32 protein-coding genes and 3 pseudogenes are annotated in these 44,103 nt (G+C 40.8%); 23 read left to right on the forward strand and 12 right to left on the reverse strand.

Annotation, left to right across the window (positions count from 1 at the left end; genetic code table 11):
• Positions 1 to 341: 341 nt before the first annotated feature.
• The 4 genes from HWQ44_RS32490 to HWQ44_RS32505 all read left to right on the forward strand — a co-directional run bounded on the left by HWQ44_RS32490 (position 342) and on the right by HWQ44_RS32505 (position 5,125).
• Positions 342 to 1,694 carry a histidine phosphatase family protein gene (locus tag HWQ44_RS32490; RefSeq protein WP_292726463.1) on the forward strand — a complete coding sequence of 451 codons (1,353 nt, stop codon included), beginning with the start codon at positions 342 to 344 and terminating at the stop codon, positions 1,692 to 1,694.
• 177 nt (positions 1,695 to 1,871) lie between these two features.
• Positions 1,872 to 3,176 carry a dihydroorotase gene (locus tag HWQ44_RS32495; protein WP_292726464.1) on the forward strand — a complete coding sequence of 435 codons (1,305 nt, stop codon included), beginning with the start codon at positions 1,872 to 1,874 and terminating at the stop codon, positions 3,174 to 3,176.
• 341 nt (positions 3,177 to 3,517) lie between these two features.
• Positions 3,518 to 4,039 carry a pentapeptide repeat-containing protein gene (locus HWQ44_RS32500; RefSeq protein ID WP_292726466.1) on the forward strand — a complete coding sequence of 174 codons (522 nt, stop codon included), beginning with the start codon at positions 3,518 to 3,520 and terminating at the stop codon, positions 4,037 to 4,039.
• 396 nt (positions 4,040 to 4,435) lie between these two features.
• Positions 4,436 to 5,125 carry a DUF2996 domain-containing protein gene (locus HWQ44_RS32505; protein WP_292726467.1) on the forward strand — a complete coding sequence of 230 codons (690 nt, stop codon included), beginning with the start codon at positions 4,436 to 4,438 and terminating at the stop codon, positions 5,123 to 5,125.
• Between the two features lie 59 nt (positions 5,126 to 5,184).
• Here HWQ44_RS32505 and HWQ44_RS32510 read toward each other — a convergent pair whose 3' ends face one another.
• Positions 5,185 to 5,679, reverse strand: a complete 495-nt coding sequence (locus HWQ44_RS32510; protein WP_292726469.1) for a TM2 domain-containing protein — start codon at positions 5,677 to 5,679, stop codon at positions 5,185 to 5,187.
• An 800-nt stretch (positions 5,680 to 6,479) separates the two neighbouring features.
• Here HWQ44_RS32510 and acsF point away from each other — a divergent pair.
• The 3 genes from acsF to HWQ44_RS32525 all read left to right on the forward strand — a co-directional run bounded on the left by acsF (position 6,480) and on the right by HWQ44_RS32525 (position 8,861).
• Positions 6,480 to 7,556 carry a magnesium-protoporphyrin IX monomethyl ester (oxidative) cyclase gene (acsF, locus tag HWQ44_RS32515; protein WP_292726471.1) on the forward strand — a complete coding sequence of 359 codons (1,077 nt, stop codon included), beginning with the start codon at positions 6,480 to 6,482 and terminating at the stop codon, positions 7,554 to 7,556.
• Between the two features lie 26 nt (positions 7,557 to 7,582).
• A complete protein-coding gene (locus HWQ44_RS32520) occupies positions 7,583 to 7,723 on the forward strand; it encodes a hypothetical protein (protein WP_292726473.1) in 141 nt (46 codons plus the stop codon).
• 379 nt (positions 7,724 to 8,102) lie between these two features.
• Positions 8,103 to 8,861 (forward strand): hypothetical protein, encoded by a 759-nt coding sequence (locus HWQ44_RS32525; protein ID WP_292726475.1) that lies wholly within the window; start codon positions 8,103 to 8,105, stop codon positions 8,859 to 8,861.
• Between the two features lie 129 nt (positions 8,862 to 8,990).
• Here the strand turns inward: HWQ44_RS32525 and HWQ44_RS32530 are convergent.
• Positions 8,991 to 9,197 (reverse strand): annotated as a pseudogene (locus tag HWQ44_RS32530) (hypothetical protein); the annotation flags it as partial.
• 802 nt (positions 9,198 to 9,999) lie between these two features.
• Between HWQ44_RS32530 and HWQ44_RS32535 the strand changes: the two are divergent.
• A complete protein-coding gene (locus HWQ44_RS32535) occupies positions 10,000 to 10,512 on the forward strand; it encodes a hypothetical protein (RefSeq protein WP_292726477.1) in 513 nt (170 codons plus the stop codon).
• A gap of 97 nt (positions 10,513 to 10,609) precedes the next feature.
• Here the strand turns inward: HWQ44_RS32535 and HWQ44_RS32540 are convergent, their stop codons facing one another.
• Both HWQ44_RS32540 and HWQ44_RS32545 read right to left on the reverse strand, forming a co-directional pair.
• Positions 10,610 to 11,191, reverse strand: coding sequence for a thioredoxin family protein (locus tag HWQ44_RS32540; protein WP_292726479.1), 582 nt, complete (start codon positions 11,189 to 11,191; stop codon positions 10,610 to 10,612).
• Positions 11,192 to 11,336: 145 nt separating this feature from the next.
• Positions 11,337 to 11,552, reverse strand: coding sequence for a chlorophyll a/b-binding protein (locus HWQ44_RS32545; RefSeq protein ID WP_292726481.1), 216 nt, complete (start codon positions 11,550 to 11,552; stop codon positions 11,337 to 11,339).
• Positions 11,553 to 11,747: 195 nt separating this feature from the next.
• Here HWQ44_RS32545 and thyX point away from each other — a divergent pair, with 195 nt between their 5' ends.
• The 5 genes and pseudogenes from thyX (at position 11,748) to HWQ44_RS32570 (ending at position 14,353) form a co-directional block, all read left to right on the forward strand.
• A complete protein-coding gene (gene thyX, locus HWQ44_RS32550) occupies positions 11,748 to 12,470 on the forward strand; it encodes an FAD-dependent thymidylate synthase (RefSeq protein ID WP_292726483.1) in 723 nt (240 codons plus the stop codon).
• 117 nt (positions 12,471 to 12,587) lie between these two features.
• A pseudogene (locus HWQ44_RS32555) lies at positions 12,588 to 12,878 on the forward strand (transposase); the annotation flags it as partial.
• A 197-nt stretch (positions 12,879 to 13,075) separates the two neighbouring features.
• Positions 13,076 to 13,663, forward strand: a pseudogene (locus HWQ44_RS32560) (transposase); the annotation flags it as partial.
• Positions 13,664 to 13,746: 83 nt separating this feature from the next.
• Positions 13,747 to 14,001: a DUF433 domain-containing protein gene (locus tag HWQ44_RS32565; protein WP_292726485.1), complete on the forward strand. Its 255-nt coding sequence runs from the start codon at positions 13,747 to 13,749 to the stop codon at positions 13,999 to 14,001.
• Positions 13,982 to 14,353, forward strand: a complete 372-nt coding sequence (locus HWQ44_RS32570) for a DUF5615 family PIN-like protein (protein WP_292726487.1) — start codon at positions 13,982 to 13,984, stop codon at positions 14,351 to 14,353. The genes HWQ44_RS32565 and HWQ44_RS32570 overlap by 20 nt, the downstream gene beginning before the upstream one ends.
• 148 nt (positions 14,354 to 14,501) lie before the next feature.
• Here the strand turns inward: HWQ44_RS32570 and dcd are convergent, their stop codons facing one another.
• Together dcd and HWQ44_RS32580 are read right to left on the reverse strand one after the other, a co-directional pair.
• Complete coding sequence (dcd, locus tag HWQ44_RS32575; protein WP_292726524.1) at positions 14,502 to 15,071, reverse strand: dCTP deaminase; 570 nt, start codon at positions 15,069 to 15,071, stop codon at positions 14,502 to 14,504.
• An 86-nt stretch (positions 15,072 to 15,157) separates the two neighbouring features.
• Positions 15,158 to 15,694, reverse strand: coding sequence for a P-loop NTPase family protein (locus tag HWQ44_RS32580; protein WP_292726489.1), 537 nt, complete (start codon positions 15,692 to 15,694; stop codon positions 15,158 to 15,160).
• A 342-nt stretch (positions 15,695 to 16,036) separates the two neighbouring features.
• Here HWQ44_RS32580 and HWQ44_RS32585 point away from each other — a divergent pair, with 342 nt between their 5' ends.
• The 6 genes from HWQ44_RS32585 to rnhA all read left to right on the forward strand — a co-directional run bounded on the left by HWQ44_RS32585 (position 16,037) and on the right by rnhA (position 21,695).
• On the forward strand, positions 16,037 to 16,660 hold the full coding sequence (locus HWQ44_RS32585) for a nucleoside monophosphate kinase (RefSeq protein ID WP_292726491.1): 624 nt from the start codon (positions 16,037 to 16,039) through the stop codon (positions 16,658 to 16,660).
• Between the two features lie 125 nt (positions 16,661 to 16,785).
• A complete protein-coding gene (rph, locus tag HWQ44_RS32590; protein ID WP_292726493.1) occupies positions 16,786 to 17,529 on the forward strand; it encodes a ribonuclease PH in 744 nt (247 codons plus the stop codon).
• 272 nt (positions 17,530 to 17,801) lie between these two features.
• Complete coding sequence (gene pgl / locus HWQ44_RS32595) at positions 17,802 to 18,524, forward strand: 6-phosphogluconolactonase (protein WP_292726494.1); 723 nt, start codon at positions 17,802 to 17,804, stop codon at positions 18,522 to 18,524.
• 213 nt (positions 18,525 to 18,737) lie between these two features.
• Positions 18,738 to 19,616, forward strand: coding sequence for an FHA domain-containing protein (locus HWQ44_RS32600; protein ID WP_292726496.1), 879 nt, complete (start codon positions 18,738 to 18,740; stop codon positions 19,614 to 19,616).
• Positions 19,617 to 19,908: 292 nt separating this feature from the next.
• The gene (locus HWQ44_RS32605) at positions 19,909 to 20,652 is read left to right on the forward strand and encodes a M50 family metallopeptidase (RefSeq protein WP_292726498.1); all 744 of its coding nucleotides are present in this window, start codon (positions 19,909 to 19,911) and stop codon (positions 20,650 to 20,652) included.
• A gap of 134 nt (positions 20,653 to 20,786) precedes the next feature.
• Complete coding sequence (rnhA, locus tag HWQ44_RS32610) at positions 20,787 to 21,695, forward strand: ribonuclease HI (RefSeq protein ID WP_292726500.1); 909 nt, start codon at positions 20,787 to 20,789, stop codon at positions 21,693 to 21,695.
• 57 nt (positions 21,696 to 21,752) lie between these two features.
• Here rnhA and cruG read toward each other — a convergent pair whose 3' ends face one another.
• Both cruG and cruF read right to left on the reverse strand, forming a co-directional pair.
• On the reverse strand, positions 21,753 to 22,958 hold the full coding sequence (gene cruG, locus HWQ44_RS32615; RefSeq protein WP_292726503.1) for a 2'-O-glycosyltransferase CruG: 1,206 nt from the start codon (positions 22,956 to 22,958) through the stop codon (positions 21,753 to 21,755).
• 131 nt (positions 22,959 to 23,089) lie between these two features.
• Positions 23,090 to 23,998, reverse strand: a complete 909-nt coding sequence (gene cruF, locus HWQ44_RS32620) for a gamma-carotene 1'-hydroxylase CruF (RefSeq protein ID WP_292726505.1) — start codon at positions 23,996 to 23,998, stop codon at positions 23,090 to 23,092.
• 397 nt (positions 23,999 to 24,395) lie between these two features.
• Between cruF and HWQ44_RS32625 the strand changes: the two genes are divergently transcribed.
• Positions 24,396 to 24,842 carry a hypothetical protein gene (locus tag HWQ44_RS32625; RefSeq protein WP_292726507.1) on the forward strand — a complete coding sequence of 149 codons (447 nt, stop codon included), beginning with the start codon at positions 24,396 to 24,398 and terminating at the stop codon, positions 24,840 to 24,842.
• 166 nt (positions 24,843 to 25,008) lie between these two features.
• Here HWQ44_RS32625 and HWQ44_RS32630 read toward each other — a convergent pair whose 3' ends face one another.
• Complete coding sequence (locus HWQ44_RS32630; RefSeq protein ID WP_292726509.1) at positions 25,009 to 25,782, reverse strand: MlaE family lipid ABC transporter permease subunit; 774 nt, start codon at positions 25,780 to 25,782, stop codon at positions 25,009 to 25,011.
• A 426-nt stretch (positions 25,783 to 26,208) separates the two neighbouring features.
• On the opposite strand from HWQ44_RS32630, the gene HWQ44_RS32635 reads away from it, so the two are divergent.
• The 3 genes from HWQ44_RS32635 (at position 26,209) to HWQ44_RS32645 (ending at position 29,449) form a co-directional block, all read left to right on the forward strand.
• The gene (locus HWQ44_RS32635; protein WP_292726511.1) at positions 26,209 to 26,532 is read left to right on the forward strand and encodes a hypothetical protein; all 324 of its coding nucleotides are present in this window, start codon (positions 26,209 to 26,211) and stop codon (positions 26,530 to 26,532) included.
• Between the two features lie 490 nt (positions 26,533 to 27,022).
• On the forward strand, positions 27,023 to 28,447 hold the full coding sequence (locus tag HWQ44_RS32640; protein ID WP_292726513.1) for a hypothetical protein: 1,425 nt from the start codon (positions 27,023 to 27,025) through the stop codon (positions 28,445 to 28,447).
• 468 nt (positions 28,448 to 28,915) lie between these two features.
• Positions 28,916 to 29,449, forward strand: a complete 534-nt coding sequence (locus HWQ44_RS32645; protein ID WP_292726515.1) for a DUF4231 domain-containing protein — start codon at positions 28,916 to 28,918, stop codon at positions 29,447 to 29,449.
• Between the two features lie 117 nt (positions 29,450 to 29,566).
• Here HWQ44_RS32645 and HWQ44_RS32650 read toward each other — a convergent pair whose 3' ends face one another.
• From HWQ44_RS32650 to HWQ44_RS32660, 3 genes are all read right to left on the reverse strand, one after another.
• Positions 29,567 to 30,715: an alanine--glyoxylate aminotransferase family protein gene (locus HWQ44_RS32650; protein WP_292726517.1), complete on the reverse strand. Its 1,149-nt coding sequence runs from the start codon at positions 30,713 to 30,715 to the stop codon at positions 29,567 to 29,569.
• 352 nt (positions 30,716 to 31,067) lie between these two features.
• The gene (locus HWQ44_RS32655) at positions 31,068 to 39,077 is read right to left on the reverse strand and encodes a non-ribosomal peptide synthetase (RefSeq protein WP_292726520.1); all 8,010 of its coding nucleotides are present in this window, start codon (positions 39,075 to 39,077) and stop codon (positions 31,068 to 31,070) included.
• Positions 39,078 to 39,120: 43 nt separating this feature from the next.
• Positions 39,121 to 44,094, reverse strand: a complete 4,974-nt coding sequence (locus tag HWQ44_RS32660; protein WP_366931414.1) for an AAA family ATPase — start codon at positions 44,092 to 44,094, stop codon at positions 39,121 to 39,123.
• Positions 44,095 to 44,103: the final 9 nt, after the last annotated feature.

Below are 44,103 nucleotides of genomic sequence, written 5' to 3' on the forward strand. Positions count from 1 at the left end.
AACTTTTGCGCTCACTTTACTTCAACACAGTAAAAGATGTCAAATGGGTTCTATACAACGGCGATTTTTGCAGCTTATCCTGCCTTCCGTAGCAGAATAAAGTTTTGCACCTATAGCGCTTCTCTCTTGAGTGCAATACAGACCTAACCCCCAGCCCCTTCCCTTCTAGCGTTGGGGAGTAAGATTCCATTCCTCTCTCCTTTTAGGAAAGGAATGGAAGTGAGGTCAAAGTGTATTGCTTCCATTTGAAAACCGCTATAACTCAATCCGCGCTCCTGAGTCGATAATTATGCAATCATTTTGCAGTAGAATTAATCGTCAAGATAGAGGAGGGCTTTGAGATGACTCGTGTCATCATTGTGCGCCACGGTCAAAGCGGTTATAACACCGAGCGGCGTATCCAAGGACGCACTGATGCGTCAACATTAACCGAAAAAGGTCGTAACGATGCCAGTAAAGTAGGCAAAGCCCTCAGCAATATTTTATTTAATGCGATTTATAGCAGTCCCCTGCAACGAGCGAAACACACAGCAGATATTATCCATAGTCAGTTAGCTACTGATGCTAAACAATCTGCTGTACTTCAAGTTTCCGATTTGCTGCTAGAAATCGACCTGCCTTTATGGGAAGCACTGCTGACTGCTGAAGTTAAGCAGAAATTTGCCGAAGACTACCGCACTTGGCACCAACGCCCTGACGAACTGCGGATGCTGCTTAATGATGCACAAGGGACAAGAGAACATTTTCCCGTTCTTGCTTTATACGAACAAGCACGGCAGTTTTGGCAAGAAACTTTGTCTCACCATCAAGGCGAAACTATTCTCATTGTGGGACATAACGGAATTAATCGCGCCTTAATTAGCACAGCATTGGGAATCCCTGCAAGTCGCTACCATTCAATACAGCAATCTAACTGTGGCATCACCGTATTAAATTTTGCTGGAGGATTAGGCGAACCAGTCCAGCTAGAATCCTTAAATCAGACGCAACACACTGGAGAATCTCTACCCTCATTGCGACCGGATCATCAAGGAGTAAGATTGTTGCTGGTACGTCACGGTGAAACTGACTGGAATCGCCAAACCAGGTTTCAAGGGCAAATTGATGTTCCCCTCAACGACAACGGTAGACAACAGTCGCAAAAAGCAGGTGACTTTCTCCAAGAGGTAGCGATTGATAATGCTTGCAGTAGCACAATGTTGCGTCCTAAAGAAACAGCAGAGATTATCTTAAAACAACATCCAAATGTAAAGTTAGACTTGCAAGATGGTTTAAGAGAAATCAGTCATGGACTCTGGGAAGGAAAATTAGAAATAGAGATAGAGCAAGAGTTTCCCGGAGAATTGCAGCGCTGGCGGTTAGTACCCGCTCAAGTGCAAATGCCTGAAGGAGAAAATTTGCAAGAGGTGTGGGAACGCAGCGTTGCAGCTTGGCAATCAATTGTGCAAGCTGCATTAAATAATCAATTCAAAACTGTATTAGTAGTAGCTCATGACGCTACTAATAAAACCTTACTTTGTCACATTCTGGGTTTATCGCTGGAAAATTTCTGGAATTTTCGCCAGGGGAATGGCGCAGTCAGTGTTATCGACTACCCTTCTGGAATCGATGGTTTACCAGTATTGCAAGCAATGAACATTACGACTCACTTAGGTGGAGGCGTACTAGATAAAACAGCAGCAGGAGCATTGTGATAGATTGCACAGACGCGATTGTCTGTACAAAAGCAAGGAATAGAGACGCGATTTATCGTGTCTGTGAGGAATAAAGTTAGAAGCGAGGAATTAGAAGTGAGGAATAAAGTTAGAAGCAATTACTGAGGAAAAAATAACTCATAACTCCTAACTTTTAACTCATAACTAAAAACTTTTATGATTGAACTGCTGCAAAAAGTACGGGTGATTGACCCAGTTTCGGAAATTGACGAACTCTTTGATGTGTTGATTGCTGATGGTTATATCCAAGCAGTGGCTTCGCACATTTCTGATATTCATTCCGATACTAAAATCAGAGATTGTCAGGGATTAGTTCTCGGCCCTGGGTTAGTGGATTTATACAGCCACTCTGGTGAACCTGGCTTTGAAGAACGGGAAACTCTTTTGTCTTTCTTACAAGCTGCTGCTGCTGGCGGCTTTACCAGAGTTAGCATTTTACCGGATACATCCCCCGTTATTGATAACCCCGCACTTGTGGCACAGTTGCAGCAGAAGAGACGCGGGGATATCAGAGAGAGGGAAAAAATTAATTTGGCTCCCCCTGCTACCCCTGTTTCTCCTCTCCCCCTGCTTCATATCTGGGGCGCTATCACCCTAGATGTTGCTGGAAAGCAAATGACAGAATTGGCAGATTTAGCGGCGGCTGGAGTTGTTGGTTTTACCGATGGTAAGCCCTTAGAAAATTTAGCGCTGGTGCGGGGAGTGTTAGAGTATCTCCAGCCGTTGGCTAAACCAGTAGCATTTTGGCCTAGCGATCGCCAGTTAGCAGCAAATGGTGTAATGAGAGAAGGGCCAGATGCTCTCCGTTTTGGTTTACCCCCCATACCTGCCAGTGCTGAAACTACTGCGATCGCAGCAATGCTTGAATTAGTTGCAGCCATCGGTACACCAGTTCATATCATGCGTGTCTCTACAGCTCGCAGCGTGGAATTAATCGCCTCAGCCAAGGCTGCTGGTTTACCCATCACCGCCAGCACTACCTGGATGCATCTTTTACTTGATACAAAAGCAGTTAAGAGTTATCACACCAGCTTGCATTTAGACCCGCCTTTAGGTAATCCTCGTGATGTAGTGGCGTTGCGTGCAGGGGTGCGTGCAGGTGTGATAGATGCGATCGCTATTGATCACACACCCTACAGCTACGAAGAAAAAGTCCAAGCTTTTGCCGAAGCACCAGCCGGGGCAATTGGTTTAGAGTTAGCATTACCTTTGCTGTGGCAATATCTCGTTGAAACTGAAGAATTGACAGCTTTAGAATTATGGCGGGCATTGAGTACTAGTCCAGCAGAGTGTTTGGGGCAGAAGGTCAGTGCGATTCTACCTCATCAACCAGCAGAACTTACTTTATTTGATCCTCAGCAAAGCTGGAAAGTTGAACGGAAAAGTCTTTATACACTTTCACAGAATACACCTTGGTTAGGACAACAGTTGAAGGGTCATGTTCTGCAAACCTGGTGTTGAAAAATGTCAAACACTTTGCATTTCTCAAACCAATTATCTGAATTTAATTATCTCTCAGCGTTTTTGGGACTGGATTTCGTGCTTAAATTCATCTTGGTGAGACTCAACATTTTATTTTAGTTCGATTAATTGTCAAATATTTGACTTTAGCAAGCTCTAGGAATTTAGTTATTTCTACAAATCATCCAGAGTTTCTATAAATAAATTGTGTAATGCTGGCGGCTAAAAATTTTGATCATCATTGTTTTAAACTTAAGATATATTGCCCTTACTGCCTGAGTCGCTAGATTAAGAATTGATGTCAAGCAGAAAAGGTTGATAGAAAATTGAAGTCTGTAGCTGTGAAGAAAAAGATTAACCTAGCTGCGATCGCTATATTAGCAGCAGGAGTTATAGTCGGATGTTCTAGAGCAGAACAACCCCAAGCGGCACAACCGAATCTAGCCCCCGTTCCCAATACACCTCTACAAACAAATCAGCAAAATCCAGAGAGTCTTCCAACTCCTTCGACTCTTGTAACTGCCAGAAGCGAATCAGTTCAACAGCTTCTATCCACCAGAAAATGTCAAGGTTGTAACCTCCGGGGCGCTGACCTAGATAAAATCGACCTCAACGGAGTAGATTTGAGTAATGCCATCCTGATTGACGCTGATCTGGATGAAACTAATCTCAGTAATGCTAACCTCAGTGGGGCTGATTTAACCGATGCAGATTTAGGAAAGGCAAATTTAACGGGAGCAAATCTTAGCAGAGCTAATTTTACGAAAGCCGATCTAGAAGATGCAAATCTAAGTAATGCTAATGTAACTGGTACAACTTTTACAGGAGCAGACTTAGAACGGGTAATTGGGTTGCGTCACTAAAGCGATCGCTACTGATTAGTTATCCTAACTACAGTCTTTACCATACTCAGTACCTTGCCTTAGAGTCCCTCGGTAAGCGAGTTAATTAAGAAGTACAGCTGACTGATGTACGTAAGTTTAGCCCCGCCCCTTGTGGGCAGAATCTTTTGCTCAGGAGAAGGTTGATACCCCACTCCTTGTGGGTGATGAACTTAGCACTGTTCATCTGCAACGCTGACCATGAGTGTCAAGTATGGCAAACGCAAATCATCCATTTCCAATCAATGAAACCTTTGCAGTATAGGAATTATGAATTCCGAATTCCGCACAGCGTTACTAGTATGTCAAAATGAAAATACCCGATACCTCAAGGTGAGCGATCGCTCCCAAAGCTAGATTAAAGGATTGACCTGAGCAATGGCAGACGAAACCAATCACAATCAAGCGGGAGAAGTAGCTCCCAGCACTGTTGACAAACAAGCTCCCAGTGTGGCTGAAGAACACGCTCCTAGTACAGACTCACCCGAAGCCACAGACATTCCTACTGCCAACACGCCAGATCCTAAAGCCGCAAACCCCGAAGATAATCCCAATGCTGCTAAACCAGCTGCTGTACCACCCAAGCGAGAAAAACCCGCCGCAGCTAAAGCCGCAACAGCAGAAAAAGCCGCCGACGCAACAGCAGAAAAACCTGCCGCCGCAGCTAAAGCCGCCAAAAAGGAAAAAGCCCCATCTGTTGAAGATAAGCCATTTGTAGAGTTCATTGAGCAAGACTACTTGCCAGCTTTACAAAAAGCGATCGCTCAACAAGGTGTGCAAGATTTACAGGTGTCTTTTGCCAAGCAAAAAGTACCAATTACTGGCTTTGAATCCGCCGAAGAATGCTGGCAAATTATCGGTAGTTGGTCAGAAATTGGTAAGCGTCAGTTTAACCTGTATTTCCCCGAAGAAGATATTCAAGGGAAAAAGGGATTTTCCTGCAATGAAGGTAAAAATCCCAGCACTCTTGAGTCATTCTTAATCGATGAGCGCAAAATTACCCTGGATTTGTTGGTATATGGCTTAGTTCAACGTTTGGGCGGTCAAAAGTGGTTAGGTAGAAATTAGTCATTAGTCATTGGTCATTAGTTTTTAACAAAGCACAAATGACAAAGGACTAATAACAATTAAAGATCGTGGAAATGGTAGGTAACGGCTCCAGTATTGGGGTCGTTATCGATTTTCACATAACCTGATTTGTACATTTCCTTGAGAGTAGCTTCCACTTCAGCAAAGCTGGCTCCTGTAAACTTCACCCCTTGAGTGACAGTTAAAATACCACCCTTGCTTTCTGCCGCTTCAATCAGTTTAATCATGAGTTGGTTACCTGTTGGGCGGTGGATTTGAGAGGCAACCACTGCTTGATTTAACGGCACACCAAAAGGAGATACACCCGCTTTTAATCTCAGGTTGTGTTCGTACTCGTCAACCATATTGGGCATGAGGAACAAATCAACAAACTGGCCTATACCAAATACACCACCTGTCAACAGCCACAACAAACCAGTCCCGATCTTGCCATTATAGAAACGGTGCAGTCCTCCTAATCCGAAAAATATCCCTGCACACAAAATGTAAGAGACAAGAAGTCGGTCTTTATGCTGATTGTTTTCAAGATTCATCTTGTTTTCAACTCTTTGGATTTGCTCTTGTTGTCTAAGATCGGTTTTTAACAATTTTTGAACTAAGTACGATAGCTGGACTTACATCTTGCACCAGTTGCTTTCTGGCAATTTTTTTAGGTGGGTACTGCTGTTCGCTGCAACTCTAATTTGACCTTGATAGGTAGTATCAAACCTACAGTTATTGATCGGGGTGCAAGATATCACTAAAATACTTAGACTTGTTCAGTAATTATGCTAGTCATAGATTGTTTTGATCAAACCGTATAAACTTATTGTAGTAACAACCATAAAAAATTACTGAGATAGCAGTGCTTTGAAAATACAAGAGTTGCGTGTTACTCCAGTTGCTCAAAACAATGCTGATCGCTGAACTACGTTTATTTGACTACCAATCCGTGATTCTTGATTCCGCAAACATTGAATCATTGTTGCAACTCTTAATGTTTTGCTTACTAGTTTCTAACCCGCACCTTGGTAGACTGAATTTTATACAATTGGATTATTGTGGGCTGTTACGGCTTGCCAAAGCATTACCCTTGGCTTTCTGGTCAAGCAGTCCAGTCTTCGGGGTTTCCCTCATAAGAAACTACCGTTAGTGTAGCGGTGAGCCAGTGCGGTCTTCTCTGTTGCGCTAGCCCTCTCCCTTTAAGATAAGGGGAGCTGCCAAAGGCGTTAGCAAGTCCGTGAGCGTCTGGGGGTTTCCCCCATAAGCGACTAGCGAACCCGAAGGGTAGGGATGTAGGAGCGTCACCCGAAGAGTCTACTTAAGATAATAAAGACGAAAGAGCAATCAAGACATGGTAGATTCCCTCAAAAAACCAGGCTTTGAAGAAATCCGGCCAGGGATTAAAGTCCCGGCAAAAGAAACCCTGTTAACACCTCGGTTTTATACTACCGATTTTGATGAGATGGCACGGATGGATATATCCGTCAACGAAGACGAGTTACAAGCCATTCTCGAAGAGTTCCGCACTGACTACAACCGCCACCACTTTGTTCGGGACGCTGAGTTTGAACAATCCTGGGATCATATTGATGGGGAAACTCGTCAGTTGTTCGTTGAATTTCTAGAACGTTCCTGCACGGCAGAGTTTTCTGGCTTTTTGCTGTATAAAGAACTCGGTCGTCGCTTAAAAGGCAAAAGCCCCGTCTTAGCAGAGTGTTTTAACCTCATGTCACGGGACGAAGCACGTCACGCTGGCTTTTTGAACAAAGCTATGTCGGACTTTAATCTGTCCCTAGATTTAGGGTTTTTGACTAAGAGCCGCAATTATACCTTCTTTAAGCCAAAATTCATCTTTTACGCCACTTATCTTTCTGAGAAAATTGGTTATTGGCGTTATATCACCATCTTTCGCCATTTAGAAGCACATCCCGAAGACCGGATTTATCCAATCTTCCGGTTCTTTGAAAACTGGTGTCAAGATGAAAACCGTCACGGCGATTTCTTTGATGCGATCATGAAATCTCAGCCGCAAATGTTGAATGATTGGAAAGCACGGCTGTGGAGTCGGTTCTTCCTGTTGTCAGTGTTTGCAACAATGTATCTCAATGACATCCAACGCAAGGACTTTTATGCCACCCTGGGACTGGATGCGCGAGAATACGACATCCATGTAATTAAGAAGACCAATGAAAACGCGGGTAGAGTGTTTCCACTAATGCTGGATGTAGAAAATCCAGATTTCTATCAGCGCTTGGATACTTGTATAAGCAATAATGAGAAGCTGGGTGCGATCGCTAATTCCAAGACTCCCAAATTCCTCCAATTCTTCCAAAAACTGCCGCTTTACATCTCCAACGGCTGGCAGTTATTGCGGCTGTACCTGATGAAACCGATTGATACTGTTTCCGCTCAAGGGGCAGTTCGTTAAGTTATAACAGGTTTGCGAAAGCTTTAGTGGCTCTGCAATCAGCAGAGCCACTTTTTTTTGTCTTTGCCAGCGAGATAATTTTTCAAGCCAATGATTACCAATATGTCAACCAATTAGTAGTGCGATCGCTAATTTGTTATCAGGGAAAAATCGGATGTGAACCATAACGTGAAAAATTAGGTGGTTTTGAACAAGTAATAATTAAATTCGTACAAGTATCTTAGGCATTATGTGGCACTTGGTTGCAGTCTCACTAATTTTTGGTTAGTTAAGTTTCGTAAAACAGGACGAAACAACAATAATTTTCAATGTATGAGTATAGAGGAACAGGAAATGTTAAAACAACAGTTATCAACAAAGATCGGCAATAACTTGCCATGAAATTTTTGATCGGCAAGGTAATCTTTTGCATCTAACTTTGTCAGAGACACGCTTTTATCTAAAGAGTTTAATTGTAGAGCATAACAACATGAAATAATCTTGTACGGAAATTATCCGAGCTAAGTTTATTCATAAGAATTGAAATAATTAATTTAGGACATTTTAATGAAAAACAATAAACTACAAAAAGGTATAACTTACACTAGGCTAACAGCTACAACAGTCAGTCTACTATTAACACTTACTACTTATACAAGTACAGCGGCTGCTCAATCCCTCGATCAGAATAAGCCAGCACCCTTACATCCTGGACTAAATTCTAGTGTAGCTGACAGTTTTATTGGTTCACATTTCTATTACTTTGTGGCTGGGCCAGGAGACGTAAAAGTTACTGTTAATTTTTCATCTATGGGGCTACTTGGTAACCCTACTAAAGCAAAGATTGGAGTCTATCTTTATGATGAAAAAGGGAATGTACTAGTTCATAAAGATGTCACTTCTAATGGTGCATCTGAACAGTTAATCTTACCAGGAAACCTAGAACGTAAAATCAAACTGACTCTACGTATCCAACCACCACCACAAGGTTTGCTCCGATCTGGAGGAAACTACGATGTACAAGTTACTGGTGCTGTCCAGTATGACACCAATGCTCCATCTGAAAAACAAGATCCTATAGTTAAAACTTACCAACTTATGGTTGGTGTCACAGATTTATTTGAGGGTGGTGCTGCTAGGTTTTCCAGTAATGGAACTTTGAAACTTGCTGACGGTAATACTGGCACTTGGGAACTTTTTGACCCAGAAGCTAAAATTTACGTGGTGAAAATTAAGGGTTATATTTATAACCTGAAACTTAGACCAGGAATAGGGTTAGTTGATACAAGCGATGTTAACTCTATTATTTTCAAGGAAGTACGTTGATGGAATATATTACAGCAATCCTATTGAGGTCATGAACATAGATTTTCTCACACACAGCCAACGAAATAATGGGGTTTTTAAACCTCTCTTTTCGTGAGAGAGAGAAAAATCTCAGCCATTGAACTCACATTAACTTGTTGTTGCTGCTTTTTTTCCATTCTGGTTGCCATTTGTGCTGCCGTCGCCATTCACACTGGCAATGAATGACGGTTGCTGTAAATTAGAAACTGGTGACTCGCCTCGCAGTCCCTTGCGGCGCTGGTTTTTAGGAACACCTCCCGCCGTACTGTACTCCCCACTACTTTTAGCATATTGAGTAGCAACTCCTAACATTAGTAAATTCGACTTCCACAAGACACGATGCTGGATTCCTTTACATAACCACTTCCCCTGACGGGGATAAAAGTAAACTAACGAACTTTAGCGATCGCATTACTTTGAAGTTTAGTTCTCATAAGGAAAACTTGTATTTAATATTCTGATTAAATAGTTCGAGGCTGGTTTACCTCTCTCATCTGAAACTGTACATGAAACTTTCGCTTCACACAGTTACTCATGTTTTGCTGTTTTGAAATGGAAATCTTTGCTCTTTCTCTTCTGCCAGCCGCGCAATGGGCAGACCAATTTAATGCTGAGTCAATGAATTTTACTTTTTACTCAGCAGTGTTGCGGTGAGAAAGGTTTTCGTGAGTTTCTACGGTTATAACAGAAGCCGACATTAGGATACACTGGCTTTTGAATACACCGGAAATTCATTAGCGACTTAGTTTGTCGCTTCTGGTGACTTCCTCCCTAGTATCCTATCGCTTTTAGCTGTATGAAACTTACTCCAATCTCCGGTAAGTCTCCCTCAAGAAGGTTTCTTAGCATCTAAAACGACTCCCACTGTTTTGAAGCTATAGCCTTAGAATATTTACAAGCTTTACTTACAAATTAGCTCTCTCTAGAATAAAGTACCGTTTTTGCTGTGTAAGCTGACATTCTACCTGTTTCTATCCAGATTTGTGTAGCTTATTAACAAATCAGCGGATTCATTAATATTAAGCCTGCTTTACTATTTAGTTTCTTACCCCGACCTATTAGACAGCTAGAGTATTAATTTCATTTTGTTCAATAGCTTTTAGCCCTTATCGCTCCCATGCTGACCCATCACCGCAAGCCCGTGTGCTTATCACTTATTTCCACTGACCTACCCATCTGGTCTGTTGTCGAAACTGCCGGAACATTGTATCAAAAAGATACTGATAGATTCCATTTGCTGCTGACCGCACCGCCCCTAATTGGCTGCGATGTAGAAAGTGTCGTAAGTCCAGAAGACACACTTCCACAAACTAAGAGCAAAGCTTACGCCCCTAACAGTCCCAGAATTTTATGGCTGGAGATTTCCCCTTACCGAGTCATCATGACTATGCAAGGTAATGCTCAAGTGAGTTACCGTCACTTTTGGGAACAGGGCGTTTATGGCATTAGCCGCTATTGGCTGCCAACTGAGTCATTGCAACCTAACGATCCGATTCGTTTACGAAATTTTACTAGTAGCCTAATTCTCAACGGACATCCCTTGCCAGAGCATTTGCGGCTGGAATATGAATTGTGGGCAGAAAAAGTCCAATTAGGATGCTACATACTGAATTTGGAAATTAAACACTGATAGGCGTGGGGAGTAGGGAGAAATCAATTCAAAATTCAAAATTAAAAAACTTCTGCCTCTTTTTTCCCAATGCCCCATGCCCAATCCCCAATACCTTTTAACCAAAATAACTGGGTTGGTTTCCAGGTTTCCATTTAATATTGCAACCAACACTCGGCTTTTGCTCGCTTGTAACAGGTTTACCTGCTAACACTGCTTCAATGGCTGCGCGTAAATCTGCACCTGTTACGGGTTTATCATTACTGGGGCGGCTATCATCTAATTGTCCCCGATAAACAAGTTGGCGTTGATCGTCAAATACAAAAAAATCTGGTGTGCAAGCTGCTGTGTAAGCCTTCGCCGTTTCCTGGCTCTCGTCGTAGCATAAGGTAAAATTTAACCCTTGTTCTGTGGAAAATGCTTGTAACGACTCTGGCGCATCATCTGGGTAATTTTTTGCATCGTTAGCACTAATAGCAACGATCGCTAAATCACTTGTAAAATAATCTCTTCCTAACTGCACTAATTCTTGTTGGACGTGTTTTACAAATGGGCAATGCCGACAAATAAACATTACCAACAGCGCTTTTTTATCTGCAAATGTAGAAAGTGAAGTTGCTTTTCCAGATACTACTTCCGGTAGATTAAAATCTGGCGCTTTAGTGCCTAGCGGCAACATAGTTGAAGCAGTTAAAGCCATAGTTCACCTAATATTTTTACGCTGATAACTAACGGTTTTTGTCATCAGTATATTTTCACTCTAGCACTAAGTTTTCCATAAATTAAGAGACGGTAAATTTACCGTCTCTTACATTTGTTGAGAGTTATGTTTCAGAAATTAGTTTTTACAGATTTGCCAAAACACCAACAATACCGTGTCCTGTGAATACTTCTAATGCTATTAGAGAAACAAAACCAATCATTGCTAAACGACCGTTGAGCATTTCTGCATAGGGAGTGAAACCAGTGCGATCGCCTTGCTCGTCTACATAAACTTTTGGCTCGATCGCAAAGTTGTTCAGTTTGCCTTGGTCGTCAATTATAGCAGTGTTTGTACGCATGGATTTTTCCCTGTCTTCTCTTTATGTAAACAACTGTAACAAAGTTATTAATATTTGTAAAGTATCTTAATCCAATTAAGCAGAAGTCCAAGCCAGAGATATGATGATGGATCGAGTTCAAAGCTATGTCTAACAAACAGGCTCCATTCCTTGTGCGTAAGCACTTTCAGTCATCAATCCATTTCCCAAAAACTAATGCATCGATTTCGAGTAGAGGTTATTGCCAAAACACCAAACCCGCAGCAGGTGATTTATGCCGCGATGCACCAGGACTATACTGATGGGTTTGTGTTTGATGAGCGCGACTCCTGGCCCTCGGAGTCACAAAGCGGCGAAGTTATTGTTAAGCGGCTTTTAGCGGGTGAAAGGGGGCACTATGGGCCTTTAGAGCATCCTCAGATTGTTTTTAACTGTGGCTACTTTCCCCACAGTGTGATGCAGCAGGCCCGGACTCATCGTGTTTCCGTATCATTTGATGTACAATCTTTTAGGTACACAGGCAACCAATTTATTGATGTAGTAGAAGGCAAGAAAGACATAGAAGATGTTTTTTACCTACGTCCCGTTGGTTATTACACTGATAGACAAGGCAAAAAATACCACTATTCACCAGAGCAACGAACAGCAGATTTGGAGTGGTGTTTAGAAGCAGCTAAACGATATAAAGCTGATTTTGAGGGTGGAATGTCTGAAGAACACGCCAGAGGTAAAGTACCTTTTGATTACCGCCAGCATTTTGTAGTTAGTTTCAATTTAAGGTCTTTTTTGCATTTTTGTGACCTGAGAAATAAGAAAGATGCTCAACTTGAAATTCAAAAGTTGTGTGAAATGATGTGGCCTCATTTTGAAGATTGGGCACCTGCGATCGCACAATGGTATGAAAAGCAGCGTTTAGGTAAAGCCAGGTTAGCACCTTAAATAATGGCTTATCCTGCTCTCTATACGAGAGTTGACATAATTTGCGGTAGGATAATGCGACGCGGCTATCCTCGGATTTATTGGGTTTGATTTAGAGCGATCGCATCTATTTTTTTGATGAACAAAGCTGTCGATATTAGCACTAAAAAATTAATCAGCCTTGCACCAAATAATTGGGCAAAATGGGTAACAGGAATTCCCGACATTGTTACAGGCGAAATCTTAAATACAGAATTCCAATGGATTAGCCGACAAAGCGATGTTGTAATTCCGGCTGAAAGTCCCCAATACGGGAAATTTCTCATCCTCAATGAGTTACAGTTACGCTACACATCAGAAATGCCGCGTCGGATGCGTGCTTATGCTGCTCTTGCGGAAGAAAAATATAAACTACAAACGTACCCTGTACCAGGGGAAACGCATCTAAATTACTCTTGATCACAACGAAGGTTAAGAAGCAACGAAAAAATCAGGATTTCGCGTTTGATTATTTTTTAAGCCCCAAAGCGATCGCCTAATTATTCGCAATAAGTAAAGGTTAATGACATTATTTTTTAGCTCTATTGAGAATAGACTTTGCTTATTGACATGATGCGGCCGCCCTATACCCTGTACTGATTAACATTCTCAAAATCAGCAACAGCGAAATACCTACAAGTTTTGCATCTAATTTTATCGGGTTAAGGGCAATTCAAGATTACCGCGTAATCAATCTCTGGGAGGTTGACGTAAATATTGCTTTTGAGACGCCGTTACCGTCGCTGCTTCCCTTTGTACCAATTCTCAAAGGCGGAGAAAACGAGTCTACAATTAGGGAAGCATTGCGAATGCTGCGTGCTGATGAGCAATTAAATCAACTTGAGACAGTTCTGGCATTTTTTGCAACCTTTGTATTAGAAAGTACTTTAGTTCAGGAAATCATGAGGTGGGATATGACAGTCTTAAGAGAGTCACCTTGGTATCAAGAAATTTTACGTGAGGGACAAGCACGAGGAGAAGCAGAAGGAGAAGCACGAGGAGAAGTACGTGGAATAATCTCTAGCATTGAAACAAGTTTAGAGGCGAAATTTGGTAGCGATGGTTTGGAGTTGATGTCGCAAATTTCGCAAATTTCTGACTTAGAGCAATTGAAAGAGATTTTACGCAGAATTGTTGTAGCAAATACAATTCAAGAGTTACGGAATGTTTTGTAGGATAAAGCGATCGCTCCAAATCCTGCTTTAGGGCTAGAATGAGATGAAGGTTTTGACTATCTCATATAGACTTTTGTAGGACGATGGATATTCAAAAAGTTCTACGTGATCGACGAATTATTTCCTCCGATCCAGATATTATGAGTGGAACTCCTGTGTTTGTTGGAACACGGGTTCCATTGCAGACTTTTTTCGACTATCTAAAAGGTGAATCAGGTTTAACCGAATTCTTAGAAGATTTTCCACATTTGCAAACTCAGGTGTTGCAAATTTTGGAGGTGATTGCAAAAGCAATGCTGAATCAGGAGCAAATTATTTATGCTGATTCTGCTGGATGAAAATCTCCTGAGTAAGAAGTTGAAGAAGCCGTTTATAGATGCAGGACATTCAGTGCAAAATGTAGAAGATATGGGTTGGCGTGGTGTCAAAGATAAGGAACTTTTGGCTTTAGCAGATAGACATCCTTTTGATGTGTTTGTTACCTCAGACAAGAACTTACCATATCAGCAAAATTTTCGAGTTATTACACTCCGAGTTTTAGTGTTGGATACACTCAGTACGCGTCCAGACTATTTGGTGCCGTTGATAATTCAAGTTAGTGGATTACTGGAATCTTTAGCACCTAGTTCTGTAACGTTAATAAACGATGAGGGAGAAGTACAACCCTTCAATCTTGATAGTGGCAAGTGATAGTGCATTGAACTTATAGGAATTCTCATCAGACAAAAAGGTTGCTTTTTTCCTGCGATCGCACTCCGATTTTTGGGTATGATTTAGAGCGATCGCACAATAGTAAGCAAAGCCGGATCTAAGTAAGGCAAGATTAGTTCCTTGTTACTTAGACTTTAGCTAGAGTTACAATCTCTAGCTGATCCTGATATTTACCTTGTCTTGCTTCATAACTAATAGCGCAGGGTTCGCCTTCTAAAAATAGCAATTGCACCACTCCTTCCCCCGCGTAAATGCGACAGTCTGCGCTGGAAGAATTGGAAAATTCTAAAGTTAAATGACCTCGCCATGCAGCCTCAGCAGGCGTTAGATTTGCAATTATGCCACAACGTGCATACGTAGATTTTCCAATACAAATTACAGTAATATTCTCAGGAACCTCCAGTTTTTCTAGAGCAACCCCAAGTCCATAGGAATGAGCAGGTAAAATAAAATAACTGCCATTAGCATCGGTATGCAGTGCTGTTGGCTCCAGATTTTGAGGATTAAAGTTTTTGGGATCGACTACAGTTCCGGGAATGTGGCGAAAAATACGAAACTCAGCCGATGAAAGGCGTATATCGTAGCCATAAGAAGATAAACCGTAGCTGATTACATGTTTAACTGCTACTGATTCATCTTTTTGCACTTTTCGGATTAAACTTGGCTCAAAGGGTGAAATTAGACCCTGTTGAGCCATTTCAGTAATCCAGATATCGTTTTTAATCACAACTTCACAGTTAATTCAAACGGAATTACTAGGATATCCTGAATTGAGTATTTTGTTTAGGGTCGATAACTTCGGCGGATTTCTGTAATTTGATCTGCTACATCCAAGAGAGATTTCGGCATCTCTGGCCCTGTGAGAATGATATCGACGTGGGGAGGGCGTTTTGCCAAAAACGCTAAAACTTCCGTTTCAGGAATTAAACCAAAGCTAATCGCTAAACTTAACTCATCTAACACTACGAGAGAATACTTACTCGTACACACTACCTGCTGTGTATACTGCCACAGCTTTTGTAATGCTTGGTTTTCTGTATCATCTAAATGTGGTGTATCGATACAACGAGGCAAATCACAGCGAATCCAATCTAAATTTTGTCCTAATTGGATGGGTCGTTCCTGTCCTTGGCGAATACCTCCTTTGAGAAACTGTACTATTAATACAGCCGTTCCTTGTCCAGCTATTCTCAGTGATTGAGCCATCACGCTCGTAAAAAAGTTGCGATGGGAGCTAGTGAAAACTTGCACTAGTCCTTCAACTGGATATGGTAGGGTTAGGGTTGAATTGATACTTTGAGCTTCTAGCTGGGCAACCATAAAGTTAAGTTCAAAAAATACAATAGATTAAGGGTTATTACTGTCGGTAATTCTGACAAATTTGCCTGTATAATCAATCTGTTTTTACAGGTGTGGTGGATTTGGCAAATTGCATTCTTAGTCAAACACTACGTTTGTATTGAAGTCAAGAGTGATTTTGATGTAAATTTTCGTCTTTTCTCGGAAATGAGTTGTAAAAATGAAAACATAAGAGTTACAGTTCCAATTATTTAAAAAAGCTAGGCAGAACATCTAAAAATCGCTAAATGTTAGATTTGCTGGTTATTTGGGCAAAAGAGATTTAGCTAATGGTGAATTTGACAGGATGAGGAGTAAATTGTTGTGAGATTGGTGATTCTGGGAGGTTCAGGATCGGGGAAAAGCACTCAAGCACAAAGGCTTTGCAGATACTTTGATATTCCTCTGATTTCTACAGGTGAGATTTTACGGTCAGCAATATCTGGCGATCAGACCCTGCCGGAATTTCGATGGTCAGAAGCCGATCCTCGAACTTCTCTTTCGGTTTACGCTAGCCTGAGTGAACTAGGCTACCACGCACGGCCCTATATACAAAAAGGGGAGTTAGTTCCAGACGAAATGATCGTTGAATTGATCCGAATTCGCCTCAGACAACCAGATATTAACTGCGATTGGGTGTTAGAGGGCTATCCCCGTACTGCCTTCCAAGCTGAAGAATTAGATTTTTTATTGGATGATTTAGGGCAAAAGCTAGATTGGGCAATTTATCTCCAAGTTCCAGAAGCCGTGATGGTTAGCCGATCCTTGGGGCGATCGCTACCAGATGACCAACCAGAAATCGTGCAGCGCCGTGTAGAACTATTCTACGATCGCACCATTCCCATACTAGAATATTACGACCGTTGTCGCTGTTTATTGACCATCAACGGTGACCAGTCACCAGAAATGGTGCAGCAAAATATTTTGACTCTGCTTTCAGTTCCTTGAAGAGTGCTGAGTGGGAGAGTTAGGAAAAATTCTTCACAATCCCCAGTCCCCAATCCCCAATCCCCAGTAGATTTACAACACTAAGGTAATCTTAAGGCAGTATTGTAAAACTTGAGGCAACTCCAATGGCTTGGCAGCGTCCTGACGGTCGGATTCCCTACGAACTACGTCCGATTAGCTTTCACCCCAATTTCACCCGCTTTGCCCCCGGTTCTGTTCTCGCAAGATGCGGTGATACTCAGGTACTTTGTACTGTTAGCGTTAACAAGGGAGTTCCGAAGTTTCTTGAAGGAACTGGTAAAGGCTGGTTAACTGCTGAGTACCGAATGTTACCATCTGCTACCCAAAAACGCCAAGAAAGGGAATTATTGAAATTATCTGGACGGACGCAAGAAATTCAACGTCTAATTGGACGTAGCTTACGCGCAGCAGTGGATTTTGAGGCACTGGGAGAACGCACGCTGACTGTGGATGCCGATGTGTTGCAAGCAGATGCCGGAACTCGGACAACAGCCATTACAGGCTCGTTTGTGGCGTTGGCTCATGCAGTTTCTAAATTGTTGCAAGAGGGCGTGTTGGAGCGATCGCCTTTGTGTGGACAGGTAGCAGCAGTTTCCGTAGGATTACTGGAGGGAGAGCCATTTTTGGATCTGAATTATATCGAAGATGTGGGTGCAACAGTAGATTTTAATGTGGTGATGAATCAACACCTGGGAATCATCGAAGTTCAAGGAACAGCCGAAGAAGGCAGCTTTAGTCGCATTCAGTTGGATCAATTGCTAGATGTCGCCCAAAAAGGAATTCAGGAATTGTTAATCGCCCAACGTGAAGCGATCGCAGACTGGGAAGCATTGTTTGTGATTAATTAGTTTTATTAATTTTTCATAATAATTAATAAATGTATCCTTTGTGGCGTTAATCAACAAAGTATCAAGTAACTGGATGTAAATAAAAATAATCATGAGAGTAGTTAGTAGTTAGTACGACTGACTACTGACAACTTAGCGTTAAAGGTGATAATGAGCATCTACATTTTCCAGCCTACCTAATCCACGATGTTAAATGTTTCAAAAGTTAAAAAGGAGGATTGTAATAAGTTCGGTATTGTATTGCTGGAAGCCAGCAATATGATGATGAAGCCATGAACAAAACCGTTGAAGTTCTACCGGATCAGCCGACACTGGTTGCACGAGCGCTAGAATTAATTCTGTCCAAGTTAGAAACTGCCATTGAGCAGCGGGGGCGGTTTACCATCGCATTATCTGGCGGCAGTACACCTAAACCGTTATACGAAGCGATTGCTACTCAAAAACTGCCTTGGAATAAAATTCATATATTCTGGGGAGATGAGCGTTACGTACCACCAGATCACCCCGATAGCAATGAACTGATGACGCGTCGTGCGTGGCTAGATCGCGTTGATATCCCAGCGGCTAACATTCACCCCGTACCAACTTTAGAAGCCAATCCAGAACTGGCTGCTGCCAAGTATGAACAACAGCTCAAAGAATTTTTCAATTCTTCTGGGGTCGAGTTTCCCGCCTTAGATGTAGTATTACTAGGAATGGGTGATGATGCACACACCGCATCTTTGTTTCCCCACACAGAGGCTCTCAAAGTACGCGATCGCCTAGTTACCGTGGGTAACAAAGACGGAAACCCCAGGATAAGTTTCACATACCCCTTCATCAACTCTGCTCGTAGCGTGATTTTTCTGGTTGCTGGTGCTAATAAACGACCAGCTTTAGCGCAAGTCTTTGCACCTGTAGCTGATGACTTCACTTACCCATCCCGCTTAATTAAGCCCCAAGGAGAACTTTGGTGGCTGCTGGATGCGGCAGCAGGTTTGGAACTTCAACATTGAACAATGGGGAATTGGACATTGGGCATGGGGCATTGGTTATATCTCCTTGTCCCCCTTGTCCCCCTCATCTTTCCCTGCTCCCTTTCCTCGTCTAAAAAGCGTCTAATTGAATCGTTCCATTAGCAGTAATTGCTAGAATCTAAAGCTAGGGCCGCCCTCTGCTTGCCAGTCCTAACTATATTTATGATGATCTTGAACAAAGGTTAAATATCGATGATCGTCTGCCCTAATTGCAATCATCCCAACCCTGATGGCGCTGTCCAGTGTGAAGCTTGCTATACACCGTTACCCGCAACTACTAATTGTCCCAGTTGTGGGGCAACTGTGCAGGCAGATGCTGCATTCTGCGGTCAGTGTGGCTATAATCTTCACTCCGCAGGAGTTCCACACGTTCATCCTGCAACAGTAGCTACAACAGTTACTCCCAATATTCCTGTAGAAGTGCCGCCGTTAGTTCCACCAGATCCACTGTTAGAACTTTTACAACCAGATGCCTTGGGAATGGGCGAATCTACTAATTCCCATCCCCCCGAATCATCTTTACCACCAACAGAGTTGGCAGTTCCCCCAGAACCAGCGCCACAGATACCTGTTACACCAAGTAGACCCCCAGAACCAGCGCCAATTGCAGTTCAACCTGTAGTCTCTGTACAAAGTATTCCGACTCCACCACCTTTGGAACCAGCGCCAGTCTCTGAAGCCGAAGTAAAAGAGCCACCAGCACCAGCACCAATTGCAACTGCTGCCAGAACGCAATTGCAGCAGGTTACAGCGCGGTTAATCCACGTTCAAACCGATCTGCTAATTGAATTGCCGCAAAATCTCTCTGTGATTCATATCGGTAAGCCCAATGATCGGATTCCCCCAGATATAGATGTTTCAGGATTTCCCAATTCAGAAATTGTCTCGCGGATTCATGCAGATATTCGCGTCGAGGGAGATGCCCATTATGTAGAGGATGTGGGAAGTTCTAATGGCACTTACATTAATAATTTGCCACTTTTACCGGGGAACCGTCATCGCTTGCGACCAGGCGATCGTATCAGCTTGGGTAAAGGAGACTTAATGACATTCCTCTTTCAACTTGCTTAACTGATTCTCCATCAATTGTGACATCAGTTTAAGTATTTTCTCCCCATCCTCTGGCATTCATTCTGGAGGAGAAACAAATTAACCGTATCAGACAAGCGACGGATGGCTATGTTGTTTTTGATAGCGCCATAGTTTACAGCCGTCGCTTTATGGTGCGAATTGTTGCATTGCCTAGCAACCCTAATCCCTCAATAATTACATTAGGATAGATGAAAATACACTGTCAATTTTAGATTTTGAGTTTTTCAAAAAATCTAAAATCTTACATCTTAAATCTTAAATTGAGTGACCTATGAGGGAACCAAGTAAAAATTTTGAAACCTTGCTCACCAAAGAAGCACCGCCAGTTGTTGAACGGATGGGGCTAACCTGGTTAGTTGCAGCAGCGATCGCAACTGCTTTATTGTGGCAAGTACCAGGAGGGGATTATATCTTATACCCATTTACAATTCTGGCAACTTGGTTTCATGAAATGGGTCACGGCTTAATGGCACTCCTATTAGGGGGACAGTTCCAGAAGTTACAAATTTTTAGCAATGGTTCCGGTGTCGCAACTTATGGCATCCGGTCGTCATTGGGGCCAATTGGGCCGGCAATAATCGCCGCAGCAGGGCCAATGGGGCCACCTCTTGCCGGTGCAGCTTTGATTCTGGCTTCCCGCAGTTTTACAGCAGCAACCCTCTGTTTGAAAATTTTAGGAAGTTTTTTGCTGTTTTCCACATTAATTTGGGTACGTTCCTGGTTTGGATTGGTGGCAATTCCCTTGCTGGGCTTAATAATCTTGGGTATTGCCTTGAAAGCCCCTCGTTGGGCACAAGGGTTTGTCATTCAATTTCTGGGTGTACAAGCTTGTATAAGTACGTACCATCAACTTGATTATCTATTTAGCAGTTCTGCTGGCCCCCTTGGAATTTCTGATACAGCGCAAATGCAGCGATATTTGCTTTTACCTTACTGGTTTTGGGGCGGGTTAATGGCGATCGCATCTCTGGTGATTTTAATCCAAAGTCTCCGCCTTGCCTATCGTTCTAAGTAATCAGTAAGAGTGAGTAAGAGGCAGCATTAAAGCGATTTCAGAACTAAAGTAAAAATTGATCGGTATAATAGCCTGGATATTGTTAAAAAATTCGCCGCTAATAACTCTTGCCTTCGCGGTTCGATACCCTAAACATGTCCACCCAACCCATAATTCAAAGCATATACACCGATGGTGCTTGCACCGGTAATCCTGGCCCTGGCGGTTGGGGTGTTGTCGTCTACTTCAGCGACGGCTCAATCCACGAAATGGGCGATGCATCTCCTCATACCACTAATAATAAAATGGAGATGCAAGCTGCGATCGCTGCCCTGGAATTCTTGCAAACATCTCAACAAGCCCAAGCCATCACCCTTCATACCGATAGCGAATACCTGATTAACTGCGTTACCAAGTGGGTGAAAGGCTGGAAAAAGAAAGGCTGGAAAAAGTCAGATGGTAAACCCGTTCAAAACCAAGACCTTTTAGAAATCTTGGATGAACTCAATACCCAACAAGTAAAATGGCAACACGTTCGAGGACATTCTGGTAACATAGGTAACGAACGTTGTGATGCGATCGCTCGCACATACGCCAGTGGCAAAACCCCTTCCCTACAACAATTATCTCCCAGAGATTTTTATAAATCTTTACCTTCTACAAATGAATTAAATGTAGCAAAAGTAGCTGATTATGAAAAAAACTCTAGAATAACTAACCAAAGTCCGCAAGAAATCAGTACTTCTGCACCAGAAATAACCGTTATGGAACCATCAACTGGGCCAACTGCGGCCGTAACCGATGAAAAACCGCCAGAAATGAGGGTTTCCCAACTCCGCAGCTTGGTCGAAACTCTGCGTATAGCTGACGAAATTTCTGAAAAAGGCTACTTAATCACCAGTTCTGAGTTAGCAGACTTGATGGATGTCCACGCCAGCGCTGTTACCAGTCGGGGAGATCAATGGCGCTGGCGAAACTGGATAGTGTCACGGGTACGCCGTGAAGGAAATCAAATTCTTTGGGAATTGGAACGCGGGGATCAAGTAGGAGGTGAAGAGGATTAAGGAGTGCTGAGTGCTGAATTTTGAATTTTTAACTCCTCACTACTGACTCTAAACTCCCTACTCAGCACTATACTTGCGTCCTCGCCACTCGCGTGGGGTGCGAAACGCAGATAAGAAGATTCGCAGCACAGCTAAAGGATCAGCTAAAGGGGAAAGCCAGAACAACCAGCTGCCTTTAGCACTTGTGCGATCGTAAGAAGGAGCGATCGCTATTAGCATAGCAAAGCGAATCACCAGCAGGAATAAATTTAGTCCCAGCAGGAGGAGTAGCGGAGGGGGCGAGTGAGAGAGTGAGGGAGAAATCAACAAAAAAGTCATGACAATTAAAAGGGGTAGACCTTGAACAGATGTGAGTAGCCATAAATCTCCCCACAACTGAGAGCGAGAAGTTGCATCCTTGAGGTCGAGACTCCGCCCCCATTCCTTCCACGTCTCCATCGCCCCTTCATACATCCGTACCTTCAACACCTTTGCGCCATCTAAAAAGCCGACCTTATACCCTTGGGTAGCAATATTCCGTGCCAACGTGACATCATCACAAAAAGAACTCCTCGCACTGCTATAACCACCCACAGTAGCTAAAACAGAGCGACGACACAAAAAACACTGCCCATTTGCCATTACCCGTTCTGGTTGCTCTGTATTGATCCCCGCAGGGTCAAATCGGTAAAGCAGAGTCATCAGCAAAGCCGGTTGTAGCCAGCACTCTCCAGGATATTTGAGGATGAACTGGGGTGAAAGGGAAACGAGGTCATAGCCTTGTGTTTCGGCCGTCTTCACCAAACCAGCAACTAAACCAGGATGTGGTTGGATATCAGCATCCAGCCCAAGAAACCACTGACTAGCCTCTGAGCTATATAGAAAACCATTATGCAACGCCCAAGGACGCCCCACCCAACCAGAAGGTAAGGGATCATCTGTCATCAGGCGAAAGCGTGGGTCTTTCTGCTGTGAGGCTTTTACCAAGTCGCGGGTGCCATCACTGGACTTGCTGTCTACAACCATAATTTCCCGAACTTCATAGCTTTGCTGACTTAAACCAGCCAACAGAGGGCTAATGCGAAGTGCCTCGTTCAGTGTGGGAACAACGACACTAACCATACCCAAAAGCTCTGGTGTTGGCTGTAGGGGTTCTATTGGAGGATGGCGTCTTGGCCCCTTTAACAGACGTGAAAATAGAATCGCCGTTGCTGGTACTTGGATAAGTAGCAATAAAAGAGCAATGGCACTTTCTACTATCAAAGCGTTGTCTACTGTTGTCAAAATACTTAACAATTAAAATCGCGACTATACAAAATAAATGGACATGGGCATGGGGTATTGGGTATTGAGTATGGGTTATTGCCTTTGATCTCCCTTATCCCCAGTCCCCAGTCCCCAGTCCCAAAATAGGCTTATTTCAAGGCAACTTCAACCTTTGCTACTGATACTTCTTTGCTTACTGATTCAACAGTAACTTGAGCGGGTATGGTTGAACTCCTTAACCACAACGCCACAGCAGGTATCACACCTAGCAATAAGCCGAGTAACACAGGGATGGAGAACCCAGATGCCAAGCTTAGTCCGGCGGCAAAGGCAAAGTTAGTTAAATAAACAACTAAGGGCAGATTGAGTTGCGATCGCTCTAATTTAATCGAGGTATTTCTCCACAATAATCCTGCCACACTCATAAACAGGGCGCTAGTACCAAACCAACCTGCATAGTTCTGGTAAGGTGTCCCAAAGAACGCTCCTGGTTGTTCCCAATACCAGAAGGGCAGAGAAGATTGACTCATAGCTGGCTCAAGAGCAAAGTCCCAGCAAGTGAAGAGTAAAGCACCAACGGCTATCGCAGCAATATGGCGTCCCCAACTGGGTTTTTGAGCCACTTTCAAACCAGTTCTCGCAATTAAGTAAGACGACAGCCCAACATAAAACCAAGACAAGGGAATTGTGAAAGGAACTAGCCCCCCAATCTTATAACCCAAGCCACTCAAGTAACTATAATCACCAAATGGAAATCCTGTACTAGTTCCTAATAGTTCACTCCCCAAAGAGATAAACATAGCCGGCAGCATAAATGCTAGCCAAGTTCCTAATCCTAATGTCCGGTAAGCATAAATAGAGACAGCTACTGTCCCCAAGATGATATCAACTACACCGCCGCCAGCCATACTTAACTGTATGGCAGTTTCTCCAACCTGCGATAAGTTTAAAATTATTTCCGAATTAGGTACGACCAGTAGCATCCCTACTAGTCCAAAGGCTTTTGACACGATATGACCAATGAGGCATACGCGTTCAGCAATAACAAGTTGTCTCATGATAATTCCTTAACAAGATGTGACACGCGGCTACTCGGCTGCTAACAGTTTACAAATGTTTAACAACATATTTAACTACTTTGTACCGCAATTCTCTACAAACTTGTTTGGCTTTCTTGGGAAGAGCATAACAGCCTATTGATTGAAGCTATAAGAAATATGATGATAGACTTACCAGTTTAAGCTATATAGTCAAAATCTACATAATTTCATCTGCAAGAACTTATGGTTTCCTGTCTCACTGATACCCATATCGGGGGAAATTTTTTTTTTATACTGGGATATCGTTGAGGAAGACACCACCAGAAACTGAGCAAGCCTCAAGCAAAATAAAGTCTTTAGTTACTACACTTAGTTATGGAATAAGACCTTGACCCTGTACTAGGAATATCAACCCATGTCAATTTTGAAAAGAGTTCCTTGGGTATCCCTGGCGCTAGTACTGCTTAGTTACAGTACTCTGGGCTGGGTAATATCTGAAACACATGCTCCTCTGTTTGTGTGGGTGGCAACTGTAATTGCTATCCTGGTTTTGATAGTAACGTTGACCGCTCCTTGGCCGAAGATGACATACTACTATACTATTTTACTTAAATCAAATGCCAGGTCTTTCGGCGTTGCCGTCTTAGCAGCTTTCTTATTCTTTATCATGATTGCCTGGTTTCGGGTATTTCTTGATACCTTACTCATAATTTCAGCGACTATATTAGTCAGGATAGACTTTCAAAGAGCGGGTCTTAGGGAAGGGCTAGCCTTTTCAACTGCGTCTATCTTTTCATTGGGAGGTTTAGCTTTGGGTGCGCTAATCTACAAGTTCATATATTCTCAAATTCCGCTAACGTGATCAAGTATACCCGAAAAAGTTGGCGATGCCTGCGGCGGGCTTCTTTACGAGAGGCTATGTCAACACCAACGCTTCAGAACCAATATTACTTACTCACAACTTCCTTTTTGACTTAGATTCCCAATTTCTTAAAAAAGTCGGGAATCTTGTTATTCAATATTTGGGTTCAAAATGCAGGCTGTTCAAATAGCAGTAGAGAGAGGAAAAAATCCATAATAAAAATTGACACCCAACTAGTGACAACTGCTTTTGTTGCCGATTCTCCTACTTCCTTTGCTCCTCCTCTAGTAGTTAAACCCCAACTACAGCCAATGACAGCAACCAGTACTCCAAAAACAAACCCTTTTAGCAAAATAATAAACAAATCTGACGGTTGTAAAAAATTTCTGACTGATTCTAAAAATGTTTCGGGAATAATTTGGTAAAATTTTGATGCGGCAAAAACTCCGCCGATGATGCCCGTAACTAAAGCCAAAATCGTCATCAAAGGCACCATCAAACAACAAGCAATTACTCTAGGAAGTACTAGATAATCAATTGGATCAGTTTTGAGCATATAAAGGGCATCAATTTGCTCGGTGACTCGCATTGCACCTATTTCTGCCGCAAAAGCAGAACCTACTTGTCCCGCCATAATACTAGCGGTCAAAATTGGAGCCAATTCTCTACAAAAAGCTAAGGCAAAAGCACCTCCTACTGCATCGACAGCCCCAAATCGCACTAATTCCCTCGCTGTTTGAATAGTAAAAATCATTCCTGCAAAACCGCTGACAAGGAGAACTGGAGAGATAGAACCTGGCCCAGCGGTAACAAGATGTTGCAAAATCTTGCGATAGTAAGTTTTTCCTTGGAGTAAATGTAGCCACACTTGACCAAAGAGCAGTATTGCTGCAAAACAGCGTGTAATCCCAGATTGCTCAAAATTTGTTTTTGGTTGCAATTTTATCGTCCTTACGACTGACTTTTTTTGCACATTTGTTGTTATATCAATTCTCCAAAATAAGACTACAGATACAAGTGCTGGAAACCCAGCCAGATGTAATCTGACTTTCTCAATTAAATAGACGCACTAAGTGCGGCTTCCCACGGGATATTACGAATTGGTATTAGGGTATGGTACATGAACAGACGCACTAGATGTTTACCCTCAAAATAGAGGAGGTGTTTGGGCATGGTTCAATTTAGCTTAGTAAACTTTAGCGGAAAATAGCTACATAAAGCATTGTGAGCTTTTTTGTTGCTGCTCTCATGCTTTGTGTGCTAGGGAGTTGCAATCTCTGGTCTGTCAAACTAGGAAAAGTAATTGGCTCAACTCAAAGGGTTTAAAAATTTAATAATATTTCCAAATAATGTTAAATAATTTTTTATGAACAGGATTAAATACATAATATTTGTGTTGCTATTCATACTACCTTTCTGCGTGGTAAATCCGGCTTTTGCATCTGTATGCCGCAATTACGATGTCTACGACGGGCTACGCCACCAAATTTGCATTCTCAGTATTAGCCGAAGTGCCAAAAATTATTGGGAATACAGGGCAACTGTTAGCGTAGATGGAGTAAAAAGACTTACCGAGGTTTACAATTGTCGTAAACGAGTCAAGGTTCAAGAAGGTGGGACTGTTTTGCCTTTTGAGCAAAAAGGCCCTGGTGAGATGATATGCAGCTTTTTTAATTCTTCTCGGCGGTAAACACTCGCCAGATAATGAAGACGGTGAAACTTAGATAGGTGAATACTGTTAGCCATTCTTGCCAGCTACCAAATGCATTGTTCATCAGTAAAAGCCGGAAAATTAATATTTATCAATACTACACGCTGATGCTACCAGTAGGTTGCTGTATTTTGGGAGATAAAGGAAGTCTAGTTAAAATTTCTTAGCTAATTTTCCGGAATTGGTAACAACAGCGTGGTAGTACATATCAGAGCATCGATATTATACTGAACTTCTATAACTCACCTTCGGGGAATATATCCCCATTGTTTTCCCTCAAAAACCCGGTCATGAAAAACCGGGTTTTTGGTGTTTATGACAAGTTACAGTCGAGAAAGTAAGTGACAGAGGGATGCCTACGCCAACGCAACACTTCTTTAAACTGTCCGCGTATCAAATAAAACTATTGTCTAGAAACTTTTAAGAGATTTTATTGGTCTGGTTCTCCAAATTCTGCAAAAATTAACCAATGTCATCTTCTGCTCAAGGTATTCCCGGATTACCAGATTTGACGCATCCGATTGAGCTAGTCAAATTTGGGACTCAGGCGCTCAAAGCTTCACTGTTATTAGTATTTTTGGTCGTAGCTTTGGGAGTTGCGATCGCACTGATCAGTTTTTCTCTCCGTCGCAGCCAGCCAGAACAATTTATCTTCATTGGTGAATGGGCTGTTCATTATTCCCAACTGTTGCGGGGATTACAGCATTTAACTCTAGTATTAGTTTTGTTAATACCGGGATTTTTTCTCTGTTCAACTTTGAGCAATCGCTATCACTACTGGGAACAAATAAGGGTGGCCCAAGTGGTTGAAAGTGTCGCAGGTGAAAAGCTCGAACAATCTGCCCCGCAAGTCCGCTACACTACCCAGGAGCCATACTCTTATACCACGCAAGCCAATGGCAAAATAGTCAAAGTCAATGATACGCGAGAGATTAGCCGCTTCTTAACGCTGGGTGGTTCGCAAATTCAAGTCAAGTTAGACCAAAGCGTAGATGTTCCAGGTCGCAGTTCAATTTATCGCGTGGAATACACTGCTGATTATAAAGTAGTTAACCAACTCAAGGATATTAATAATTTCTTTTTTGAAGCACCACCGCCTAACGGCTACACACTGCTTGCTGGCTACAAAGTAGAGCGTAACGGTACTAGGCTACAACAAACCAATCCGGGAGACTATGGCTTCCCCTTCCAGCTACAACCAGGGGAAGAAACCACCTTTCGAGTCACCTATCAGGCTCAAGGAGGGCCTCGCTGGGTTTATAGTGCCGCAGGACAGTTGCTTTCTAATTTTCGCCTCACAGCAATTGCCAACTTTGCTCCGGCTGATTTTGCTAGTGGTGTTGTACCGAATGAGATTAAAGTTAATGGACGTAGTACTCAATTTACTTGGAAATTTGACGATAATGTTTCAGTCAAAAATCCATTTGGAGTTTTTACTAACACCGACCCCATTCGTCATACTGGCATCATTCCCCGGCTTTTATTACTAGCACCAGCAATATTTTTGTGGTGGATATTATTGTTATATTTGTCACTGCCAATGAGTTTTAGAAATATTGCGATCGCTGGTAGTATTTTCTTTGCTTGTCTGTTGACTTTGACCTATCTAGCTCGCGTTATCAATGCTCAGTTGGCTTGGACTTTAATTTCTATCATTTTACTAATTTTAACATGGGGATTGGGAGCTAGCCGCAGTGCTTCCCTAGCTGTGATCGTTGCTACAATTGCTGGAGCAGTGCTACCAATTTTTGGATTATTAGTACCGTTTAGCGGACTAACTCTTAGTTTAGCGGGTTTGCTTTCAGCGGTTTGGCTAGCAGTTCGTCACTGGTATGGCTGGTATTTGCACCCAGAAGATCAAAGATTGCAGACTCAAAAAAATGCTAAAGATTAGATGATTTCGCTATGATTAGCGAAGTTTTAGCAAAGAGCATTTATGGATAACGATTTACTCGCTTTCTTCGCGGCTGCTGGGTTACTCATTCTCTATCTTATCTTCTCAGCATTAACTGAAATGGGGACTAAATTGCCTTGGAAGAAATAAGCTGATGGGCTAAAAAGTTTACATCTCTAAACTCATTGGGCTTGGAAAAAAAGTAAACATCCTTTAGGCTTAGTTAATATATTTATTGTTCGAGAGAGTGCCAAATGCGCGATCCACAAAAAAACCACATTAAAATCGAGCCAGCAACCCTCGTTTTGATCGTGTCTCTCCTAATACTCTTGCCTCTGCTGTTTGTGGGTTTTTTCTCGCAGTGAACATTAGAGAGTTTAAAAATATCTATAGGAATCCTTCAAGAGATTGGGTTAAAAGTGATGAAACTCAAAATGTGTAGTTTGATATTTCCTAGTAGTAAAAAAAATGCCAGAAGAAAGTCAGATAGTTAACCTCAACAAGCAAGATAGTGAGAAAGACTCAACAGATATATTTCCCCGACCTTTATCACAAAAACAGAAGGAATCCCTCGATGAATGCGAACGCCTGATCCAGCATTTTAAAAAGGAAGCTTTTCAACATAAACGTTGGTTTCAGGGACTCAAATATTCAAGTATTTTTCTTGCTGCAACTGTAACTATTCTTTCTGCGATCGCTGCAAGTAAAAAGATTGAGCAATTAAATTGGGCTGTTCCGGTTATTAGTGGGCTTGCTACCCTCTCTACCACATTGTTAACTCAAACAGCCTCTCAGAAAGTCTGGGTACACTCACGAGGAGTAGAACAAAAACTACAAGTAGAAAAGTTTTTATATTTACAAGCTGCTGGTGTTTATTCACAAATAACAAATGAAGAGGAAAAAATTCGTCAATTTTCCAATCGAATCATGGAGATATGGTCACAAGGTCATCAGACTTGGAAGAACAATGTGGCTGATGGAATAAATAGAAAAAGCAATTAATAGCAAATACAACTATAGCGTATCAGCTTTTCTTCAATTCTTAAACAATGCCATAGCGCGATCGCCTTTTGTATCAGGTACGTTAAGCTACTGTTAACGCACCTGATTACACAAGAACTACTTAGGTAAAACCTGCTGTAGTGCTACTAAAAGTTGGTCAACGCTTTCCTTTCGACTATTAAAGCCCATCAATCCGACGCGCCAAACTTTACCAGCCAGTTCGCCAAGACCACCGCCAATTTCAATATTATGTTCATTGAGTAACTGGCGAGCGATCGCTTTACCATCTACTCCGGCTGGAATGCAGACAGTAGTAAGCGTTGGCAGTCTATACTCTTGCTCAACGTGCATACTCAGTCCTAAATTCTCTAAACCTTGCCAGAGATATTCTACGTTCTTTTGATGTCGCTGCCAGGAATTTGCTAACCCCTCTTCTGCAAGCAAACGTAGTGCTTCCCGCAATGCATAGTATAAATTAATGGGTGCTGTGTGGTGATAGGTGCGTTCAGCGCCCCAATACTTGCCCAGCAACAACATATCTAAATACCAGTTTGCAACTTTCGTTTGGCGCTGTTGCAATTTCTCAATTGCACGCGAACTCATGGTAAAGGGAGAAGCACCAGGTGGGCAACCTAACCCTTTTTGGCTACAACTATAAGCTAAGTCAACTCCCCAAGCATCCAAAAACAAGGGGACACCACCCAGGCTTGTCACCGTATCCACTAGTAACAAAGTGCCAAATTCACGACACAAATCAGCAACCCCCTCCAATGGTTGACGTGCGCCTGTGGAAGTTTCGGCATGAACTAGAGCTAAAATCGCTGGACGATGAGTTTTTAAGGCAGTTTGGAGTTCATCCAGGTTGAAGACTTGTCCCCAAGGTTTGGTAATGGTTCGCACATCAGCGCCATAACGTCCAGCCATATCCACGAGGCGATTACCAAAGTAACCAGCTACACCAATTAAAACCACATCGCCGGGTTCTACAGCATTGGCGATGGTGGCTTCCATTGCGGCTGTTCCCGTACCGCTGACTGCAATGGTAAGTGAGTTTTCTGTTTGCCATACGTAGCGTAGCAACGACTGAATTTCATCCATGAGTGCGAGAAAAGCTGGGTCAAGATGCCCAACAGGTGAGGTATTCATCGCCTGGAGAACTGTGGGATGGGTATTCGATGGGCCTGGCCCCAACAGCAGACGGGATGGGATTTCTAGCGGTGTGAGTTGCAAGCGCCCAGAGTCGTTAATTGAAATTGTTTGCGTCATAATCTGTCTTCGCCTAGACGATACTTACCGGATCATATAGGAATCCGATTTAATTCCTGAACTTACTTGCATAGGGAGAGAAGAGATGTGTACTGAGTTTTTTTATGAAAGGTTTCAGGTACTTTCTATGCCCAAAATTTCTAAATTACCAGGAATTAAATTAGTAATTTTACTGAGAGAAAGGATTTATTTTTTTCTTTCAGTAATTATCGATTATGACACTTCAGGGTGTGGAATCTGGGTTGCATATCTTGGGTAGCCGTCTCGCTCACCCCACAAGAAATGTATAATTTAAAATTATGCAAACTAGATTTGGTTTTGCTTAATATAGTTTGTAAGTTTTCTTAAGCAATTAGCTAAATTTCTCAGCAATCTTATCAAATTCTGTATTTAAAAATCCGCTATTTTGAAAATAAGCTAAATATTTCCTGATCAATTCAGTATCCATTGATGGACTGTAGATAGAAGTGTCAGCAATTGCCTCAAGTGTGTTGTGACAGTCTAAATCAGGAGTGTTTTGATATAGTTGCCATGCAGTCAGCCCTTGATAGACTTTTTCAGTTAACATGGGTATGAGAGGAAACAAAGAATTTTTCTGAGAGTATCGAGCTTGATTAATTAAATCGTTTGTCCATTGCTCATAAGACACTTTTTTAAGTTGGTATCCACAAGTCGATATCAGTTCAAATAATCTATTTAAATCAATATTTTGCGATGCCAAAGGAACTAAATGAAAGGCATTTCCTAAAGATTCTTTTCTTCTAGATATTTGAACAATAGCTTTACTGGCATAATCAACAGTAATTAAATCTTGTTTTTGATTGACTAAATCTGGAAAACTACCTAATTGAATACAACCTTTGATCAATCTAGATATGTAATCATCTGTATTAGTTACACCAGTATGCGGATGACCCATTAGAAATCCCGATCTAATAACTGTTATGGGGATACCTCTAGATTTCGCAATCCAAACAAGTTTTTCAGCTACCCATTTACTTTGTATATAGCCAATATCTTGATAAAGATAAGTTTCACTACGATCGATATCATCGTCCTCATAAAGGACATTCAACCCATTAAAACAAGCAATTGTGCTAAAAATGGCAATTGTTGAGATATAGTGTACTGGCTTGAGTTGAGCGTGACATGCCAATCTCAGAACTTCTTGAGTGCCAAGAACATTTGCCGCCTTAATTAGAGAATATGGTTTAGCAAAGCCGACTTCAGCACCACTGTGATAAATAACATCAATCTGCTCTGCTAGCCTCTCAAATTGCTCTAAAGAAAGTCCTAGACGAAACTGAGCTAAATTTCCTGGTATGGCAATAATTCTTGAGCTTTGGTTTGCATCCCATATTAAATATTTTTCTAGGTTTTTTTGCAATCTCTTCAAACCTTCACTTTCGTTATCAGCACGCACAAGGCAATATATTTTCGCCTCAGTTTGCTGCAACAATTCATGTAGTAAGAAAGCACCCAGAAAACCAGTAGCACCTGTTAAGAAAATATGTTTCTGCTGACTAATGTCTTTAGCAAGAACTCCTTGAGGATAGATGTTTGAATCGAGTATGGCTTCAGCTTTGAAACTAATAGCAGTATTGAGAGCAGCATTTCCTTGATGATGGAATTTCTCAACTATTTGGCACAGTCCTTCTATAGTTGGCTGCTCAAAAATACATCTTACAGGCATCTGCACTTGAAAAGTTTCTCGCACATATATCATTAACTGGGCTGCTAATAGGGAATTACCGCCAAGTTCAAAGAAATTATCTTGAATGCCCACATTATCAATGCCAAGTATCTTAATCCAGATACCAAGCATCTTCTCCTCAGTAGGAGTATGAGGTGTAATTAATGCTACCTCTAGAATGGGTCTGGATTGATCGGGAGCAGGTAATGCCCGACGATCTAACTTGCCACTGGGTGTTAGTGGTAACCTCTCTAAACACACAAAAGCTGTAGGGATCATATATTCTGGTAGCTTTTGTTTGAGAAAGTGGCGGAGTTCTAATGTAAGCTTACTGTCATTCTCATATTGTTGATTTTGCACCACATAAGCTACTAAACGCTTTTGTCCAGGTACATCTTCCCGATCTATAACAACACTTGTTTTGACAGAGGGATGTTGTGCTAGTAAAGCTTCAATTTCTCCTAGCTCGATTCGGAAGCCGCGAATTTTCACTTGATGATCGATACGATTGAGATATTCAATATTGCCATCGCTCAAGTAGCGAGCTAAGTCACCTGTTTTATAAAGGCGATCGCATTTTGAATTTTCAAAGGGGTTGGGAATGAACCGAGCATCTGTAAGATCCAAGCGATTGAGATAGCCACGTGCTATACCAATACCACCAATGTAGAGTTCTCCAGGCACACCTACAGGAACAGGTTGTAACTGAGAATCTAATAGATACATTTGACTGTTGGCAATCGGTCGTCCAATGGGTGGCAAAGCTGACCAATCTGTAGGTGAATTTGCAAGGGTAAAAGCAGTCACAACATGAGTTTCAGATGGGCCATACTGGTTGTGGAGAGTACAGTTAGGCAATTGGCGAAATAAATGTGCGATCGCATCTGTAATGCGTAACTGTTCCCCAGCCGTAATCACTTCGCGCAAACTACAGGGTACTATGCCTTCTATTCTTGCCATTTCGGCTATTTGTTGCAAAGCAACATACGGTAGGAACAAGCGCTCAATCCCTTCTCTATTCAGAAATTGCAGCAGTTGTGTGGGTTCACGCCGCATTGATTCCGAAATCAATACTAATGTCCCGCCTGTAGTTAAGGTGGCAAAGATTTCTTGGAAGGAAACATCAAAGCTAATCGGTGTATATTGCAGTGTTTTGCTGCCAAAGCCAACTGTGGAAGTTTGCGATTGCCAAGCAATTAAGTTGACTAAGGGACGGTGCGGCATCGCTACACCTTTTGGTTTGCCAGTAGAACCGGAGGTGTAGATAACATAAGTTAAATTGTCAGGATGGATATTAATATCCAGGTTATTTTGGGCTTGGGTAGCAATATCCTCCCAATCTCTATCCAGACAGACAATACTAGCTTGATGTTCGGGAAGCTGCTCCAATAAACTTTGTTGGGTTAATAGCACTGTTACTTGAGAGTCTGTCAGCATTAAGGATAAACGCTGCTGTGGATAGGCGGTATCTAGAGGTACATAAGCTGCACCAGCTTTGAGAATCGCTAATAGAGCTACGATCATCTCTAGCGATCGCTCTACACAAATCCCTACTAATACATCCGGCCCTACACCTAAAGTTTGTAGATGACGGGCTAATTGATTGGCTCTGGCATTCAAGTCGTGATAAGTTATTTGCTGTTCTGCAAAAATTGCTGCTACAGAATTAGGCTCACGCTGTACTTGCACTTCAAATAGTTGGTGAATGCAACTTTGTTCAGGGTAATCTGCTTGAGTTTGATTCCATTCCACTAATAATTGTTGACATTCATTAGCTGTTAATAGGGGTAAATCTGTAACTTTCTGGTCGGGATTAGCAACGATACCTGCAACTAAAGTCTGAAAATTTTCCCCGATGCGAGAGATGGTAGCAGCATCAAATAAATCCGTACTGTACTCAAACCAACCACTAATCCCATCTGGTGTCTCAAATAATTCTAAGAACAGATCGAACTTGGCTGTGCCATTGTGTTCTAAGCGATGGTTAATGGTCATACCAGAAAGTTCTATAGCTGGTATGGGTACATTTTGCAGAGCAAAGCCGATTTGGAACAGGGGATGACGGCTCAAATCTCTCTCTGGTTCTAGTTCCTCTACCAACTTCTCAAAGGGTAGGTCTTGATGAGCATAGGCTTCTAAAGTCACTTCTCGCACTTGCTTGAGCAACTGGCGAAAAGTAGGAGAGTCAGAAAAATCACTGCGTAGTATTAAAGTGTTAACAAAAAATCCAATTAAACTCTCAATTTCCTGATAGTGACGGTTGGCAATTACCGAACCTACTTGGATATCTGCGCTACTCGTATAACGGAATAACAATGTTTGGAACGCTGCTAAGAGCGTCATAAATAAAGTAACTCCCTCCTGCTGACTGAAGCGAGTTAGTGTCTCGCTGAGAGATTTGGAAAGTGCTAAAGGTTGACGCGTCCCGCGATAGGTTTGGATTGCTGGTCGGGGGCGATCGCTTGGTAACTGTAAAATGGGTAAATCTGCTAACTGCTGCTTCCAATAGTCTAGTTGCTCTGATAATACTTTTCCTTGCAACCATTGCCGTTGCCAAAGGGCAAAGTCTGCATACTGAATCGGAAGTTCAGCAAGGGGAGAAAGTTGACCATTGACGAAGGCTTGATATAGCAGTCTCAGTTCTCGGAAAAACGTACCAACAGACCAACCATCAAAAACAATATGGTGAATATTCAAAAGCAGTACATATTCTTCTGCACCTAACTGCAACAGGGTGGTTCGTACTAGTGGCCCGTGATTGAGGTTAAAGGGTCGTTGGCACTCCTCAATAGTTAATCGCTGGATTTCTATGTCTTTTTGCGAGCCAGACAGCGTTCTCAAATCTATTAGATGCAAAGGTACAGTTAGGGTAGGAGCAATAATTTGTACTGGCTGCCCATCTAAGAAAGCAAAAGTGGTGCGTAAAACTTCATGGCGGCGAATAATTTCGTTGACACTCTGTTCTAAGGCACTTAAATTTACTTGACCAACAAGGTGAAAAGTCTGCGGTAAATTATATAAGGGATTGCCAGGTAAGAACTGTTCCAGAAACCATAATCGCTGCTGGGCAAAGGAAAGAGGTAAGTTTTGGTTGCGCGTTACAGGTGCGATTGTTTGAGTGTGCCATTCCAGATTTTGCTTGAGTTCTATCTCGATACTTTCAGCCAAGCTGGCAACAGTAGGTGCATCAAATAAACGTCGCAATGGTAAATCTAATTGATAGGTATCTCGAATACGAGAGATTACCTGAGTCGCTAGCAGTGAGTGTCCGCCAATCTCAAAAAAGTTATCGTAGACACTAATCTGCTCCAATCGTAAAACTTCGACCCAAATTTTTGCTAGTACTTCCTCTATTGTGGTACTAGGTGAGACAAAATCTTGCTCCAGATTCCGTCCAGTGTGATCGGGGGCTGGCAAAGAACGACGATTTACTTTTCCGTTAGGTGTTAGTGGCAATACATTTAACATGACAAAACTGGAAGGCACCATATAATCTGGCAGCTTCTCTTTGAGAAACCTACGGAGATTGCCACTCACTGTGCGCTGCAAAATTTTCCATAGATGTTGGATTTCCAAAATATGCTCTATGCTTTGTTGAAACAGGGTTTTTTCCGTAGACGTTAGAGTCAAGTGAATACCAGCCCGCTGACCCTGACTCCAAGCAACGCTGCCATTTATCCATAGTTCTTCCGATGTCACTGGCAAGCGTAGGCAAAGACGGACGCGCTTACCTCTTGCCCAACTAAATGACACCCCTACCAAACAAACGCCATCATTGGAGATATCCTCTGTTTGTAGCTCTACTATCCGGTTATCATCAGTCTCTACTCGACAAATACTTTCATAAGGGACTCGCTCTGGAATCAAGTTGGAAACAATATAACCGACTAGGCGCTTGTTCCCAGGCATATCCTCACGCGCTATGACTGCGGCTTCGCGCACGTCAGGATGCTGCAACAGCATTGCTTCTATTTCCCCCAACTCAATGCGGAAACCGCGAATCTTCACCTGCTGGTCTATCCGACCCAGGTATTCAATATTCCCATCTGGTAAGTAGCAAGCTAAGTCACCTGTTTTATACAAGCGATGCGATTTTGCATAAGGATTGGGAATAAAGCGTTCCGTAGTGAGATCGGGTCGATTGAGGTAACCCCTAGCTAAACTATCGCCACCAATGTAAAGCTCTCCCGGAACACCTATAGGAACTGGCTTTAACTCTGCATTGAGGATGTAGATTTGGGTGTTAGCTATGGGACGACCTATAGAGGGATAAGTTGGCCAGAAATCAGGATTTTCATCTAATGTCAAAGCCGTTACCACATGGGTTTCTGATGGCCCGTAGTGATTATGAAATGAGCAGTGTGGCAGCGATTTGAATAATTTGACAATGGCTGGGGTGATTTGCAGTTGCTCACCTGTGGTAGTAACTTCTTTTAAACTAGTAAATAATTCCAAGTGAGATACAGCCATTTCTGCCATTTGTTGTAGTACGACAACAGGCAGGATAACTTTTTCAATCTCTTGGGTCTGAATAAAGCGAGCTAAAGCTGTAGTGTCCCGACGCAAGTTTTCTGAGATGAGAAACAAAGTTCCTCCCGAAGCCCAAGTAGCAAACATCTCATGAAAGCTGGCATCAAAGCTCAAAGATGCAAATTGCAAGGTACGTACACCTGTTAATAGTGAGTTTAAGTGCCATTGCAGTAAATTCACTAAAGGACGGTGAGCTAAACAGATGCCTTTCGGCCTGCCTGTAGAACCAGAAGTGTAGATGATATAGGCTAAATTCTCTGCTGTTACTTCGATAGAAGGATTTTCCTGACTGTATTGGCTTATCTTGTCCCAATCGGTATCTAAACAGATAATCTGTGCTTTGGTTTTGGGAAGCTCTGTTAATAGTTGTTGTTGAGTAAGTAATACTGATACTTGAGTATCCTCAAGCATAAAGGCTAGGCGTTCTTTAGGATACGCTGAATCCATTGGTACATAAGCCCCGCCAGTTTTGAGAACTGCCAAAACTGCGATCGCCATTTCCAGGGTTCTCTCTACACAGATTCCTATAGGCATATCTGGTTTCACGTCTAGCGATCGCAGGTAGTGTGCTAACTGGTTAGAGTGCTGATTTAGCTCTCGGTAAGTGAGTGAAGATTGTTCGTGCTTCTGTGCCTCTTTAGAGATTACTGCTACAGCATCTGGCGATCGCTCCACCTGCGCTTCAAACAGTTGATGAACGCATTTATCTAATGCGTAATCCCTACTAGTATCATTGCAAGTTTCTACTAATTCTTTCTGCTCACTTTCTAGCAATATATTCAGTTGATGAAAATACTCACATCCTTGACTAACTTGATTTGCTATAAAGAGCAATCTCTCTAAAGAATTTATATCTGCAAAATATTTGTGATTGTAAAATATTTCTATTTCTAAACTATCATTAAAATCGTTAATTACAAGATGAACCTCGTTTTCGGCAAAAGAATTATGGACAGTTAATCGAGAACAGTTTTCAGCAAAAGGAATATTCAGGATACTGAAGTTATAAAAATTATAGAAAAATTTTAATTGTTCATCTTTTAAATAGTTATTTTGTAAAAGAACTGAAATATTTTGGAGATTACCTAGGTTTCTACGATACTTATTAATGTATAAAATATAATCGATTATACTTGATTTATTTTCAATACTTTTTTGAGGTATAATAATAGGAACTATTTGGTAAATGCAACCTAAAACATTAAGATAATTTTCATCTCTTTTTCCAAAAATATCATAAAATAAAAAATCTGCTGGTGCTTGTAAATACTTACTTAAATAAATGCCATAAACAGCCCTAAAAAATATAGGAACGCTACATTTTTTTACTTGGCAATATTTCCTAATTTGTGCTAAATCATTTCCGACAATTTGTACTTTTCTTGATTTAGCCTTGTTTTCTGTTTCTATTTTGATATAAGAGATTATAGGAATAACCTTACTTAAAGTTTCTAGCCAATACTGCTGAATCTCTGGAGTATCAAATTGAGTCACATGATCGTTAATAAAATCATGAAAAGAATTTCCCTCAAAATTTTGATGATTATTACCTATTTTTAAACAGTGGTATACTTTTGCAACTCTTTCAAAAAAAACTTTCCCAGAATATCCATCAAAAAGAATATGAGGTGCACCTAAAATAGCTGTATAGTTACCCTGCTCATCTTTAAGTAAGACATTTTTAAATAAATCACTTTTTTGTAAATCGAGCTTATTTTTAATTTTTTCTTCGATAAATTGTTGTAAACTATTGAAATATCTAGGATTAATTACTAAATCAATAAATTCAAAATTAACATCAACATTGTTGTCTACAAACTGAAAAGGTTCTCCTTTATAAAAAATGAACCTGGTTTTAGTAATATCATCTTGTTGACATACTATTTTTATTGCTCGTTCCCAAATAAATCTGTCTATATTTTGTGATAATTTTACGGAAATGCCTAAACTAAAAATAGTACTATCTGGATGGAGCATATTATCCAGATATAAATCTCTCTGTGTAGTTGTTAATCGTGATATTTTCCCAATTCTTGAAGGTTCAAAAGGTTCATTTAATATAGTTCCTGTTACCAAAGCCATGAAGACTTCTGAAATTGAAATATTATAAATATTTTTATGTTGAGAATTGTTAATCATGATGATTTCTTTAGATTAAATTTATTACTTTGACTAATTTAGATTATTTTTGATGTACTGGAAGTTCAATTATGAACTCAGTTTCTTGTCCTGGTACTGACTGACAACTGATTTTACCTTCATGTTTCTCTACGATAATTGTGTAGCTAATAGATAATCCTAAACCAGTACCCTTTCCAATAGGTTTAGTAGTAAAGAAAGGATTGAAAATCTGAGAAAGTATATCCGGTGTCATACCATAACCATTATCAGCAATGCGAATAGCTAGGAGATTTTGCTCTAACAATTCAGTAGTTATTTTGATATAACCTGGATTAAGTTCAGCTTCCTTCAATGAATGCTGATAGTTATACTCTTCCAAAGCATCAATAGCATTAGCTAATAAATTCATAAATACTTGATTTAGCTGGCCTGGATAACAATCTACTAATGGTAAAGAAGCATAATTTTTAATAATTTTAATTTTAGAATTGACTGACTCCGTTTTGAGCCGATGTTGCAATATTAGTAAGGTGCTATCAATACCTTCATGAATATTAACTGCCTTCATTTCTGCTTCATCCAAACGGGAAAAGTTACGTAAGCTCAGAACTATCTGGCGGATGCGATCGGCTCCAACCTTCATTGAAGATAGCAATTTTGGTAAGTCTTCAAGCAAAAATTCCAAATCTATATCCTCTTGTTCTGCCAGAATTTGAGGATTCAAATTGGGTGATACTTTTTGATAAACTTTTATTAGATGTAACATATCCTTAATATATTCACTAGTATGAGAAATATTGCCGTATATAAAATTAATTGGGTTATTAATTTCATGAGCTATACCAGCAACTAATTGACCTAAGCCAGACATTTTCTCTTTTTGAATAATCTGTAACTGTGTTGTTTGTAGTTGCTTTAATGTCACCTCTAACTTTTCTGCTTGTTCTTCCAAATGCACATTTTTTTCATGTAATTCTTGTGTCCTTTCTTCAATTTTTATTTCCAGGTTTTTGCTATAATTATCTAATTGCTGGTTAGCTTGTTGCAGATTATCATTTAGTTTAGATAGATTAGTATACAGCTTGGCATTCTCAATAGAAATAGCAGCTTGAGAGGCCAGAATTTTTAAAACTTCTAAACGTTCAGTAGTGAATGCATTCGTTGTTAAGTTATTTTGCAGATATAGAATTCCGATAAGTTTACTTTGATGAATTATGGGTGTACATAAAACTGACTTACATTTATTCTGAATAATATAAGAATCGCTAGTAAATTTTCCTTCAAAGCTAGCATCACCAATAACTACACTTTCTTTAGTTCTCATCACATAATTGAGTATAGATATGGGTATATATAAACTATTTTCTAAAGAGATAGAGGTTCCCAAATGCATCTCACTTTTGTTAACTCCTACAAATGCTTCTATTACCATTTGACCATCTTTATCTAAAAGTAAACAGCTAGTTTGTGCTCCAGCGTTCTCCATAACAATTGTCATCAACTTAGATAGCAACCCATCTAGCATAATTTCACTAGAAATAGCTTGCGAAGCTTTAAAAACTGTAGATAAATCAAAAGATGCCAAATTATTTATCTTGCTTGAAGTAGTTCGTAAGCTAGTCTTTAAACTCGATGATTCCTGATTTGTTTTTAATGGGCAATAATCTGGGTATTTTGACTCTAAATCACTGACTTTTGCTATCGCTCCCCAACGTATATAAGTATGATAAGATTCTCTCAGGTAGAAGATAGCTTGCTGATCTCTACCACGGAAAAAGTAAAATTCTGCTGCTAACTCGTTGGCTAGTGCTTCTTCTTGAAGATATCCTTGTTCTTTGGCTCCTTGAATAGCTAGTTCATAATACTCCATAGCTACAAAAGTTTGCCCTAAAACTCGCGCTTTTTCCGCTTCCACTAAATCATATTTATGCTGATAGTTAGCAGGAGCGTGACCAGCCCATATCCGCATTTTTTCTTGATTGATATTAATCGCAGCCATATATTCTTGTTGAGTATTAGGTTCAACATTTGGATATAAGCTAATCAGAGCTAAAGAATAATAAAAGTTGTGTATACTAACTGTAATCATCCCCATAACACTACTTATATATTCTGAAGCTAATTTGGCATTATCAAGTGCTTGAGTATAATCTTTAAATAAATAAAAGAGAATCATTTTGGCAACATAAGCAGCAAATAAAGAAGTAACATTTTTAGTAAACTGTAGATATGGCAACATTGCTACTTCATTAAAACTATCACCAACCAAATAATATTTATCTTGTGACATTCCCTGCAAGTTTAATGTCAATTGATGCCAGATTCTAATGTAGTTTATCGGAAAATCTAGTTTAAATTTTTGTAGCAAATTTATATATGATGCTTGCTGCTGAACTACTGATTCTAGTTGTTCTCCTCTAAAAAATATATGACCGCAATAGTGGATAGAACAATAGCCAGCGTATTCTAAATCTCCAATTTCTAACGCGCTCTGAATTGCGTCTTGTAAAGGAGCAATACTTCCCCTAAGGTGTTCTTTCCAATGAAAAGTAAAACCATAAAATGGGGCGCATACTTTACTTTTGAGTTCCTTAGCTTGAAACTGCTCTAATATCTGCCAAGCTATTTGACCAGAGTGATATCCAGCATCAATATTTTCTAGATAGCTACACAACACCATGCCATAACAAGAATATCCAGCAGCAGCCAAAGCTGAATGACCGTGTTCAATACAGAGATTGACAACAGTCAAGATGATCTGGGGAAAAGTTGTCCCTGTTGTGTCAGTAATAAAAGCAGCACCACCAACAGTAACAAGGATTTTTAAAGCTGCTAATATGTAAGGATCTTTTACAACTGGAAAATTTTCTAAATCTTGAAGCTGAGGTAAATTTGCTATAGTACTTTGCTTATTTGGCGTCGCTGACAGAGAAATTCCCAACTTTGCGATCGCTTCTAGTCCAGTATCAATGGCTTTAAGCATCTGATTTTGAGCCATATAAAACTGGATTTGTAATTGATAAGCCTTGACTTGATCGAGCAGATTACTAGCTTTGTCTAGAATAATTTCTGTTAGAATAGCTGCGCGTGTAAAATTAGTATTTAAGTACTCTAATTCTACGCTTTCTAGATAAAGTGCTAGCATCAAATCGTAATTATTTTGCCAACTCGATAGTGTCAGTAATTCTAGTCCAACTGTTGAATAACTAAGAGCAGCTTCATAAGCTGATGATGCTTTTGCTTTTTGGCTAGCTATAAGATTTAATCTTGCTAACCGATCTCTGTGATATTGATCACAAATAAATTCAGTACCAAAATTTAAATGATTAACAATATTAAATATATTTTCTTCAATTTCTTCTGTTTGGTAAGATTCTAGTATTAATTGCCCAATTTTCAGGTGAGTTTGTTTTCTTTGCGATTCTGGAATCAAGGAATAAGCTGCTTGCTGGATTCGATCGTGGAAAAACTTATATGAAATTTTTAATTCTTGAGATTCTAAGGATGTAAATATATCTTTTTCAAAAAATAGTGGAGTTTTATAGTTATCGTTCAAGGGCAAAATTAGGCTTGCTTGAAGTGCTTCCCATAATTCAGAGGCGGTTTCTGACTGAGATTTTTCATTTACAATTGCTAGAATGTCTATGTTAAACCGATTGCCAATACAAGCAGCTAGTTTTAAGACCTGTTGTGTCTCTTGAGGCAATTTTTTAATATTTCTTACAATTAATTCTAGGGCATCGTAATCTGTAATACCAATGGTCTGAATTTGATTTATTTCCCACTGCCATGTTCCACTATTAAAGTCAAACTTTAATAGCTTTTCTTGGTACATAGTTTGGAACAACTGAGTCAAGAAAAAAGGATTTCCCTGAGTTTGATTAAAAAGAAGTTCAGCTAGTGTTTTTGTTTTTTCTGTTGTAGTATGAAGTGTATCTACTACTAATTCATGTACATCACTAAGACTTAAAGGCTTTAGTATAATACTATTTATAGTCGCTCCTGCTTTTTGGATTTCATTCAAGGTTTGATTCAAATAATGAGTTGGTATGACTTCGTTATCTCGATAAGCTCCAATCATCAAAAAATATTGGCTATCATCAAGCATCAACATCTGAATCAATTTTAGAGTAGCTAAATCTGCCCATTGTAAATCATCAAAAAATAGAACAAGTGGGTGTTCTTTTTGAGTAAATACTTGAATAAATTTTTGAAATGCTCGATTAAGGCGATTTTGCGATTCAATTGCTCCTAATTGTGGTATAGGTGGTTGTTGACCTATAATATTTTCAATTTCAGGAATAACATCAATAATAACTTGACCATTTTCACCCAATGCTTTTAAAAGTCGCTGTTTCAAAACAATTATTTTTTCAGAGCTTTCTGTTAATAACTGTTGGGTTAATTCTTGAAATGATTCAATTAGAGCCGTATAAGGGATATTTCGTTTAAATTGATCGAATTTACCAGAAATAAAATATCCCCGTCGTTGGAGAATAGGTTTATGAATTTCATTAACTAAGCAGGATTTACCAATCCCTGCATAACCTGAAACTAACATCATCTCACTTTTACCGATGCTTACTCGCTCAAAAGCTGATATAAGAGATGCTACTTCTTTCTCGCGTCCATAGAGTTTTTGAGGAATTGTAAATTGGCTAAATTTATCTAACTTGCCAGGAATAAAATTTTCGATTTTCCCACTATTTAATAACTGTTTAAAACAAATCTCTAAATCTGCTTTTAGCCCTAAGCCACTTTGATATCTTTCTTCAGCAGTTTTAAATAATAGTTTCATTACAATATTAGATACAGCCTCTGGTATTTGTGGGTTTATCTGATGAGGAGGTATCGGCTGTTTGGCAATATGAGAGTGAATCATTTCTAAAGGATCAGTGAAATTAAATGGCAAATTATCAGTCAGCATTTCATAAAAAGTTATGCCTAAAGAGTAAAAATCTGTGCGGTAATCAATCGTTCTATTCATGCGACCTGTTTGCTCTGGAGACATGTAAGCAAGTGTTCCTTTAAGCAAATTAGGATT

The sequence above is a fragment of the Nostoc sp. JL34 genome, assembly GCF_017114945.1.
Classification (GTDB): domain Bacteria; phylum Cyanobacteriota; class Cyanobacteriia; order Cyanobacteriales; family Nostocaceae; genus Nostoc.

Excerpts from the sequence above, each read along its gene's own strand:
- HWQ44_RS32525 (WP_292726475.1), top strand. The coding sequence starts at position 8,103 with ATGAAAAACAATAAACTACAAAAAGGTATAACTTACACTAGGCTAACA.
- HWQ44_RS32565 (WP_292726485.1), top strand. The coding sequence starts at position 13,747 with ATGGATATTCAAAAAGTTCTACGTGATCGACGAATTATTTCCTCCGAT.
- thyX (WP_292726483.1), top strand. The coding sequence starts at position 11,748 with ATGCATCGATTTCGAGTAGAGGTTATTGCCAAAACACCAAACCCGCAG.
- HWQ44_RS32505 (WP_292726467.1), top strand. The coding sequence starts at position 4,436 with ATGGCAGACGAAACCAATCACAATCAAGCGGGAGAAGTAGCTCCCAGC.
- HWQ44_RS32540 (WP_292726479.1), bottom strand. The coding sequence starts at position 11,191 with ATGGCTTTAACTGCTTCAACTATGTTGCCGCTAGGCACTAAAGCGCCA.
- HWQ44_RS32570 (WP_292726487.1), top strand. The coding sequence starts at position 13,982 with ATGCTGATTCTGCTGGATGAAAATCTCCTGAGTAAGAAGTTGAAGAAG.
- HWQ44_RS32640 (WP_292726513.1), top strand. The coding sequence starts at position 27,023 with ATGTCATCTTCTGCTCAAGGTATTCCCGGATTACCAGATTTGACGCAT.
- HWQ44_RS32600 (WP_292726496.1), top strand. The coding sequence starts at position 18,738 with ATGATCGTCTGCCCTAATTGCAATCATCCCAACCCTGATGGCGCTGTC.
- HWQ44_RS32510 (WP_292726469.1), bottom strand. The coding sequence starts at position 5,679 with ATGAATCTTGAAAACAATCAGCATAAAGACCGACTTCTTGTCTCTTAC.
- HWQ44_RS32580 (WP_292726489.1), bottom strand. The coding sequence starts at position 15,694 with ATGGTTGCCCAGCTAGAAGCTCAAAGTATCAATTCAACCCTAACCCTA.
- HWQ44_RS32635 (WP_292726511.1), top strand. The coding sequence starts at position 26,209 with ATGAACAGGATTAAATACATAATATTTGTGTTGCTATTCATACTACCT.
- HWQ44_RS32490 (WP_292726463.1), top strand. The coding sequence starts at position 342 with ATGACTCGTGTCATCATTGTGCGCCACGGTCAAAGCGGTTATAACACC.
- acsF (WP_292726471.1), top strand. The coding sequence starts at position 6,480 with ATGGTAGATTCCCTCAAAAAACCAGGCTTTGAAGAAATCCGGCCAGGG.
- cruF (WP_292726505.1), bottom strand. The coding sequence starts at position 23,998 with ATGAGACAACTTGTTATTGCTGAACGCGTATGCCTCATTGGTCATATC.
- pgl (WP_292726494.1), top strand. The coding sequence starts at position 17,802 with ATGAACAAAACCGTTGAAGTTCTACCGGATCAGCCGACACTGGTTGCA.
- HWQ44_RS32655 (WP_292726520.1), bottom strand. The coding sequence starts at position 39,077 with ATGATTAACAATTCTCAACATAAAAATATTTATAATATTTCAATTTCA.
- rnhA (WP_292726500.1), top strand. The coding sequence starts at position 20,787 with ATGTCCACCCAACCCATAATTCAAAGCATATACACCGATGGTGCTTGC.
- HWQ44_RS32535 (WP_292726477.1), top strand. The coding sequence starts at position 10,000 with ATGCTGACCCATCACCGCAAGCCCGTGTGCTTATCACTTATTTCCACT.
- HWQ44_RS32645 (WP_292726515.1), top strand. The coding sequence starts at position 28,916 with ATGCCAGAAGAAAGTCAGATAGTTAACCTCAACAAGCAAGATAGTGAG.
- dcd (WP_292726524.1), bottom strand. The coding sequence starts at position 15,071 with ATGGCTCAACAGGGTCTAATTTCACCCTTTGAGCCAAGTTTAATCCGA.
- HWQ44_RS32605 (WP_292726498.1), top strand. The coding sequence starts at position 19,909 with ATGAGGGAACCAAGTAAAAATTTTGAAACCTTGCTCACCAAAGAAGCA.
- HWQ44_RS32495 (WP_292726464.1), top strand. The coding sequence starts at position 1,872 with ATGATTGAACTGCTGCAAAAAGTACGGGTGATTGACCCAGTTTCGGAA.
- rph (WP_292726493.1), top strand. The coding sequence starts at position 16,786 with ATGGCTTGGCAGCGTCCTGACGGTCGGATTCCCTACGAACTACGTCCG.
- HWQ44_RS32625 (WP_292726507.1), top strand. The coding sequence starts at position 24,396 with ATGTCAATTTTGAAAAGAGTTCCTTGGGTATCCCTGGCGCTAGTACTG.
- HWQ44_RS32545 (WP_292726481.1), bottom strand. The coding sequence starts at position 11,552 with ATGCGTACAAACACTGCTATAATTGACGACCAAGGCAAACTGAACAAC.
- HWQ44_RS32650 (WP_292726517.1), bottom strand. The coding sequence starts at position 30,715 with ATGACGCAAACAATTTCAATTAACGACTCTGGGCGCTTGCAACTCACA.